The sequence below is a fragment of the Clostridium manihotivorum genome, from assembly GCF_004015185.1.
GTDB classification, from domain to species: Bacteria; Bacillota; Clostridia; order Clostridiales; family Clostridiaceae; genus Clostridium_AR; species Clostridium_AR manihotivorum.
In genome coordinates this window covers 2,479,463-2,537,133 of the sequence record NZ_CP025746.1, presented here as the reverse complement: position 1 = coordinate 2,537,133, position 57,671 = coordinate 2,479,463, and the positions used below count along the sequence as shown (strand labels likewise).

Genomic DNA, 57,671 nt, shown 5'->3' with positions numbered 1-57,671 from the left:
CTGAAGGTATATTTAATGCTATCACTGTATCAGCTAATTTAACCCTCATTTCAAGTGTAGAAATATAATTACCATCAATAATCCATTTCTCGTGTATCCCTGCAAAATCACTTACTCTTGCAACTAATTCGTCTCTTGTTATGTGCGATTTTCCGCCAGTATGATAAATTTTGTCTAAATGTAAAACTGGGTAATGCAGAAAATCATTAATTCTTTTTGTTAATACTGATTTCTCCGCACCTGGACACCCGATTATTATAATTTTCATCTATTACGCCCTCGCTTTTCAGTTTCTTTTGCTTGCATACGAATAAATACAAATATTATTAGTGAACAACATCTTACTGTTCCGACATAATTACTTGTAATCATACCATATTTAACCAAGTTGTTCCATGACTATAAAGCTACTTGAAGGTTTTAATGTTATTTCCTTAGATGCATCTGTCTGCTTTGATGAGACTTAGTATAATATTAGGCATAACTTCTCTTCTTACAAATTTCATATAAGTTTCTTCATCCTGCGTTCTTCCGCCCATCAGAGACTTATTCGCAATCATATTGTCAGAAGCACATAATAAAGCGACCAGCGGTTTTTTCATCAATTTTGCCGCTCTGAATGCTGAAGCAGTTTCCATATCAATGAGGTTGCATCCAGTGCTTATGATACTATCAATATGAGGAAATTGAGCAAAAATCGTGTCAGTGCAGAAAGCCTCGCCTATATGCCATTTTACATTATTTTCATTGCAGATATTCTCGGTTTCCACTTTGAGAAGTTGGAGTAATGATGCATCTGGGTAAACTCTTTCACCAAAAACATCTATACCTAATTTATTTGAGGCTATGTATCTGCTTGCACCATCACCGCATACAGAATATTCAGGAATAACGATATCACCTATACCTATCTTCGTATCTAAGGCACCAACAGAACTGATAAATATAATTCTTTTACATTGGGACATACCCAAAGGCAGTAAAGTATCCATGAATGCTGGAGCCCCACAGCCAGTTTTAATAAATGTCATTTCAATCTCACCATTTTTTATATTCCATACCTTTGAACCATATAATGGTGCAGATGAGATAAGTAATTCCGCTTTACCAAGGCCAGGCAACCTTTGCGGCTCCCAGCCAGGTGTAATAATTACATTATCATGAATCATATCTGAAGCAATTCCCAAGCTATTAATGCATACAGCCTCATCACAGACCCCAAACCGTTTCATTGCTGATATTAAATCGTTATACTCCATAAGACCATCTCCCTTCTAAAGATATATGGGGCTCATTAGAATATATCTCATATCTGGTATAACCAAACCATAACTGGCATTGTTGCAATACAAATAATAGTTGTCACTACATTTATAGCACTTGCATATTCTGCATTCTTCCCATAGATTTGAGCCATTTGTGTAACTGTTGATGCGGAAGGTGTTATTGTTGCAAGTAGACTGATAAGTAAGATCATCTTTCCATTCAATAATAGGTTTGCCATTCCACCATATTTAAGCAGAAGCAAAATTATAAAGGGACATACCAACATTTTAAGAAATGTAACTATGTAAATTCGCTTATAATCAAATATCTGTTTAAAGCCCATATTTCCAATCAGCATTCCCGTCACAATCATACTAATAGGACCAATCATAACACTTACTGATTCCATAGTTCCCGCGATAATATTGGGTAGTTGGACTCTTGTAACAAACAATAAAATTCCAAAGAAGATAGTAATCATATTGATATTTAAAAGAATTTTTTTAAGATCTATTTTTCGCTCTTCGCAGAGTACCATCCTGCCATGAGTCCATAGAAGAATTATTTGTACAGATAAGAAAGCACTGGAATAAATAACCCATTCTTTTCCTAGGACAGAAGTTACAATTGGGATAATCAGATTGCCAGCATTTGAGTACATAATAGATGTTTTTTCAACTGCATCCAGGTGAAATATCTTTTCAATCACCTTTACTAAAATCAACAAAATAATATGAATCACTATTGCGGCCACAAAAGCAAGAAGCAATCCATTCCGTATGCTTTCTGTATATTTAACCTGAAAGGCATTAATAATAACGCAAGGCATTATTAGATAAATAACAATCATTGAAAGACTTTTGCTCTCTTCTACTTTCATTAAACGTGTTTTAACCAATACGAATCCCATAGCCATAATTAAAAAAAGTTTGGCAATCTGCTTCATTAATAACAAACTAATCACAATTCTACCTCCATAATTTAGGGGAAACAAGTTATACCTTATATTCTTCACTTTACAATAAACTCAAATTTTCATAACACACTTAATCAATTAATTCTTATATCATAAAGATTTTCAGATGTTAATGTCTCCAATCTTTCTTCTTGTATTAGCATTTGCTAAGCATATATGAAATAACTTCAAAGGAAATCAAGGCTTTCTGGACATCAATTATTAATAATGGAATATTCTTTTTACAATGGCTCCTAATTATATTTTAAATTTAAGCGTAAAAATACCCGGATGAAATAATGCTTTCTCCCGAGTAATCATTCTAAAAAACATTCCATTACTAACCTTCCAATAAGCCACTCCGAGAGTTATGCTTAATTTTGTGTATATTTAAATTCATCATAATACATCACTCCCTATACTTAAACAATATTCAATTTACAAATCTAAGTAAAAATAGATATTACTCTTATCGGCTTGGCTGGTTCCTTCATACTCCTGTGTGTTAAGTCCACCTATTGCAAATCCGGATTTTATGTAGAATAAACATGCAGAAAGATTGTTATCTTGACCTATTGTATAAATCCCTCGATAACCGTTTTCTGACGCAATTTTCTTTCCCTCATCCAGCAATAGCTTACCTATTCCGTTACCTCGATACGCCTTAGATACTTTTAAATCATCAAGATATAAATATTTAAAGTAGTAATGCCTATATATCGCAAGTCCTACACACTTTCCACTATCATTATAGGCTCCAACAAAGAAGCATTCTTTTTTTAATTCATCAAAATCATAGTTTTCATCTGGAAATACCATATCCCTGATTTCACTTTTCTCAAATTCCTCGGTGGTGTATGCCCATTTGGTACCATCGTAAGTTGGTATCATTTTTCCCCACAATGCAAAAGGTTCATTAGGAATGTTAATATCATTCTTATTAGCTTCAGCAATCCTTTTAATTCCAATCATTTTCAAGCCCCCTTGCAAACTTATTGTTTGTCTATTACTTAAATTTGTCCCTAAATTTATTATAACATATTCTTCAATTATACTTTTGCTTCAGGGTATTTTCTACTATCCTTTACCAATGACTTTATATTCTAAAGCTAATTTCTTTACAAAAAGCTATCATCACTATGTCTATTACCATAATACTTTTAAAATAGACAAAGCTATTATTATTACTACAAAAACTAATACAATAATCCCCATGTTCCGATTATATTTAACCATCTCGTCACTTGGTTCAAGGTTTTCATTCTTAAACTGCCATCTCCTGCCGAATAAAGCTCTTTCTCTTGGATAAAATATCATATATAAAAGCACTACAATAATAGGAATAGAAAAAACCAAAATGAAGAATATATCTATTATTTTCATAAAATCCCCTCAATCACTTCTTATTTATAAAATAGTTCAAGCTATATATATTGCAAATTGGTTTCTACAATCTAACACATAGCCTGTCTATTGTTTGAGTAGGAACCTTATTTATGTTACTTATAAACTTTTGAATTGCAGTTCTAACTTGTGGCAGAGATTTATAAAAGACATTGTTAATAACAGATGCCTTTAGCCATCCCCATAACCCCTCTATAAGATTCATTTCTGGACTATACGGTGGTAAAAACATCAATTCAAGCCTATCTTTAACTCTATTAAGAAATGGCTGAATCAGCTTTGCATGATGAATCTTAGCATTGTCTAATACCACAACAATTTTTCCTTTTGGATACTGCTTAAGTACGTTTTCTAAAAAGTCATTAAATATCTTAGCGTCATATCTTTCATGTTCCTCGCAATATACGTTACCAGTCTCGTAATCCAATATTCCCATAAGTTTAACACCTGCATTTTTACCGAACGTAGGAATTTTCCTTTGTTGTCCTCTTATAAACCAGCTCTTTTGAATTGCTTGATAATCTCTAATCATTGATTCATCTTCAAATAAGATGGTATCAACTAAGCCATTGAGGCATTTTTTTTAAAGCTTTAAAGTCACTTTTAAAAATTTCTTGCTTTTCTTTATCAGCTTTCGCTAAGACGTAAGTAGGTCTAGTATAACTTAAATTTAATCTATGAAGTACATATGCTATTCCTCTATGTGACATATTTATATTAAATTCTTTAATAACCCATTGCCTCACTAATTCAATAGTCCAATTCATTTTAGATTCGAAGCCTACATCTTCTGGAGTTTTTGTAGTTATAGTTTCTACAATGAGCTTCTCTTGAAGTGAATTGATTTTCTTTTCGCTCCGCCGCCGTGGCCAATATTTAATCCATCTATTCCTTTTGATTTATAATTTTTTATATATGTAGAAACAGTATGTTCTTCTAGATTCTCCATTTCAGCTATTTTTCTATTTGTAAATCCATCAAAATGCTTAAGTAAAACAGAATATCTTTTATATAACCTTGTGTTTTTAGTCTTTTTTAAAGCTGATTTTAACTCGTTTATATCATCTTCATGCCCAGCAATCTTATTAAGAATCAAAATATCCATATTTAAAACCTCGCTATAATTTTTATTTTATATTCTAGTTTGGATATTTTAGTTATCTTATATTAATGGATGTTCTTACCTAAATATCATATCGAAATTTTCATCTTGCAACATATATATATTAGAATTCCTGTTTAATTACTCGTAATTATGCTATTTTATTGCAACCAGTTCTATAAAGTATACAATTAATTGAAGATCTTAATTTTACTTTTTCACTCCATTATCCAATTTTCATAATCTTATCAAACCATCAATTCTTATATAATGAAGCTCTTCATCGGCTAATGTATCCGCGTTATATAATCTCATGTATTTCTTTGAAATATCGCTGTCAAATATAAGTATGTCCTCAGAGTTTATGGTTACATCAACTCCACAGGGGACATTAGCTCCGTCCCCATGTCCCTGAGTTCCCAGTAAATCAAATCCTGGTCACGATTAATTTCTTTCATGCCTACCTTTTCTAATATTCGTGCAGAAGGCCTGTTATCAATGAGACAATCTGCCTTAATGACTTTTACATTTTTTTGAGAAAATGCCCAATCCGTAATAGCTCTTAAGGCTTCAAAACCAAAGCCCTTCCCTCTTTCATTTTCTACTAAGCCAAACCCAACTTCAATCTCACCTTTCTCATCTGGTTTTCCTTTAAACCCTATATCTCCTACTACTTTCATGCTATCCTTTTTAACAATCATCCAAAATTCAAATCCACTTGGGATTTTACTTTTCTCTAAGTCCTTATTTATAAAAGGTAAGATATCCTTAGTATCATTAGTAGGCCATTTTTCATCTAAGCCTATTCCGAGTTTTTCAATTTCTTTAATACTTCCCTCTAATAAGGATTGAGTTATTTCCAAGGTTACAGGGATTAATATTAATCTATCCGTAATAATATTATTTAAATTCACTTTAGCTTCCACCTTTCATTGCCAAACACCATGCTAAGCTGATATTGTTTAATTCTTCCTTGCTACAATTGTAAACTCTTCTTGTACATTGTCCTTTGTCCAAGATGGATGTTCATCAAATCTATTAAGAGTAAATCCATTTTCCATAACAGCATTAATGATTTCACTAATATTGTATTTTCTATAACTACATAAAGGCATCTGTCTACGAATATCTTCAGAGAAAAACCTTGCATGCACCATTTCACCGTCAAATATATCTGTTTGCTTTTCTAACCCTAGAACATCTGATACCTTTTGGAATGGATGAAAATCACTACAAATCATTCTTAACTCTATCCGAAGGTTTTCCTGATGTACTTACCCAAAAATCATAAGCGTTATATTCCCAAGCCTTTTTATTTTGTTTGCTGTACTCTATGATATAACCTCTCCTTTACAAGTGCCTTAACTTTATACATTGAACAATCATACCATATATTATACATTAAAACATTTATTGTAAGTTCGCCACACTTTATATGGGACAAAAGCTCCGTCCGAAACCACTGAAAAAGTAGCATCTTTTAGACAATAAAAAACGGCTTCTTCAATAAAAATAGATTAAACATCCTTTATTTGTAAAAAACTTCAGTATATCTAATAAAAAGGAGGATACCAGCTTGGCTATCCTCTTCAAATTTACCGCTAATGCCGTTAACCGGGCTTGCATGCCCATGCTTCTTAGACCATACCCTTTGGCACGGTCTAACCCATGAAATCTCTTCATTTCACCATTTTTCCACTCATTACAGGAACGATTTTTATATTTTTCTAGAAAATCTTGAGTCTTTGCACGTTGACTATACTCGTAGTACTCATGTGCATTTACTCCAACTTCTAAAGTTCTTGCTGACACTTTACCATTAATACATTCAGAACGGTGTGGACAATCTTTACATATTTCTTTGTCAAAAGTATATCTAAAACTTTTTTACCACTTTTATTGATTTTTGCTTTCTTTTTTACTGTATTGTTTCCATATTTACAATACCATTGGTCGGAGTCTTTATTATAATTAAATTTACTCTCATCGATACGATATACAGATTCACTAACAGGTATATAAGCTTCTGCTTGATCTTCTTTAATTAAGTCTAAAATGGGTTTTCTAAAGTATGCTTTATCACCATAAACTTCTTCCGCTTCAATCCCTGCTTCTTTCGTTAGCTCGTATAATTCTTTAAAACCTGTTCCGTCAACATAAGCTCCATCATGTACTGCTACCGCAGTGATTATACGTTCTGAACCTGTAGTCATTATAAATTCTGTCTTGTATCCAAAAAAACTATCAGTTTTACTTTTGTTTCCCACTCTTGCATCTTGGTCTACTAATGAACGTACTCCTTTTTGTTGAATAAATTTCTCATCGGATATGATTTCACGAGCATTCTTAATAACCGCTGCGGTAGCAGAAGTATCAGGATTTTCTATATGATTTTCTGCTTTCTCCATAAGATCTTCCAAGTATGCTTTCATTGTTTCTTTGGCTACTTTGTGATCGTCGATTGCTTTATAATCAGGAATGTTTGCATCAACATCCTCAGGTATTGACCCTCTTTCTTCTTCTAGGTTCTTTAGGACTTTTTTAGCTAAGTGTTTTAATACTCTCTCAGGAACTAACTTACCTGTATTAGCATGTGTATGAGTAGCATCAATGCTTATACTATGTCCTTTTATAATTCCTTTTTCAACGCATTGTTTTACAACTTCTTTTATGATCTCATCCATTGTAACTTCTTGTAGTCTATGAACTCTAAATTTAGCAAGAAGACTTGGATGCGGAAGTTCCTCTTCTGGGTTTAAGCCAACAAACCACATGGATGCAAGATTTAAAGAAGTTTCTTCTATTATTTTTTCATCCGATAGATTATATAAATATTGTAAAATCAACAATCTTATCATCATTTCCGGTTCCTTTGCGGGACGGCCATAATATTTGCAATAAGAACTTTCAAGAAGTTTATTAACAAAACTAAAATCCACAGCTTGATCAATTAGTTTCAATATATGATTATCGGGAATTTTGTGGTATAATATAGAATATAGACTGTATTGTTTTGATTGATTTCTTAACATATGGTTGAAACCCCCTTTTTGGTTATGGTTGTCGCAATTCCATTATACCATTTTAAGGGGGTTTTTTGTATTTTATTCTACTTTATTCTGATTTATTTTACATATTTTCAAATATTTATAATATGTTTTTCAGTGGTTTCGCTCCGTCCCCCTGTCCCTTGCAATCTTAAAAACAGGCAAAATTAAAGAACCCCCGTAGTTCGAGGATTCCTCTCTATTATTTTTTATATGCTTCTATTTGGCGCTGTTTTAAAAATAAAGGACTTCTTTTGTTTTCCTACACCCGATGAGCAAAGTAATACCAGTTTAGGTTTAGATGACTTTTCTTAATGTCATAAACTTGCAATCCAACTCTCAGCCTCTTGAGTATTGCTAAAGGTTCTAAAATGATTTCCTTTGTTAGCTTCCATAATCATTTCTTTAAATCTCTCATTAAGTACCTCAGTGTCTTCAATAATAACAGCGACCTTTACATGATAGTTTATAAACTTTTGCAATGCCGTACCTGCAAGTCCAGATCTTAGATTAAAAAAATCTTCGGATAATACATTAGGCTGCAATAATATTGTATAAACATCATTTTCCATACATATAGATATATAATCTATCACATCTTTCTCTGAAGAAAGTTTCATAAAGTCAGAAGCAAATTCAATATATTTCTTGTTATCTTTATCTACTACTCTGTAATTCAAAACATTCACTCTCCTTATAAATCAGTTTGTTCCACTAGCATAGAAATCACACTCAGCATCTCTTCGATAAAGCTTATATTTCCCCATAATAAAACCCTTAGTCTACTTACCTTTTCATCATATTTCACATTAACGGTTGATTTGCCCATTTTAGGGTCTTTACAATTCATTAGTGCTATAAGAGTATTGGATATTCTGAAATATTCTTCTTTATCTATATCATTGATATCTACAACAGTAGATACATTTACCTTTTCATTTACAGTATCTTTAATTTCTCCATTAGTAACAAAATCAATATTTGACTCTTCACTAATCTCCTTATCACTTATATTCACATTATTTTTTTCCATAAAAGTACTCAGATCATGTCCTGAAATTCTCCATTGCTTTCCAACCTTGCTTGCTGGAAGCTTACCTTCTGTTATAAACTTCCTTATGGTTTTGTGATGCATACCTAATATTTCTGCTATTTTATCTATTGTGTAAAATTGATCTTCCATAAGAAATCTACCCTCTCAAAATTAATCTATGGTCAAATTATAATGTACTTTCTTATAATCGTCAAGTGTTTTATTGCACTTTGTTTAACTTTATTGACTTTTATTGCGCTATTATATATATTTTGTTGCACTTTATTATACTTTTGTTTACTATAAATGAATTACAGTCTGAATTCTGATGTACCGCTTCTATCATTAGACTTAAATAAAGCTTTTTGTGAATTTACTCAGCTTTATTTTAATAGACTCCATTATGAAGTAGTATGCTTATTTGACCAGTTCTAACTACAGCAAGCGAGGTTTTATTATTTCATTCCTATTTATGCATACTCGTAAATTACAGTGCAATTCTAATTTACAATAATATGCTTAAAACCTCCAGCCTAACTCAGCTGAAGGTTTTATTTCTGGACACTGTGATTTTTATTTTGATTCTTATCTCTGGTACATATGTAAAAGAAGAAAATTCATAGCCTAAGCTGTAAATATAGGCAGCAAAATATTATCTATCATGTCCTTTGCACTGTCTTCTGTAATCTTACCATGCTGTATGATCTCGTTGATAATCAACAGTGATGGCAGATTTAAAGCTTTTTCAGAAATAGTATTTATAGAAAGTGAAATCTCATTGCGCTGATTAGCCCTGGTTATAATAGTCACAATGGATTTACTAATATCATTTTCTTTATTGATACCGTTAAATAAGTCGTAGGCTATTGCATTGGAAAACATATCTGAAATCAAATCTCGCAGGTCATCAGGTTTTATGATCTGAAAAATTGGATTTAAGCTTTCAAATAGTGCCACTAAGTCTTCCTTCAATGAACCATGATCTCCTATTTCAAAGTTTATAGCTGGTGATTGTCGGCTTATAGCAGCAAAAATAAGATAGCATTTTTGTGGCCAGCGCCTATAAATGGCATTTTTATTGGTTTTTACAGCATGAGCTACATCATCCATAGTCAACTTACCATATCCCTTTTGTTGAAGCAGTAGCCATGCCTCATCTAAAATTGCATTTTCCAGTGTAACGCCTCGGCGGCGTCTAACATTATCGCTCACTTTGTTTTCCTCCTATTTTTGATCAACATAATTCCACCATAATATAGTACCATAAACACCAATAAATACTATAACAGAAACTGACATTCTGCCCACCCAATTAATTAGCTGCGGATTAGTTAAATATATTCCAGGAATGGACCATGGAATATATGGCCCTACAGAATGTGATCCAAAAACAACAGCAATAATTAGAGCTACAAAGGAAATACTAACGGGTGCAAGTACACCACGTACCATGCTGGCAATGAACGGGAACAGGAAGCTTAGACCTATGTTATATAGTGTTGCTATGCTCAATCGCTTTACAATATTTCCAGCCAAAACTACATTGAAATCTGCTAAATTAAAACAATACCCTAGTATGAAAGTCAACATGATGGATATCACAGTTATACCTAAAAAGCTCAATTCTGAAGCCAAAAACTTCGCAGTAACTAAACTTGTACGAGGAATTGGTAAGGATAATAGATCTTTATAAGTTTGATCCTGATATTCCCTTCCAAATACCCATGTGCTTAAAATGCTGAAGCCTATCAGCCCAATTACAGTTGAATACATGAAAAAAGTACCACTTAAAAATGCTCCCCAGGTTTTATCCTGCATATGAATGAATATTAAAAAGGTATAAAAGGCCAAAATATAGATTGGTATATGACCTCGTATTATTTTATAAAGCTCTATTTTAATCATTGACCATAGCTGTTTCATAATTATGCATCTCCTTAATTGTTCTAAGAAAGAATTCTTCTAAGCTTTCCTTTACAGGCTTAAAAATCATAGGCTTTAGCTTCTGCTGCTCTAATTGATGCAACAAAGCAGAATATTGATTAATTGGCACACCTGAGACAAGTATTTCTGACTCACTTACTGAAGTACACTGCAAGTGCTTTGTAGTAAGGTAATCAGTAAGATTTTTAACAGACTCCTCCACTTTTATATATAGTTTAGCTTCCCTACAGCCTTCAAATTCTGAAAAACTTAGTTCCTGCAACAGGCGTCCACTAGCAAGTATTCCGATACGATTCACCAGTTTTTCCATCTCATCTAGTAAATGACTTGAAATAAAAATAGTAGTTCCGTTTCTAGCCATACTCAATAAAGCTTGGCGTACAGCCACAAGCCCCTCTGGATCTAACCCGTTTGTAGGCTCGTCTAGCAAAAGAATCTTTGGTTTATGTATAAGTGCTTTTGCTAGTCCGACTTTCTGATTGTTTCCTAGAGAAAGATCTTTTACCTTAACCTGTCGGTATGCATCTAACAAAAGCTGCTGTGATATGTCATCAATTCGCTTCTTGATTTCCGAACTTTGAATGAGTCTTTGCTTTGCATATAATATGAGATTTTCTTCAACAGTAAAGTTTGGATATGCATGTGGTGTTTCAATCAAGTATCCCACCTGATTCCAAAACTCAGAAGGAAGCTTTGAAATTGATTGTCCTGAGTAATAAATTTCGCCTGATGTAGGTCGAATCATTTTTAGCAGCATACGCATTGTTGTTGTCTTTCCAGCACCGTTTAACCCTAAAAATCCGTATATTTCACCTTCGTTAGCTGTCAAGTTAATATTAGAAACACTATTTTTCGAACCATAACGCTTGTTTAAATCTTTAGTTTGAATCATTGACAAAGGTACCCACCTCACTCTCACGCTTTTCGTATAAGGTACCTCAGTACCTTATGTAGAGAGTATAGCACTGGAAAATCAAATATGCAACATGAATTTATTATTTTATGATCCAGAGAAACATATTTTTTATATTTATTCATCCCTTTATAAAGGTACAAAATCAGTTTTCCAGTAAAACTACCGGCTTGCTTTCACACTTTCTCCATAAGCCCCTAAATTAATTTGGACAATCACATATGTATTTATTATTAATGTAAGCAGTGGTTGGATGTAAGTTATTAAAAACAGAAATTATACAAGAAATCTAAAAGAAGAAATATTAAGAGAAGTTCAAGAAGTAGGAAATGTTTCATTAGTATCAAGAAAGCATGGACTATCTAAATCAACAATATTTACTTGGATAAAACCTTCAAATAAGAAGGATGACTTCAATCTAAATATAAAAACTTCTATGTGCAATCTAATTACACATAGAAGTTTCTTAACTATAATATATATCTATATTTTAATCTATTTTGTTTTCTTATCACTTTTTCATACAAAACTTTTTATAAATTGTTTAATAAATCTTCAAACCATTTAAGATTCACTAAATGATGAGAAAGTGAATTTTCCATCATCTTTTTAAAATACATCTCAATATTCTTATCATTTTTAATAGATTCTTCTAATAAAAAAATTCTTTCCTTAGTTTGCTCTATTTGAATTTCTATTATTTTTTCTAAGTCCTCTTTTTTATATTCATCAGAAAATAACATTGCTCCATAAAAAGGTAAGTTTATATACTCAGTTTTAGAGCCATACTTATATATTAACTTTTCAAACTCTTTATTCCCTAGTTCAGTTATAATATAATTTTGAGTTTCTCTAACATTTTCTGAATTATCAACTCTTTTAATATATTTTTTTTCTTCTAATGTTTGAAGATTATAATAAAAAGACCCTTTAGTAAAATTAACTATGTATTTGTAATGTCTCTCTTCCATTAATGATAGTAATTGATATCCATATGAACCTGGATTTTGTTTTATTAAACCTAAAATTAATAATGGTATCAAAATATTATCTCCTTTCACTACCGTTTAATCTTTGATTAAACTTTCCATTGACAATTTTAATATGGTTATAAGTTGTCTAATTACCATAAATTTAGACGTGAAATAGCCAGTAACCTTTGATTTAATGTAATCACCAAAAAACAATAAACCCAAAGGAGGTTACTGGCTACGTGGTTGATTATATCAAATTATTCGATAAAATTATAGAGTTTATCAATTGGGATACACTGAAATATTCAGTATTTAAACTAAATACTGACAATAAAGTTTCTAAGTTTTTCACAAAAAGAACATTTAAAATCAATGATTTACTATCATATACTCCAAAAAGATAATTTAAGGGATCTAAGTTCTGGTATTTGTATGTCTAAGAAATTGAAAACAATCATCGTAAGTGTTAGTTTGGGTACCTTATCACATCACAATAACAAAAGAAATTTTGAAGTGTTTTTACCAATTTTAACTGAACTTATTAATAAAGCTGTAAATATAGGCTCAGTAAACGAATCGTTAAAACGTTTCGGACCTGTCAAGCTAATAGATTCAACCACCATAAGCATGAGTTTAAATCTTTATCACTGGGCACTATTTAGATCTACTAAAGCAGGTGTAAAAATTCATACAAGGTTTGATTTAAATAATGGGCTTCCGGATGCATTTGTTGTAACAAATGCTGTCGAACACGACAAGACTACAATGGATTCCTTGATGGATACGAAGCACTGTATCTATGTATTTGACAAAGCATATAGTGATTATAAAAATTTGACCAATATACAAGAGATGAAAAATACTTTGTAACTAGATTAAAGGATAATGCAGTAGTAACTGAAGTCAAAGACTTAAGGATAAGCCGTAGTGATAACAGACTTTTGGATTTAGGAACTCAAATATTATGCGACAAGGTAGTAAAGTTAGGATCTCTATACACTTATCAGACCAAAGAGACTTATCGCCTTATAAAAATCTTAGACAAAACTGGTAAAGAGTTAACATTCATAACAAACATTGATGAACTCTTTAGTGAAGAAATAGCCTGGCTTTATAAAAAACGCTGGGAAATAGAAATTTTCTTCAAGTGGATAAAGCAAAATCTAAAATTTAAAACCTTTATAGGTCGCTCACTTAATGCAATAATGATTCAGATAATTACTGGAATTATGACTTTTGCTATATTTAAGATTATAGAGAAATTAGTTGAAATAAAAATTTCACTAATTAATATTAAGAGAGCTATAAAAAATAATTTCTTTGAAATTTACGAAGCAAGCAAATTTAAATGGTCTGATATTTTTAATAGCTCCTAAATATGAAACTAAAATATAGTTTTTTTTAAAATTTACATTGAAAAATTCTGAGCCTACGTATGTTTTTACTGGAATTATATTCCTGACTATCGAATAAGACCTTTTTTAAAAAGTCAATGGAAATATTACTTAATGATTAAACAAAAGTGATCTCCTTTATATTTTTAAATTTGTACTATAATATTTTTTAATTATATCATTAGTCATTATTAAGTTTAGTAACTTGTGCTAAGAATTCATCATATGTTATTTTCCCTAACGCAAAGTCCATACTTTTTATATATATTTTCTCAGTCTTAGTATGTACTCTTGAACAAATTGAATTTACTAAATCACTTTCATTTATCAATGGCTCTAATATATGCTTTTTATTAGAAAAAGCTTCAAAATATCTTAATCCAAATTTTCTTTGAGAAATCGCATTAATATGAATGCCATCAGGATTAGAAGTTAAACCTGCTGCAGTGACAAAATAACAATTGTCTTGTTCAATTGCAAACTTTTCTAACTCTTGATTTATAAGAGTATATTCAGTACAACTTTTTCCGAAGCCTTCTTTTCCTAAAAAATCCGGTAATTCACCAATAATAACCGGAATATTTGGAGCATTTAATTCTTTTCTAAGCGCTTCAACTATTAAAAGTAATTTTTCATAGTAAACTTTATAGTTTCCATTATAACTGTCACTTTCTCCTTGATGCCACAAAATTCCAACTAATTCACTGCTTTGCATAGCGAATTTAGCTTCATTTATAGCATGTCTAAAAAGTGCTTTATCTACGGCCCACTCATCTATTGTGCTTCCCCCTTCTGCACAAGGAATTAAACCAATAATATCATCTTGATTCTTACAGCACCATGCCTCTGAAAATGAAGCGGCTAAACTTATTCCTGAAACAGGTCTATCATAATTAATTGGTTCAGTCATCATTTGCCATCTACCGTTACGCAACATTTGTATTCTTTCATTATAAATTGGAGGTACTTCATTAATAAAACCTCTTCCTGCCATATTGGACTGCCCTAACATTAAAACTGATTTAATCAATTTTTTCATCCTTTCTTTTGTTTATGTAAAACTAATATAACTCATCAATAGTCTAATTAGACTGTTCATACCTAATTATTATAGTCTAATTAGACTACTTGTCAAGTACACTTCTCATAGAAGTATGTATCCTTATAAATTAGGTTTTACATCAAAAGTAATAGCCTTATTTCATAGTAATAATATATATTTACATATTATATTGATCCTATTAACATCTTTATGGCATTTACATATTATGCTATAATTGGCTTGTTATATCAATTTAGTACGGTAAAATAAAATGACACAACTGTAGCTACATGAGAAGTGTAAAATTCATATTTTCGTAAGAGGTGGTACAGTGAAACTAATGATTGTTTATGCTTCATACAATGTCTTTTTAGGCTGAAGCTTGTATGAAGTAAATTTCATGCCTATAAAGACTTTGTCTTTTATAAATAAAAATAAGTTATGAAGGAGAAAGTCTATGAAAAATAAAAAAATATATAAAGCATCGTTTTTTCAAGTTGATATTACTCCTAATTTTCAAGTTGAACTGATAGGTGGTAATAGTTGCAAATCACAAGGAATTCTTGATAAATTATTTGCTCAAATATTATTATTTGAAAATGATAATAACTTTTTTTGCCTTATTGCTATTGATAATTTAGGACTGACTACTCGACTTGCGAATACTTTGCGTACCAAAGTAGCAAGCCAACTTAATACTAAAAATTCACATATAATGCTTAATTTTTCTCACACCCATGCTGCCCCTTGTCCAGATTCGAGCGCATTGAATGGAGAAAGATATTTTCATTTTATGTGTGATCAAATAATACAATGTGTTGAAAATGCAAAGACAACACTTATTCCATGCAAAGGTGGTTGGTCGCTTACAACTACAAATATCGGGGATAATCGCCGAGACGGTTGTACTATAGTTGATAACAGGTTGGGAGCATTAAAATTAGTAGATTCAAAAAATGGGAATCCTATGGTAGTTATTTTACGAATTACTGCTCATGCAAATGTTCTGATGGGTGACAATCAATTGATCTCAAGTGATTTCTTTGGTGAAGCACGCCAAGTATTGGAGAACTACTTTTCTTGTCCGGTTATGTTGATTCAAGGAGCTGCCGGAAACATCAAGCCAACTGGAGTAGATAAAATGCATGGAGGCAATATTTCAGATATAAACAGAATAGTTGATATACTGAAAAATTCTGTGACTGAACTATACTTTGATATACAAGATATAGTGGATATTCAGATGTTATCAAAGGAAGTTAAACACTATTCTGATGTGCCTACTGAGACAGAAGCCTTAAAAATTTCCATAGATTCAGGAATGGATGCTTCAAACTGGCTTTCAGAATGTGAAAGGCTGAGAAACACGAATGTAAAAGAGCAATTACAACAAAGCGAAGTACAGTTTCTTAAAATAAATGATGGTTGTTTATGCGGTGTACCAGAAGAAATTTTCTGCGAAATCTCACTTGATGCTGCTGTAAGAACGCACAATCCGTTGTTATTCCTAAATGGATATACAAATGGTTGCACAGGTTATTTACCCACTAAAGAAGAATGGCAAAAAGGTGGTTATGAAATACTTTATAGTTATTTAACATTTTTCCCATTCCATGGTCATGTAATGCCATTTAGAGAAAATGCATCAGAGAATATTATTGAATTAGTAACTAATACCTGGTTGGAGATTAGCCTCCGCTAATAAACATAAGATGCAGTTGAGTTATTTCGCATTATTCATAATGTGTCACAACTGTCTAATAACAATATCAAGGACTTACTGATAACCAGTAAGTCCTTCAACACTTCTAAAACCTCATTTACTTATGGTACGGTTCACCACACCTTAAGTAAAAAGGTTTAGACTTCCCCATATACATCATAATCAGTATTATTTCAAATTCAAGTTTTCATTATATTTTTATAAAAAAATAAGATAGCTTCAAGTTAACTGTTTTCTAGAAAACAGTTAACCCAAAGTCTATCCTATATAAAAATCAAATTACTTTATTCTATTAATTTCTTCCTCAGTTAGTCCTGTTGCTAAAATTATTTGATTCACTGGAATTTTCATATTTATCAAGTTTTTAGCTATCTCTATTGCTTTTCTTTCTTCTGCTGAACTAATCATATTTGCTCTTTCATGTAATGATCTTTCTCTCTCGTAATAAATCCTCATTGTTTCTTCATCACTACTTAGGTATTCGATTTTTTGTTCAGCTTTTTCTATTGCTGTATCCAAACTCATCAACTCCTTTAATGTAGTTTCAGATATATCTTTTTCTAAAAACATAAGCCATCTTTCTATCGCATTTTCTCTATAATTTTTACCTTTTTTATTTCTAAACTTCGGTAACTCTAAAAAGTGAATCTCAACAACATCTGTTAACATATAGTCCTTTTCTATATCCTCCCATAGATGAAATGAAGATTGATAACTCTCTGTTCCTAAAAATTCAAAATCTAAGATATTAATTGTGATTACCTTTTCTAAAGTAGTGTAATCTTGGCCCTGCTTTATATTTTCAAGATACATCTTCCCCCAATAAAATAATGTCCTCTTATCCATGTTTCCTTGGTCTGTAAGCTGTACTTCTATGTCTATATTTTCTCCCTTAGAAGTTTTTGCTCTAACATCAATAATCCCTGTCTTATCTAAAATTAATTCCTTCGTTAATTGCTTATTATCTATAATTTCAACTTCTACTATTTGCTCTTTTTTAGTCCTCTTTAATACTGCATTTATAAATGCTATTAAAATATCCTCATTTCCTTTCTCTCCAAAAATCTTCTTGAAGATAAAGTCATTCAATGGTTTTACTTTCCTCATCTATATTTACCTCATTTTTTTATCTTTAGTCACATTATTATCTTGTATTAATTTTATTATAACATTAAACTAAAATTTATTTAATTAAAACTTGAAATCTGAACCACTATACGAATTCAACTGTTCTTACAAAACCTTATAAGCCTAACTATTTTTTCTACTAATTTTGGTTCTCCACAGATACGGTTCACCGTATCATAAGTAAATGAGGTTTTTCAGTTTATTTTAAGGCCACAACATTAGATCATTGTTTTTCATATGTAAGCGATGGAACAAATACCGTCATGTAAATAGACCTCTAATTTGATATGCTTTATTAAAGCAATCAGATTGGAGGTTTTAATATTATATCTAAGAATGAAAATTATACTCTCTGGGAGCAGAGAATAAATGAAAAAAATAAAAGCGGTCTAACAATCAAAGAGTGGTGCGAAAAGAATGGAATCAGTAGACATAAGTACAATTACTGGAATCACCTATTGATAAAGAGAAATGAAAAACCTGTTGAAGAGACGACCTTTACTGAAGTTACAACAATTCTTTCAAAACCTGATAATACAAATTCAAACCCAAGTAAATCTGATGATTTTCAGATACTTTATAAAAATATACAAGTTACTGTTCCTAGTAACTTTAATCAAGATTCTTTAGCAGGACTGATGAAGGTTCTGCAAGACTTATGATGAATCATATAGCCGATGGGGCGGAGCACATCTATCTTGCACTCGGTGCCACCGACTTCCGCAAGCAACAAAACGGACTTGCCGCATTGGTTTCATTAAAATTTAATCTTAATCCTTACTCTGGCACAAGTGTTTTCTTATTTTGCAATAAAAGACATAGCTGTCTTAGGGCACTTCGATGGGATAAAAACGGCTTTATATTGGTTACAAAGTTTCTTTGTGATGACATGAAATTTCAATGGCCTAAAACAGAAGGAGAAGTACGTGATATAACAAAACGACAAATGGAATGGCTTCTAGATGGTTTACAAATTGATCAAAAAAAAGCACATCGAGAAAGTATTGATACTGCAGGAATGATTTTCTAAAAATGGCTAAAAAGCTAGTAAAATAGCCGTTTTTCTGGTATAATATAAGTAGTTAATTAACCAGAAAGGAGCCTTGAATCATGCAGTTTTTAGATAGCAAAGAGTTACGAATTAAAGAACTTGAAAATGAAAATAGAAAGTTTGCAGGAAAAGGTAACTATGCTAGAGCATGATGTTGAACTTCTCACTCAAGCAGTTTTACATGCATCAAAACAACGTTTTGGAGCATCAAGTGAAAAAACTCCTCAAATAGAAGGACAATATTCTTTTCTGGATGAAATAATTGATCCTATTATAGATGAGGCCAAAGTTATTAATATAAAAAGAACATAAACGACCTGTGAGAAAAAAAAGGCGACAGAGAAAAATTGATTAAATCATTACCACATGAAATAGTTGAATGCGTTATTAATGAAGAAGAAGCAGTGTGCAAAATATGCGGAAGTTATCTTAAAGTTATTGGTAAGAAAAAGTAAGATCCGAAATGGAATATATTCCAGCAAAGCTTATAATCAAAGACTATGTTCAATACGTTTATAAATGTACTGAATGTGGAAAAATGACGTTAATCCATATGATTCTATATATTGTGCACCTGTGCCAGCTCCAGTGCTTACGCATTCCGTAGCATCGCCTTCGATTACAGCGTGGATAATGTATCAAAAGTATATGATGTCAGTACCTTTATACCGCCAAGAAAAAGACTTTAGAAGAATGGGTGCAGAGCTTAAAAGAGATATGATGGCAAACTGGATAATACGAAGCACTGAATATTGGCTAAAACCTCTATATGAAAAGATGCATGAACAATTATTAAAGTGCAGTATTATTATGAGTGATGAAACTACTTGGCAGGTAAACAAAGAGAAAGGTAAGAAGGCATCTAGCAATTCATATATATGGATACATAGAAGTGGCAACTGCGAAAGCTTACCGGTAATTTTATACCAATATACCAGAAGTCGTTCAGGTGAACATGCAAAAAAATTTCTTGAGCAGTTTAAAGGGTATCATGTCTCCGATGCATATGCTGGATATGAAAAGGTTGAAGGAATTACTAGATGCTTATGCTTTAGTCACCTACGAAGATACTATCTGGAAGCTATTCCTTTAGATTCTAGAAAAAAAGAGATTCCGAGCTCTGGCGGAGCGGTCGGCAGGGCTTATTGTGATAAACTCTTTAAACTAGAAAGAAAGTGGAAACAGCTATCTCCAGATGAAAGAAAACAGAATAGACTTATCTATAGTGTCCCTATACTGGATGCCTTTTTTGCATGGGCAGAAAAAACATTTACAACACAAGATATGTTGAGAAAGGCTTTAAATTATACACTGAATCACAAAAAATATTTTACTAACTTCTTGCTAGATGGAAGAATACCCTATCTAATAATTTATCAGAAATCGCTGTAAAGCCTGTAGCAATTACAAGGAAAAACTCATTGTTTTCCGATTCGGTAGCCGGGGCGGAAGCATCCGCAATTGTATTTAGCATTATAAATACAGCTGCAGCTAATAATTTAGATCCATATAAATATCTGCATTATATTTTTTGCCAGTTACCAAATATTAATTTTGCATCGAATCCATGTTTACTTGAAGAGTATTTACCATGGGCGGAGAAAGTACAAGTTCAATGCAAAGCAACTACAACAGAAACTACTCCAAAGGAGGAAAAAACTAGTGAGTCAGCCTAATATAGATTTCATGATGACTATGACCAAGGATTTTCTAAACGAAAAAATTGATGAAATAGCTTATACGCTTGATTTTCCATATGAACTTGAAAAAAGATACAAGAAAATGCACAAAGAAGATGATGATTATGCAGAATTGATTTATGAATGCCTTTATGAAGAAGGCATATGCTTGTTCGATGACCTATCAGATTCGGAATTTAAGAAACTTATTCGAAAACAATATAACTATATAAAGCAAATTGCAAAAGAAGGATTTTATTAAAATATAAGCTTCACAAGTTTTTGTGAAGCTTATATTTTTCAATACGGTATATGTTCCATCGCTTACTTTTCATATTATGTTACTAGATGCGTTATAATAGCAAAATAAATTGCTCTCCTGAAATTTTACAATCCTTTTAATTTCAATTTCTTTACAATATCAACGTAAAATTCACAAACATCAAACTCAGGGATATTCTCCCGCATTAAGTCAATCATATCTCCGTGGGAAACTCCTCTTCTTCCTTTTGTTGAGTAGCATCCTAAATAATCACCGTGTTTTGACGACTCAACTGTAACAAAGCCATCGTTTTCGCCTTCTTTACGTGAGACTATCGCATAACATATATTCAAAGGGAATCCGGCACTGAACATACTACTCATTTTTGATGTAACACTTTGATAGACACCCCCCTCTTTATTAAGAACTTTTTCATTAAACTCTGCACATTTACTTGCAGTTAAATCATAAATAGCGCTATAAAAGTCAGGGGTTTTGTCCCCCAATCTTAAATAGGCAGAATTATATTTTTTTGCAAGGGTTCGCACAAATTTATCAGGTAATTTTTCTAATAGATTGTCCAAAAATTCACAACCGTTGTGAGGAGTGCCAATGGTAGTTAAAGATGCTACATTTTTATCAATTCCCAAACAGCTGATTGCATATCTGGCATCTATGCCGCCTTTTGAGTGCGCAATTATATTAACTTTCTCACACTTTTCCTTTTCAATTATCTGAAGTATTTGCTCTTTAAGCTCATTTGCACAGATTTCCATAGTCGTCGCCGATTGCTGGTTTCCGTAGTAAATCGTCGCTCCGTTCTTTATTAACTCACCGGGAATCCTCCCCCAATAGTTGAAGAAATGCCAGTCCCTCCAAAATATACCGTGAACTAGCAATATCGGGTATTTTGTTTTGCAAATCTCACTTTCTCTTCTTTGGTTATTCAGTTCAATTTTTGATATTTCAAATATATATTCTCTACGAACAATATGACAGCATTTCCAAAATATTATTATATTAAGTATGGGAATCCACCAAGTGAAAAACAATGAAATTTTTAAAACTATTCCAACTTGTGATGAAGTTAATATAATACGTAATAGACCATTCCACAGCAGTATAAAAATAGCAGCTAAATAAACTAACGCATTAATGCCTAATGAAATTAGTGTAAGTGACGCCCTTTTATAAACTATAAAAATATATAAATACACCAACCCTTGCACAACAAAAAGTACACAAGCATTAGTTACTAACTCATAGCCGCCAATCATTATTGTTAACTTTTTCATGCCTGCCTTTTGTTTCATGGGAATAATATTATACTTAATAAAGTATGCAACAAGCAAAACAAGGGCTATGCCATTAATCACTAAACCGAGCTTTAATGTATCTATTAAGATTACTGAATTTAATAATATAAGTATAATAATAGTGCTTAGTATTCTTTTTAGAAGAACCATTTTATTTACTCCTTATGTTATTTAATATCCCAAAGATTTTAATTCAGCTACAATTTGACAATAAACATCACAGATATCATTAACACCTTCGGATGAACTTTTCCGAGAAAGTCTCATTCTTCTTATATCAACCTCATCTCCGTGAGAAATTCCACGGTTCGTAGATCCTCTAAAAACACCCTTGAAGTTTGTCCACTCTGCAGATTTAGGAGTTACAAGCCCATCGTTTTGCCCTTCCACAAGATTGACAACAAAATGTGGTATAAACATAAACATATCGCTGAAAGAACTTTTCATAACTGCTGCATAGCTCTGATAGTAAACGTCTATCTCATCCGGATTTTCTGAATTAAATTTTTCTGCAAAATATGTAGTGAATTGTCCGCAAACATTGTGAAAATCAGGTTTTCCATCACCGAGCATTCTAAACCATAAGTTTGCAAACACAGCTACCAATCTAAATAGCATTTTCGGTAGTTTACAAATTATATCCATTGTCTTAGAACCATGATGAGGGGTTGCAATGGTAGTCAAGCTTGCGATTTTACTTGACATATCAAGATTGGAAATAACATATCTTGAATCAAGCCCACCCTTCGAGTGAGCGATTAGATTAACTTTCTCAGCCCCGGTTTCCGCAATTATTTTTTCAATACTGTTTTTAATCATTATCGCATTATTTTCTATGGTTGCCCAACTATCTTGATAACCATAAAATATTGAAGAACCATTGCTTGCCAATGCCTTAGGAATTCTTCCCCAATAATTAAGATATTTTCTATCACGAAAACCTGTCCCATGTATTAAAACTATAGGATATTTTGTTTGGCATTTACAGCTTATGCTATTCAATTCTCCAGGTACACCTCCCTTTTAATAAAATAAAGATTTTCAATTTTAGAAAGGTTTCATGTATGTTTGTCTATAGATACACCTAGGTGTTATACACTTTTCAAATTTCTTATTACTTAAAATTAATTACTAACTTAATATTATTGTATTTGTAAGTATTTATCAACTCTTGTTTAAAATGACACCCATTGCTTAAAAAGAGTCTTTCTCTAACCTCACCATACGCATCGCGTGATCAGTGTGCGAAAGCATATTTCTTTATAAATCAGCCTTGCTTCTTAGATGTTTTCTCATTTACTTGTGATATGGTTCACCGTAACTACTCCAAGTGAGGTTTTTCCATTTACTATTGTGTAACTCTAATGTACAATTTAGTAATTAAACGTGGGTTAATGGTATCACTCCCCCTTCTTATGAAAGGAGATGATAAATGTAAGTAACGCTTCTTTAATGTTTTTTTAGATTAAAGATTTACCTAATTAGTTGGTTTAAATCTTTTTCTCGTTTGATGTTCTTCATCTATCACGGCTTCTCTTGCTGGAATCCCTGTAAGTGTCTCTAATTTATTCTGTGCTTCAATTACTCTTTCTACCCATAATTGTTTATGATTATCAAAATTTCGGCAGTCTTTTGGTATAAAAATTGGTTCTCCAAATACCAAACGATTCTCAGCGCCTTCAACAGCTTGCTCGATGAAAGCTGGTAAAACAGGAATCTCCAGTAATCTAGCTAACCAGAATGCTCCTCGCTCAATATCTTCTGTCCTCTCTTTATTTATGTCATAAATTGTTCCTTGATAGAATATCAGAAAATGCTTTGGCTTTTCACCTTCAGCAAACCACTTTTCTGCAACTCTTATTGTCGCAATTGATCCTCCAGAACTTTTACGGTCAACTGCAAAAACATTTTCAAACTCTAATATGGGTATTAATTCTTTAGGTATGGAAACACCATTAAAGCAATTTTCTTTAGCGAAAACAAACAGCTCCGGATAAGTATCTATAACCTGATGCATAAGCTCATAATAATAGCTCATTATTAGCGGAGCATCACAATCAGTTAAATGATTAGATGCTATTATATAAGAAGTAGTAGTAAAATCTTCTGGTACATTATAAGCTTTAAAGTTATATATTTTTAAAAGCTTTTTCTTTGCTTCAATTATTTTATTTCTTAATTTTTCTTGATTATTTACAACGCTTAATATCTCTTTTTTTGCATTCTCATTAAATAATGAACTAGCATTAAACAAATGCATAGTATTCCTCCTAAATTAATTCAAATTATTATTCCTATTACTGAATTTTTTTAATTTCATTATAACATATTCTGTAAGTACAGTATTACTTATGGCAAGGTATTTCCACATATAGAAATAGCCTTAGACAAGTTATATCAATGTCTAAAGCTATAAACCTCATTTACTTATGGTACGGTTCACCATCAACAATCCTACTGCTCCCCTACACATTTCCTTATCAAAATAATCTTCTGAACTCCTATTCTACTAGATCTATAACTAAAGCACTATATATACGAAAGAAACCTTGGGAGTAGTCCCAGCTCCTCTTTCCTGCCTGGGACATAAGCTCCGTCCGAAACCACTGAAAAAGTAGCATCTTTTTGACAATAAAAACCCGGTTGTTTAATAAAGACAGATAAAACATCCTTTATTTGTAAAAAACTTCAGTATATCTAATAAAAAGGAGGATACCAGCTTGGCTATCCTCTTCAAATTTACCGCTAATGCCGTTAACCGGGCTTGCATGCCCATGCTTCTTAGACCATACCCTTTGGCACGGTCTAACCCATGAAATCTCTTCATTTCACCATTTTTCCACTCATTACAGGAACGATTTTTATATTTTTCTAGAAAATCTTGAGTCTTTGCACGTTGACTATACTCGTAGTACTCATGTGCATTTACTCCAACTTCTAAAGTTCTTGCTGACACTTTACCATTAATACATTCAGAACGGTGTGGACAATCTTTACATATTTCTTTGTCAAAAGTATATCTAAAACTTTTTTACCACTTTTATTGATTTTTGCTTTCTTTTTTACTGTATTGTTTCCATATTTACAATACCATTGGTCGGAGTCTTTATTATAATTAAATTTACTCTCATCGATACGATATACAGATTCACTAACAGGTATATAAGCTTCTGCTTGATCTTCTTTAATTAAGTCTAAAATGGGTTTTCTAAAGTATGCTTTATCACCATAAACTTCTTCCGCTTCAATCCCTGCTGCCTTCGTTAGCTCGTATAATTCTTTAAAACCTGTTCCGTCAACATAAGCTCCATCATGTACTGCTACCGCAGTGATTATACGTTCTGAACCTGTAGTCATTATAAATTCTGTCTTGTATCCAAAAAACTATCAGTTTTACTTTTGTTTCCCACTCTTGCATCTTGGTCTACTAATGAACGTACTCCTTTTTGTTGAATAAATTTCTCATCGGATATGATTTCACGAGCATTCTTAATAACCAGCGCGGTAGCAGAAGTATCAGGATTTTCTATATGATTTTCTGCTTTCTCCATAAGATCTTCCAAGTATGCTTTCATTGTTTCTTTGGCTACTTTGTGATCGTCGATTGCTTTATAATCAGGAATGTTTGCATCAACACCCTCAGGTATTGACCCTCTTTCTTCTTCTAGGTTCTTTAGGATTTTTTTAGCTAAGTGTTTTAATACTCTCTCAGGAACTAACTTACCTGTATTAGCATGTGTATGAGTAGCATCAATGCTTATACTATGTCCTTTTATAATTCCTTTTTCAACGCATTGTTTTACAACTTCTTTTATGATTTCATCCATTGTAACTTCTTGTAGTCTATGAACTCTAAATTTAGCAAGAAGACTTGGATGCGGAAGTTCCTCTTCTGGGTTTAAGTCAACAAACCACATGGATGCAAGATTTAAAGAAGTTTCTTCTATTATTTTTTCATCCGATAAATTATATAAATATTGTAAAATCAACAATCTTATCATCATTTCCGGTTCCTTTGCGGGACGGCCATAATATTTGCAATAAGAACTTTCAAGAAGTTTATTAACAAAACTAAAATCCACAGCTTGATCAATTAGTTTCAATATATGATTATCGGGAATTTTGTGGTATAATATAGAATATAGACTGTATTGTTTTGATTGATTTCTTAACATATGGTTGAACCCCTCTTTTTGGTTATGGTTGTCGCAATTCCATTATACCATTTTAAGGGGGTTTTTTGTATTCTATTCTACTTTATTCTGATTTATTTTACATATTTTCAAATATTTATAATATGTTTTTCAGTGGTTTCGCTCCGTCCCCCTGTCCCGCTAATATGCTTTACCCCAATAGACCATTTTTTCTGCTTTTTTACCACAGCATACACAATTGGTATCAAGCTCTTCTTGCTCAAATGGAATACATCTAGAGGTCAAGCCTGCTACTTCTTTGATTTTTTCTTCACATTCTCTTTCACCACACCACATAGCTTTTATGAAACCTGATTTATTTTCAGCAATAGCTTTAAGCTCTTCCATGGTTTTAGCAACAAAAGTTCTTTCTTCCCTATTCTTTAACGCCTTCTCGTATAAGCTATTGTGAATCTCATCTAGTACTGCTAAAACCCTATCCTTCAAGTCATTTAAATTAACTACTTCTTTTGCTCTAGTATCTCTTCTAACTAAAACTGCTTGATTGTTTTCTATATCCTTTGGTCCAATTTCAATTCTAACTGGTATCCCCTTCATTTCATATTCGTTGAACTTCCAGCCCGGCATCTTGTCTGAAGCATCTAATTTAACTCTTACAACACTAGAAAGATTATTTTTCAGTTCATTAGCCTTATCAAGAACTCCTTCTTTATGCTGAGCAATTGGAACAATAACTGCTTGAATTGGTGCTACCTTTGGTGGCAATACTAAACCACTATCATCTCCATGAACCATTATAATAGCTCCAATTAATCTAGTTGTAACTCCCCAGGAAGTTTGATGCACATATTGCAGCTTAGAATTTTTATCTGAATATCTTATGTTAAAAGCTCTAGCAAATCCATCTCCAAAATTATGAGAGGTTCCACTTTGAAGTGCCTTTCCATCATGCATTAGGCTTTCGATTGTATATGTTGCCTTAGCTCCTGCAAACTTTTCTTTTTCAGTCTTTTGTCCCTTTAGAACAGGAATTGCTAAATATTCCTCTAGCATATCAGCATAAACATTTAGCATATCTATGGTTTCTTTTTCTGCTTCTTCTGCTGTTGCATGAGCAGTATGTCCTTCTTGCCATAAAAATTCAGAAGTTCTTAAAAATGGCCTAGTGGTTTTTTCCCATCTCACAACAGAACACCATTGATTATATTTCTTAGGCAAATCATTATAACTTTGAATAATCTTAGCATAATGCTCACAAAATAGAGTTTCTGAGGTTGGTCTTACTATTAATCTTTCAGCAAGATCTTCTCCTCCTGCTCTAGTAACATAAGCAACCTCTGGCGAAAATCCTTCTACATGATCCTTTTCCTTTTGCAATAAGGATTCTGGTATGAACATTGGCATATATACATTTTCATGGCCTGTTTCCTTAATCCTATTATCTAAGTATTTTTGAATGTTCTCCCAAATTGCATACCCATAAGGTCTTATAATCATGCAGCCTTTAACCGTTGAATAATCAATAAGCTCTGCCTTCTTTACAATATCTGTGTACCACTTAGCAAAGTCCTCATCTATGGCGGTTATTGCTTCAACAAATTTTTTATTACTATTTTTACTCATAATTTTCTTCCTTTCTATGTGTAAACTTGGCTATGTTTAATAATATTGTTAAAATTAAGTGGTTATGAAGGAGATGCTATATGAGCGAGCTACTAGAATTAAATGATTTTTTCAGATGGAATGGCGTTAAGAAACTGTACTGTTCGAACGTAGTGAGTTTACAGTTTTAGCCATGGAATATGACAAAATCATATTAATTCTTTGCGTAAGCTCATCTAAGCATCGGATAACTACCCACTTAATTTCAACACAGTACTTTAACATAGCTTTGATTTTTATATAAAAAAAACGCCAAGAAAAGTCCGAAAGGGACCCTTCTTGGCGTTACCACCCTAATTATTATAAAATTGTGCATAGTAATCTTATAATCTCTCTTTATCTATAACGGGACTCCCCGCTGTAGCCTACTATTATTTCGGTACAGAACTCCAAGGCTGGTTCAGTATATAATTCCTAGGAACTTTCACCATGCATTCCCTCTCTAATAAGAAATCACTATACTTACTATTCCTTTTCACAGTAATAACAATTTTTATAAATATTAACTCAATAACCCGTTTATGTCAAGTGCTATATTTTCTTTAGGTTTAATTATTGTCATTTAGTTACGATTCTAAACTTCTTCACAAATGTTAGAATTATAGACATTTCTGTCTAGGGTTTTCTATGGTGAAGACGAAACTAGACCTTTAAAATCTTCGCTATTTCATTCTACAAAACAGACCATTATTAACTATCAATTCCATCAAACACAAATTCAATTTCTTTTTTCATCTTATTATGAACAAATTTCGACAATTGTTCATCATGTAATAATTCGCTTATTCCCATATTAGTAATACTAACACCTTCTACCATATAATTTTTATTACTGTACTTTTTCACCAAATCATCCATGTCATGTATATCATTCCTCAAATCATCTTGAGTACATTCAATAAGTTTTGGCACTTCATGGTTACTTTCACAAGGTTCATAGTAATAACTTAATTCACCTGGATCATTATAATAATTATCTACTATGCCATCTAGATAATTTTTATTAAAATAGTACTTAACTGTGTATTGGTAAGGTAGATTTCGATAACATGGTAATAATTCCTTTATTCCACTAAAACTATTCTCTAATATATACATAATTGATTTTTTATATAATTCGAAGAATTTACTTATTCTTTCTACTAACCTTTCCTTAGAGTAAACTTGCCAAATAAAATAAGAATTTTTATCTATATCTATATCTATATCTCCTTTTGGTAAAGTGTAATCTTCTATTTTAATATTCTCATTTTCTAAGAAAATTATTGCATTTGCTAAGTCTATTAAATCCACGTTTCTGTATATATATTTTCTTACATTTGGATGTCTTATTAACTCGATTTTTACCATATCTAATACTTTATTATTATCATCAATTCCTATTTTTCTTTTTAGCCACTCTACTCTTTCACAAATAAGTTCAGGACTAGATAAAGTTCTTTTATCCATAATGCTTAATAACTCTTTTTTTAATGATTTTAATGCTAAATACCTAGCACTATCTAAATTTAAGTTAGATAAATTAATATCAATAATACTTGTAATTCCACCTGTGGATACTAAGTCTATTTTGTTAACAATCTCACTATCACATATAATTACATTTTCCCCCTCATATTGCAACGAGTATTTATATAATAAATATCTTCGTTCCGATAAACTTCCTTTTATAACCAATTCCATATCTTTATAGTTTGAGTAGTATCTAAAAGGATTTAATAAATATTTTATTTGTCTAAAATATTTGTTAACTATTTTATCATACGTTGTCACCATTATATTTAAATACATATAACATAATTCATTATCACTTTTATTTTTTAAGCTTTTAGATAAATCATTTTTCTCTTTTACACACTGTATGTATAGTTTCAAGTTATAATCCAGTAATAAATTTAAATATATGTCCTGATCTTGCCAATCTTCAAACATACCCGCTATAAATATTAATACTTCACTCCACGCATCATCATTTATTATCTCTTTAATAAAATTATATTTGTCTTTTACTATTTTCATTATATATCTAGCAGCAAAATACTCCTTATATGTCTTATGCTTAAACCATACTACATCATTATTAACAGTTTCTAATACACCTAAATTTAATATATAATCTAATATGTTCTCTACTTTAGATTTATCTTTACATACTTCAAAAATCGAATCATATAAAAAATCTAAACTAAAATCATTCATTTTAAATGTTTTATAAGCTATATGAGTAAAAATATTCTGTAGTTCTATTTTCATATATGCACTTATTGATAATTTAGATTGTTTTTCATTCCATTTATGTATTAGTGTTAGTAAGAATTCATTATATAACTCTACTCTACTATTGGGTCTGTATCTCAAGTTATTCTTAATTATATTATAAAATATACTAAGTAATAATGGATTCTTAACTATATTTATTACTCTTTTCTCTAATTTAGGGATATATATATTCTCTTGATCCCTAAATAAATATTTTCTAATTTGATATTCATCTAGCTCTTTTAATTTAGTTTCAACTAAATTAAAGTCAAATTCCTTGTTATACCTATTGGATCTACATGTTATTATATATTTATTTTTCTTGTTGTATTTTAATAAATCTTTTATTTCTAATATACATTTATTATATGACTCCTGCTTTACTTCATCTAGGCCATCAAAAAATATTACTATATATATTTCAATAAAACTTCTACATTTTAATGCATAGCCTGTCTATGATTTCTGTAGGGGTTTTATTTATATGTGTAATAAACCTTTGCACTGCTTCGCTTACCCTAGATAAGGTAGGATAGAATGCATTATTAATTATTCTTGACTTAAGCCACCCCCATAACCCCTCTATCAAATTAAGTTCTGGACTATATGGTGGTAAAAATACTAACTCTAATCTATTTTTATTCTCATATAAAAAGGGCTCAAGTAGTTTTGCATGATGTATTCTTGCATTATCTAGTATCATTACGATTTTACCCGTAGGGTATTGTTCTAGTATACACTTTAAGAATCTTTCAAATACAACTGCATCATACCTCTCATGCTCTTCACAATATACTTTTCCTGTACCATAATCCAATATCCCTATTAATTTTACTCCAGCATTTTTACCGTAGGTTGGGATTTTACGTCGCTGACCTTTCTTAAACCAAGTTTTCTGTATAGCTTGATAGTCTCTTATCATGGATTCATCTTCGAACAGAAGATGCGCTAGCTCCCCATTAATTAGTTTTTTTTAGGTCTTCAAAAGTTACCTTAAATTCTTCTTGCTTTTCTTTATCAGCTTTTTTTTAGTACGTAGGTTGGTCTTGTATAGCTTAGATTTAATCTATGCAAAATTTCATGGATTCCCCTGTGACTCATGGTTATACAAAATGTTTTAATCACCCACTGCCTAATTATTTCAATAGTCCAGTTTTTTCTAGATTCAAACCCGACTTCGTCAGGAGTTTTATTTGTTACAATTTCAACTATCATGGCTTCTTGGTCTTTACTCAATTTTCTGGGAGCTCCTGTACTATGCTTCATTACTAAGCCTAGCAATCCTTTAGCTTTGTAGTTTTTAATGTAGTCTCCGACTGTATGTTGATCTAAAGAAACCATTTTAGCAATATCAACATTTGAAGCACCTTCCAAGTGCCTTAATATTACTAGGTATCTTTTATACATTCGTACATTTTTAGTTTCCTTCATAATTGACTTTAATTCATTAATTTTTTCATTTAATTCTAATGTATTATTTGAATAAATATTATCCATATAAATCACAACCTTTTAAATATTATTGTAATTATTTTGCACTTATTTGCGATTTATATATTTGGTAATATTCTACTATGAATTTTTATTATTGAAATTTATATAATAAACCTTTTCTAATTAAATTATCAACCTCATCTATTTTAAATAATTCATTATATTGAGATAGTATCTTTAATATTCCTTCTCTTATATCTTTGAAATATAAACCATATCCTTGCAACTTCAGTATTATAGGAATCTTATTAAAAGTAGACTTAGTTATCTTATAACAAAGTGATTCTATTACACATGATTTACCGCTACCAGGTTCATCTAATAATATATATTGTCTTTCATCAATTAATATATTTTCTATATTTACAATTATTTTATTTTCTACATCAATAATATCTCTACTTATATAATTTATATCATCAAGTAATTTTTTATTATTTATAGATAAATCACTTATATAATCTTCATAGTTATTTATATTACCTACTGAAATTATTGGATATTCCCATCCCCTACTAAAGCATATATCTAAAATAAGCTTGATACTCATTCCTATTGCCATATTCATTGTTACATCTTCTCCGACACCATGTGTATGTATCCCTATTAAGGAAATACTACTTCCGTTTTTCAAAAAAACACCTGATCCTGATACCCCTAGTAAATCATCATTTTTCATAGATACATCTAAAGCATTTTCTATATCCAACTTATACTTAAAGGTCTCTGATTCATTGATTACGCTATCAAAATGACACATATATTCGTTACAATTAATTTCAAATTCTAAATCAGATAATTTTTTTGGAAATCCATTGAATATTAACTTAGATTCCTTTTTCACATTAATGGGATTTAAAAAATTATAACTTATTTTTTTACAGTTAATTTTCTTACATCTGATTACTGCAATATCGTTTATATCTCTTTCAAAATTATCATTTCTTTTTATATATTTCATGTGAACTTCAATGTTTTCTTTTTCTAATCTCTCATATGAACTAACTCCAGATACGTCATAATACCTTACTCCAAACTTTACGTCTTCATCTAAATAATCATTAACTACATGCGCTGCTGTAAATATATATGTATATTCATTACTTTTACTTGGTGTCCAAAGAATCCCACTTCCTATAGATTCTTGTTCTCCACTTGCTCTTTCTATCTCTAATCTTACTGATAGATATTTAACATCTTCATCATATCTCATACTTTTCGCCTCATCATTCAATTACTATTCCATCTTGTCCTATAACAAACATTTTTAATTTATTAGTATCTAAATATTTAGATTTATCCTGTACTGTAAAAAACCTTACACTTGTCCACCATTTGTAATTACAATATATCTCCACACTTTCTCCATAACTTAATAATCTACCAATTGTCTCTTTATGAACTGCTGATTTCTTTGAAATAATGAATTTATGACTTCCTAGCATACTTAAAAGTTTATCATTTACATTATACTTACTTCCATGATGCGATAGCTTAACAATATCTATGGGTTTACCGTTCCAATATCTACTCAACCCATATATAATATCTTCAGCATGAGCATCCCCTAAAAATGCTATATTTTTATATTCATATGAAAATATAAAAGAAATTGATGCTTTATTAGTGTTGCTATTATCGGGTTTATATTCATCTATAATACTTAATTCATCAAAACTTAAGCTGTATTTATTGCATTCTCCATGTGGAGTTAATCTTTCAATTTTCCTAGATACATTAATCATATCTTCATATCTAGGTGTAAGTACTGTTAAATCAGCCTCTCCTATCCTTTCCATAGTTCCACCTAATATTGGTGTTATTAAATTAATTCCTTTAGTTCTTATTGTTTCTACTAATCCTCCTATATTTTTAGGCGAATGTGTTTGGTTATTATAATACTGTATTGGCTCACCATTTAACCATATCTTTTTTATATATTTTCCATTTATATTACTTATACTTCTTCTAAAACCATTAATATGATCATCATCGATATGAGTAAGTATTAATAAATCTATAACTTCATTATTCTGTATAATTTTATCTATTAACTTTTTAAATGTCTTAGCAAAAATCCCTGTTCCTGAATCTATAATTATATTTGTTTTAGTTTTTTCTCCGTATCTTATTCTTATACACTCTCCATTAAATGCCTTTTCTAAAAAAATCTCCATACCAATCTTTCCTCCGTAATAATATTTTATCATACATATTCTCTATCATTCATGACTCTAACTAAATAAAATAGTTCTTATAGTCATGACCACTCGTAAACGGGTCAATGTATTCTTTCAAATTTAGTTGTTCATATGCTAAATCTTCTTTGTATCTCATTCTTTATATACTCTTGTATTACTTTCTTATTTCTTCCTACTGCATCTACATAGTATCCCTTACACCAAAATACTCTACTGCCATACTTATCCTTCAAGTTTGCATGTATATCAAAAATCATCAGTAACCCCTTACCTTTGAGGTATCCCATAAACTGAGCTACACTAAGTTTCGGTGGTATACTTACGAGCATATGTATATGGTCTTAGCATGCATTTGCTTCGATTATTTCAACACCTTTATGCTCATATAATTTTCTTAATATATATATTGCAAATTGGTTTCTACAATCTAACACATAGCCTGTCTATTGTTTGAGTAGGAACCTTATTTATGTTACTTATAAACTTTTGAATTGCAGTTCTAACTTGTGGCAGAGATTTATAAAAGACATTGTTAATAACAGATGCCTTTAGCCATCCCCATAACCCCTCTATAAGATTCATTTCTGGACTATACGGTGGTAAAAACATCAATTCAAGCCTATCTTTAACTCTATTAAGAAATGGCTGAATCAGCTTTGCATGATGAATCTTAGCATTGTCTAATACCACAACAATTTTTCCTTTTGGATACTGCTTAAGTACGTTTTCTAAAAAGTCATTAAATATCTTAGCGTCATATCTTTCATGTTCCTCGCAATATACGTTACCAGTCTCGTAATCCAATATTCCCATAAGTTTAACACCTGCATTTTTACCGAACGTAGGAATTTTCCTTTGTTGTCCTCTTATAAACCAGCTCTTTTGAATTGCTTGATAATCTCTAATCATTGATTCATCTTCAAATAAGATGGTATCAACTAAGCCATTGAGGCATTTTTTTAAAGCTTTAAAGTCACTTTTAAAAATTTCTTGCTTTTCTTTATCAGCTTTCGCTAAGACGTAAGTAGGTCTAGTATAACTTAAATTTAATCTATGAAGTACATATGCTATTCCTCTATGTGACATATTTATATTAAATTCTTTAATAACCCATTGCCTCACTAATTCAATAGTCCAATTCATTTTAGATTCGAAGCCTACATCTTCTGGAGTTTTTGTAGTTATAGTTTCTACAATGAGCTTCTCTTGAAGTGAATTGATTTTCTTTTGCGCTCCGCCGCCGTGGCCAATATTTAATCCATCTATTCCTTTTGATTTATAATTTTTTATATATGTAGAAACAGTATGTTCTTCTAGATTCTCCATTTCAGCTATTTTTCTATTTGTAAATCCATCAAAATGCTTAAGTAAAACAGAATATCTTTTATATAACCTTGTGTTTTTAGTCTTTTTTAAAGCTGATTTTAACTCGTTTATATCATCTTCATGCCCAGCAATCTTATTAAGAATCAAAATATCCATATTTAAAACCTCGCTATAATTTTTATTTTATATTCTAGTTTGGATATTTTAGTTATCTTATATTAATGGATGTTCTTACCTAAATATCATATCGAAATTTTCATCTTGCAACATATATATCTGCCCAATATCCGCTTTTATCTTACCATATATGATTTGTCTTCTATACTTCGGTGCGAATACTATGTGATATTTCCAGTTCCACTTGCTATGTGCTAAACTATTATTATCCATTTAGTATATAAATCCTTCAAAATGTTAGGGGTTGGCAAACCTACTAACATCAGGGGGTATTATTTTTTTCTACTCATAGCTATGAGCTTTTTAGAACCACAGGCATAACCTGTGGTATTCATTAATACAATAAAAAAATCCAAGACAACCTGTCGTGGATTTTTTTGTGGAGGCGAACCGATCTAAATTCAAATCAGTAAGAATCTATTTTATTCATGATACATTTAACATAAATGAAATTCTGAAACTCCATCCATCTGTCCCGCGCATACAGTACCCTTCTTTCAACATAATCCATTTCTCTAATATTTTCCAATAGAATTTATATAGAAATGCATCTTTTTCCAATTGATAAAATCTAATAATATTATTGATATACCTTAAACCTTGTTGAACTTCTCTTTATTAGGTTAATGCATAGTTCACAGATTTCAGGCAGTATAAATAATTGAAATTCCTATTGAAATTTCTCTTGCTTAGTTATAAAGATACTGTGAAGTCAAACTGACCAGCAAAACAAAGGAGAATTTTCATAATATCCAATATGGTCATTATTGCCACCATCCTCATGGTACTGACATCTTCCTTTTCTATTCACTATCTGGTAAGATTGGCTCGAATTTTTTTCCAAGAAGTTGTAGTTTTGTACATGATATCAATTCAAACAGCTGCCTGTCTTTATAATACACCAACTTATCATATTGCTCTTTCATAATTTTTTCACCGTGTGATGATAGATTTCGTGGCCAATACAAATCTTGAAGCATTTTGTTAAATGAAAATGTGCCTTCAATAAATCGTATCTTGTTTTCTTTAATAAATTTCTTCATATCATACCACATCAAATGTTGCGTAGGCTTATTTTTTATATCTGAGAGTTGTATAATCTCATTTATTTCTTGCTCAATAACCCCACAATATTGTTTAAACGGCATATTATAAGAAACTGTTTTTCTACCATCCTCCTTTTCAAATTGCTCAGCCACAGAATCTGCTGAAGCCAAATCCAACATAGAATTCTCCGATAAACCGCCACAGTTAGTATGATAGATTGAATAATAAAAATCGACTTTATCAAGCGCCACCCATTCAATCCATATGTTATCATTTTTCTTTTCTGCATAATCAAGTTTCCATGATGACAATAGTCCATCTGTATCTACAAACATTTCAATATGATCAACGTATCTGTCTAGACCTTGTAATATAATTTGATATGCCAATTTGGATAAAGTAAGCATAGCACTATAATCACATCGTTGATAATCACCTTTCATTAAATATTCATTATAATTCATTGAAGCTATTTCTGATAAAATAATGGCTTCAGGATCAGTAAGAGTATTATTTTGATAGGTATTCTTAATTTTTGTGATTATGTCTTCTAAGTTTTCTTCTATACAAGCAATTTGATGAACCTCTTTTATTACTTCAAAATAACGGTCACTACCTCTTTGAGCAACAGAATACAGTGACGAACACAAAAACTTTATCATGTCATCATTGATATTTAATCTACTCAAATTTCCGATTAATTGTTCTAATGTTGCAAGCACATAGTTTTTAAGCCCAGTAATGTAGTTGTGCCTTGGAATTATTCCTACTACATTATCCAAATATTCTCCGTCCACTTTCTCATTTATTGGTTTCCAATCTATCATAAGATAACCTCCTTATTTCTTTTATCGATTAAACTTTCTATCTAAAATAAGTTACATAAAAAGTGACATATAATTCATCAAGTCATAGATTCAATTTTAGGCTATAATTTATCTAAGCTTCCCATTATAAATATAATTACAAAAAATCATTACTACCATTTTAACTAACATGATCAGCCTTATTATCACTTCAATATAGACCTAGTTCTACAAACCTACTTAAATTCCTTTTATCCTTAATAACTATGCTACTACTTATATTTTAGTATAAATAAAAAAGATAACAAAATCTTAGCTACCTTTACTAATCGATATTTATAAAAATACTATATATTACATATAGTTTATTTTATTTGCGATAAATTAATTTATTTTGAATTAGACTAATATTAGATATATACATGCCAATCAGACAAACCACATTTACTTATGCTATGATTCACCATACCATAAGGTAAATACTCAATCATATAAAATCAATTCAATAATATTCCCAAATTCAATTTTTAATTGATATTTTTCATAAAAACTAAGGATAGACTCAAAAAGCCTATCCTTTAACTTTCTTTTCTTAATGATTTAATTTTTTCTATATCTAATCCTGTTTTTATTGCTATCATTTCATCATCTAATATGTCTAATAAATTCTTTGCTATTTGCAATTTAGCTCTTTCTTCTGCTGAACTAATCATGTTTGCTCTTTCATACAATGATCTTTCTCTCTCATAGTAAATTCTCATAGCTTCTTCATCACTACTTAAGTATTCGATTCTTTGCTCAGCTTTTTCTATTGCTGTATCCAAACTCATCAACTCCTTTAATGTAGCTTAAGATATATCTTTTATAAAAACATTAACCATAACTCTATGTCATTTTCTCTATAATCTTTATCATCTTCTAAACTTAGGTAGTAATAAGAAGTGGATTCCTACACTATCTGTTAACCTATAATCTTTACCTGCGAATTCCCTAAGATTATGGCATTATCTTGAATCTAGCCAAATAAAAAAACACTTCTCATCCTCGCCTTAATCTAGTTTATTAGAGAGAATTAATTCACTCCAAATCTATCACTAAACAAAACCAATATATATTATGAAGAAAACACTCTTCCCCGAAACAAATATATTCCTAAAACCGCTTGAAACCCGCTGGCTGCAAAAACACTAAATCTTTCCACCACTCCAAAATATGCTTTTGGTACTACTGCAGTGCCAACGCCCCCAATAAGCATGGCAGTTAGTGCAATAGTAGCGCAAACAGCTAAGGATCTGTACTTTTTCTCTTTATATCCTCCTATCATAACTAAAAGCAAAGAAACAATTGAAAGTAGTACTACCAATGAAGTAATAACAAAAACATGCACAAAATCTTGAAAGGTTCCTGCGTAGCCACTATCAGAAAGCCTGAATAAAGTGTATCCTACATTTGAAATAAAGCTCATGATGGCAAAAGTATAAATGCCTAATCGTAAAGGCTTGTTTAACTTCCCTTGAATGTATACGCATATCATCATAACGCATATGATTCCGCAGACACCATATAAGCAACTTAACTGTTCCCAAAGCATTTTAGATGGAGCATTATTTGCACTTAGATCACTTACTGCCTGGCTCATCCAGTTATATCCTGGGTATGCCAATGGTGAGAAGATAACTGCTATGGTGTAAGACAAAAAACTAATAACTCCAAGCAGTCCAAACCAATTAATTAAGCTCTTTTTCATATCCTTTTCCCTTCTTTACTAAACTAATTTATTTTTAAGTATTCACATATAAAGCTTACATGTATAAACATCTTTCTAACTACTGGTGCTGTATCTTCTCCATTATTTACAGCATGGGCATATTCCAAGGTTAAGGCTAGAAGCGTATAGTTTTCTCTTGCTACTAAATCGAAATCTATAGCTCTTATTAGATTTTTCTTATGCATTATCCTCAAAACCTTACCAATAAATCTTGCAGGTTCAGCAATAAAATTTTCTAATTATGAAAGTTGCTAATTAATATATATTCTCTGCCCTATTAATCACCAATAATATAGCCGCAAGTTTATATTTACTTTAATGCTTTATAAATTTTTGCATTGCCCAACAATTTAACCTGGTCACCATCAACAATTATTGCACTATGAGGTTCCGTAGTATAAACTATTTTATTTTTTTCTCTCATGTATTTTTCAGTACTATTATTTTGTGAGTCAATGTTTTTATAATGAACCTCAACCGCAAAATCTTTTATACACTTTAGTCCCTTCTTATAAACGAACTCTGGATAATCGTTATCTGGCGAAATATAGTATTCTGCACACTGCATCATAGCTCCAGCACTCCACCCCATTATTATGCCATTATGCTGTTCAATAATATCAATTAAATCAAATTCCTCTAATCTATTCATCATTTTATCTGGAAAACCACCAGTAAAAAATATTATATCACTTTCTCTAACCTTTGCTTTAGCGCTCTCAACACTATCTACAAAATAATTTATCAACGTTATATTTTTATCGTCTATGCCATAAGTATAGAAAGCAGCTACGGTACTTTTATAATGTTCGCCATTTAATTTGTTGTAGGATTTTTCCCATTCTTCTTCATTTCTTATCCAATCCTCATGAAAAGCGAAAGGAACAACGCAAAGCTTATGCTCTGGTTTAATTATTTTCCGGAATGCTTCATATGCCCAACTCTCATTAAAATCAAGTTTATCTAATAGAATGTTCAAATTGCTTCCTCCTTGCCATTTCCCCTATGGTCCTTCATAAGTTTCATGGAACTTTCATATTTTAATTCTCTTTTAAATTTATTCTATGTCTCTTGAAACATATCCCACGACATGCAAGCACCATGAAACATCATGAGAATTTGTTCATTGTCCAGTCCAAATTCATATATATTCATCGTAAACTCCTTACCTTGTCAAATTAGAATTATATATACATGTTTTATAACTTAACTATTTATTTATACGTGCCAGAAAGTGCCAATAACTCGCTATTTTGGGACAAGCATTTATTAATTTTCGATATATGCCCCCTATATATATGTATCTGACTTCAGCTATTAATTTATACATGCAACAAAATCCCCATAACCCACGATTTTCGGACAAGTATAAATTAAGTTTCCACATAAGAACCCAACTTCAACTATTAAGTTTTCGTAATGAAACCCTACATTTTCTTCTCTCTTTCAATATAACTATCTACAAGTTGCCAAAATCCTTCAAGATCATTATTAATGTATGTCTCATTTTCTAAATCAAGATAGCCATCATAGTCCTCAATATTAATCGCTTTACATTTTTCCAATATTTCAGCCTCTTTTATCGCACCACAATTTTTTAATGCACTAATAGTTTCATTTACATAGTCTTTAGTTGAATCATTAAAGAAACCTACTAGTCCTTCCATTTGCAATTCTGTATCATAATCAATAATAAAAATCACATCTTGTACAAATTGTGGGTATTTTTTAATTTCGTTTCTATCTATTGCCTCCTTATATACATCTGCCATTGCTTGCAAAAATTCATCAGCGCTCATTTCATTGATTCGTTCTAAGGCTCTATCTATAAAATTCATCTCTAAATCTCCTATGTAAATTGGAATTTTTCTTATATCCACTGTATAAAAGCTGTCTTATCTTTATTATTATATCCTGCTTGCTTATAGAAATTTAGCGTGCTCTCTTTTTTTGAACCTGTTAGTAACATTAATTTATAGCATTTCTCTTGAACTGCTATCTCTTTTGCATAATTTAAACACGCTGTGGCAAATCCTTTTTTCCTATATTCTTTATCAGTTACTACATTTTCAATAAAAGCATACGATCTTTGAGAATGTGTGAAATTTGGTATTATTACACAAACACACGAAGACACTATCTTTCCATCTTTCTCAATAATGATAATGTGATGATTTTTATCTTGTAAAATATTATTCCATAATTCCATTATTTGAGGCGTTTTTTCGGGCATTGGATTATCACCCAGTTGCATATATAATTTCATTAACCCACTAAAATCTTCTTTTACTATTTCTCTTATCATAACCCCCATCATCCTTTTAAAATTACTATTTATATCACTTAACCTTAAATTATAATTTGCCTAACTGTATTATTACTCCTACTCTATAAATACTCTTCCTTCATCATTTGACTAATTTTCTCAGCACTTTCATCAACAAATCTATCCATCTCTTCTTCTTTTAAGTATGTATATTCTCTCTCCAAATTATCTTTTTCACTGCCATAAAAACTTAATATATATTCTCTTCTGTTTTCAAAGGCATCATCACTAAAAAAATCCATATACTCATTATGAATTTCATCTGCGTTCTTATAAATTGAAAATGCTCTGAAGTTAGGATTTTTCTTAATATACATAAAGTCAAGGTCATACCAATCTTTCTTTAATGTCCATATCCACTCTGCCCTGTCCTTATCATATAAAGATTTAAATTTATCTATACAGGGGCGAACTATTAGTAAGCGATGGAACATATACCGTATTGAAAAATATAAGCTTCACAAAAACTTGTGAAGCTTATATTTTAATAAAATCCTTCTTTTGCAATTTGCTTTATATAGTTATATTGTTTTCGAATAAGTTTCTTAAATTCCGAATCTGATAGGTCATCGAACAAGCATATGCCTTCTTCATAAAGGCATTCATAAATCAATTCTGCATAATCATCATCTTCTTTGTGCATTTTCTTGTATCTTTTTTCAAGTTCATATGGAAAATCAAGCGTATAAGCTATTTCATCAATTTTTTCGTTTAGAAAATCCTTGGTCATAGTCATCATGAAATCTATATTAGGCTGACTCACTAGTTTTTTCCTCCTTTGGAGTAGTTTCTGTTGTAGTTGCTTTGCATTGAACTTGTACTTTCTCCGCCCATGGTAAATACTCTTCAAGTAAACATGGATTCGATGCAAAATTAATATTTGGTAACTGGCAAAAAATATAATGCAGATATTTATATGGATCTAAATTATTAGCTGCAGCTGTATTTATAATGCTAAATACAATTGCGGATGCTTCCGCCCCGGCTACCGAATCGGAAAACAATGAGTTTTTCCTTGTAATTGCTACAGGCTTTACAGCGATTTCTGATAAATTATTAGATAGGGGTATTCTTCCATCTAGCAAGAAGTTAGTAAAATATTTTTTGTGATTCAGTGTATAATTTAAAGCCTTTCTCAACATATCTTGTGTTGTAAATGTTTTTTCTGCCCATGCAAAAAAGGCATCCAGTATAGGGACACTATAGATAAGTCTATTCTGTTTTCTTTCATCTGGAGATAGCTGTTTCCACTTTCTTTCTAGTTTAAAGAGTTTATCACAATAAGCCCTGCCGACCGCTCCGCCAGAGCTCGGAATCTCTTTTTTTCTAGAATCTAAAGGAATAGCTTCCAGATAGTATCTTCGTAGGTGACTAAAGCATAAGCATCTAGTAATTCCTTCAACCTTTTCATATCCAGCATATGCATCGGAGACATGATACCCTTTAAACTGCTCAAGAAATTTTTTGCATGTTCACCTGAACGACTTCTGGTATATTGGTATAAAATTACCGGTAAGCTTTCGCAGTTGCCACTTCTATGTATCCATATATATGAATTGCTAGATGCCTTCTTACCTTTCTCTTTGTTTACCTGCCAAGTAGTTTCATCACTCATAATAATACTGCACTTTAATAATTGTTCATGCATCTTTTCATATAGAGGTTTTAGCCAATATTCAGTGCTTCGTATTATCCAGTTTGCCATCATATCTCTTTTAAGCTCTGCACCCATTCTTCTAAAGTCTTTTTCTTGGCGGTATAAAGGTACTGACATCATATACTTTTGATACATTATCCACGCTGTAATCGAAGGCGATGCTACGGAATGCGTAAGCACTGGAGCTGGCACAGGTGCACAATATATAGAATCATATGGATTAACGTCATTTTTTCCACATTCAGTACATTTATAAACGTATTGAACATAGTCTTTGATTATAAGCTTTGCTGGAATATATTCCATTTCGGATCTTACTTTTTCTTACCAATAACTTTAAGATAACTTCCGCATATTTTGCACACTGCTTCTTCTTCATTAATAACGCATTCAACTATTTCATGTGGTAATGATTTAATCAATTTTTCTCTGTCGCCTTTTTTTTCTCACAGGTCGTTTATGTTCTTTTATATTAATAACTTTGGCCTCATCTATAATAGGATCAATTATTTCATCCAGAAAAGAATATTGTCCTTCTATTTGAGGAGTTTTTTCACTTGATGCTCCAAAACGTTGTTTTGATGCATGTAAAACTGCTTGAGTGAGAAGTTCAACATCATGCTCTAGCATAGTTACCTTTTCCTGCAGCTTTCTATTTTCATTTTCAAGTTCTTTAATTCGTAACTCTTTGCTATCTAAAAACTGCATGATTCAAGGCTCCTTTCTGGTTAATTAACTACTTATATTATACCAGAAAAACGGCTATTTTACTAGCTTTTTAGCCATTTTTAGAAAATCATTCCTGCAGTATCAATACTTTCTCGATGTGCTTTTTTTTGATCAATTTGTAAACCATCTAGAAGCCATTCCATTTGTCGTTTTGTTATATCACGTACTTCTCCTTCTGTTTTAGGCCATTGAAATTTCATGTCATCACAAAGAAACTTTGTAACCAATATAAAGCCGTTTTTATCCCATCGAAGTGCCCTAAGACAGCTATGTCTTTTATTGCAAAATAAGAAAACACTTGTGCCAGAGTAAGGATTAAGATTAAATTTTAATGAAACCAATGCGGCAAGTCCGTTTTGTTGCTTGCGGAAGTCGGTGGCACCGAGTGCAAGATAGATGTGCTCCGCCCCATCGGCTATATGATTCATCATAAGTCTTGCAGAACCTTCATCAGTCCTGCTAAAGAATCTTGATTAAAGTTACTAGGAACAGTAACTTGTATATTTTTATAAAGTATCTGAAAATCATCAGATTTACTTGGGTTTGAATTTGTATTATCAGGTTTTGAAAGAATTGTTGTAACTTCAGTAAAGGTCGTCTCTTCAACAGGTTTTTCATTTCTCTTTATCAATAGGTGATTCCAGTAATTGTACTTATGTCTACTGATTCCATTCTTTTCGCACCACTCTTTGATTGTTAGACCGCTTTTATTTTTTTCATTTATTCTCTGCTCCCAGAGAGTATAATTTTCATTCTTAGATATAATATTAAAACCTCCAATCTGATTGCTTTAATAAAGCATATCAAATTAGAGGTCTATTTACATGACGGTATTTGTTCCATCGCTTACGAACTATTACATTTGCCCACATCATATCAGTTAACAAATGAGCTAAATAACCAAGATAAAAAGATTTCTGTTTTGTATTATATTTCTTTCTTTGCTCCACTGTAAAAAATTGTTCAATATATTCGTTTAAATGAATATCTTTTAAACCATCAATATCTGTTGTTTTAAAATGCGAAACATCACCACTTGGGGTAAAAGCCGACCAATCATCGTTCGGTATGCCACTGTCAGGTGCTATATTGCCAATTACAAACTCAGTAGCTGAAAGATTAGATATTTCATTTAGCAATTTATCTGCAATTCGTAAATGTACCATCCAAGAAGCCATTCTAGCCCTCCTTTTAATGGATAAAAAATCAGTTTAACAAATTACTATTTGCCTATTACACAAATTTATTACCAATTTAATTATAACATATTTTGTAAATCAGTCTTTACTTATAATACGCTATTTCTGTCTATAAAAAAGTAGCTAAAGCCTCCTTCTTCATTGAGTTTTTTATATATCTGCATTTTCTCATAAAATGAATAAAAGTCCTCAAGAGCTGACCTCCAATTGTCTTTTACCACTGCTTTAACCATTCCTGTCTCGTTGAGACCAAAGGTTTGTACAATCTCCTGAATAGTTAAGTCATGCCCTAAATAAGGTGATACGGATTTTTTAAAAGCTTCGATACACATAGGAATTGTGTCCCCAACCGTTCCGTCAAAGTCAAACGCTACCATTTTAATCATGTTTGCAAGTTCCATTAATTCTTCGAATTACCCTACATGGGTTTCCAACCGCTACACAATCTTCAGGAATATCCTTTGTTACAACACTACCTGCTCCTACAACACTGCCATTTCCTATATTGATTCCAGGCAGAATAATTACGCCTCCGCCAATCCAACATCCATCACCAATAGTCACTGGAAGTGCATAGGTACGACAAAAATATTCCCCGCTTTCCTGATTCCAATCCTGGGTTAATCGCTCTGCCAATTCTACCGGATGAGTAGCTGTATAAATCTGTACATTAGATGCAATAAGAACATTATTGCCTATATTGATTTTATTACAATCAACAAAAGTACAATTCATATTGATAGACACATTATTGCCCAAATGAATATTGCAGCCATAATCACAGATAAATGGAGAACCCACCGATACATTAGTACCTATATTACCCAAAAGGTTCCGTAAAACTTCTCTTTTTTCTTCCTTAAGATCATAAGCAAGGCTATTATATTGGGATAGTAATGTTCTGGTTCTCTTTTTAAACTCTAGAAAAACTTCATCATGGCAGTTGTAGATTTCTCCTGACATACACTTTTCAAATTCTGTTTTCATTTATTACATTCCTCCTTCTCCACCACATCTAATAATAGTGTAAAAAAAATTCTGTTACACAACTAGTAACAAGATGTCTCAAACTTTAAATTCTTCTTGCCAATGCTTCTATCAGGAACATTACAGGTACCTGGGTTGTCGCATTATATCCACCATTAACTTTATGAATATTCATATTATAAGAGATGTTCCAATCTGACATTTTTGCAATAGTGGAATTAGTTTGATTGGTGATGCTCAAGATATTACATTTGTTAGCTTTGAAGCGGTCAATTAAATTAATAATCTCTTTTGTTTCTCCTGAAACTGAAAGTACAATTATTACTGTAGGACTCGCCATATCTTTTGTAATTGGATAATAAGCGTCTTCTAATCCAATTGAAAACTTACCCAAATTAGAGAAATATCTTGCTCCATATCTGGCCAGTGTACCAGAAGAACCCCCTCCTATAAATATAACGGTTTCCGCTTTTCTAATAAAATCAGCACCTTGCTCTATTTTCTGCTCAAAGGAATTAGTGTTAGTTCTTTTAAAGTAATCTAACAGCTCAACTAAATCATTTTGAGGAGGCATTTCCTTTATATTACTTAAATATTTCTTAAGTCTTTCTTTGAATTCCTTGTACCCATTACAGTCCAATTTATAGCAAAATCTAAGGATTGTTGATGTGGAAACATGCATCATCTCAGCCAATTCCCGAATAGTCATATATGGAATCTTTTCTCCGTTATCAACAATAAACTTATACATATGAATCTCAGTATCATTAAATTTCTGAATATTATCATACGAAAACATTGTAGCCTCCAATAACTTCTATTTATTAGTGATATATACCCTGATTCTATCTTATCCGTAGCCTATAGTTTGCGACTTAATAGGGACAGGGGGACGGAGCTTCTGTCCCTCCATCTACCTGGGACAGAAGCTCCGTCCGAAACCACTGAAAAACATATTATAAATATTTGAAAATATGTAAAATAAATCAGAATAAAGTAGAATAAAATACAAAAAACCCCCTTAAAATGGTATAATGGAATTGCGACAACCATAACCAAAAAGGGGGTTTCAACCATATGTTAAGAAATCAATCAAAACAATACAGTCTATATTCTATATTATACCACAAAATTCCCGATAATCATATATTGAAACTAATTGATCAAGCTGTGGATTTTAGTTTTGTTAATAAACTTCTTGAAAGTTCTTATTGCAAATATTATGGCCGTCCCGCAAAGGAACCGGAAATGATGATAAGATTGTTGATTTTACAATATTTATATAATCTATCGGATGAAAAAATAATAGAAGAAACTTCTTTAAATCTTGCATCCATGTGGTTTGTTGGCTTAAACCCAGAAGAGGAACTTCCGCATCCAAGTCTTCTTGCTAAATTTAGAGTTCATAGACTACAAGAAGTTACAATGGATGAGATCATAAAAGAAGTTGTAAAACAATGCGTTGAAAAAGGAATTATAAAAGGACATAGTATAAGCATTGATGCTACTCATACACATGCTAATACAGGTAAGTTAGTTCCTGAGAGAGTATTAAAACACTTAGCTAAAAAAAAGTCCTAAAGAACCTAGAAGAAGAAAGAGGGTCAATACCTGAGGATGTTGATGCAAACATTCCTGATTATAAAGCAATCGACGATCACAAAGTAGCCAAAGAAACAATGAAAGCATACTTGGAAGATCTTATGGAGAAAGCAGAAAATCATATAGAAAATCCTGATACTTCTGCTACCGCAGCGGTTATTAAGAATGCTCGTGAAATCATATCCGATGAGAAATTTATTCAACAAAAAGGAGTACGTTCATTAGTAGACCAAGATGCAAGAGTGGGAAACAAAAGTAAAACTGATAGTTTTTTGGATACAAGACAGAATTTATAATGACTACAGGTTCAGAACGTATAATCACTGCGGTAGCAGTACATGATGGAGCTTATGTTGACGGAACAGGTTTTAAAGAATTATACGAGCTAACGAAAGAAGCAGGGATTGAAGCGGAAGAAGTTTATGGTGATAAAGCATACTTTAGAAAACCCATTTTAGACTTAATTAAAGAAGATCAAGCAGAAGCTTATATACCTGTTAGTGAATCTGTATATCGTATCGATGAGAGTAAATTTAATTATAATAAAGACTCCGACCAATGGTATTGTAAATATGGAAACAATACAGTAAAAAAGAAAGCAAAAAATCAATAAAAGTGGTAAAAAAGTTTTAGATATACTTTTGACAAAGAAATATGTAAAGATTGTCCACACCGTTCTGAATGTATTAATGGTAAAGTGTCAGCAAGAACTTTAGAAGTTGGAGTAAATGCACATGAGTACTACGAGTATAGTCAACGTGCAAAGACTCAAGATTTTCTAGAAAAATATAAAAATCGTTCCTGTAATGAGTGGAAAAATGGTGAAATGAAGAGATTTCATGGGTTAGACCGTGCCAAAGGGTATGGTCTAAGAAGCATGGGCATGCAAGCCCGGTTAACGGCATTAGCGGTAAATTTGAAGAGGATAGCCAAGCTGGTATCCTCCTTTTTATTAGATATACTGAAGTTTTTTACAAATAAAGGATGTTTAATCTATTTTTATTGAAGAAGCCGTTTTTTATTGTCTAAAAGATGCTACTTTTTCAGTGGTTTCGCTCCGTCCCCATGTCCCTCGTCCACCTCTGTCCCTGTCAGTTCAAGTAGTTCTTGTACTGCTGCACTCTACTATCTGATGCAATCTCTCCAAACTTCTGGCTTGTAGGGATCCAGGTGAATCTGACACCACCAACTTGTCCATTTCTATTTTTGCTTATTAGTATTTCAGCTATATTTTTAAGCTCTGAGGATTTGTTGTAGTATTCATCTCTATATAGAAACATTATTACATCTGCATCTTGTTCTAGAGATCCTGAATCCCTCAAGTCTCCAAGCTGTGGTCTGTGATCTGCTCTTTGTTCTGGGGCTCTAGAAAGCTGAGACAAGGCTATAACTGTTATATCAAGCTCCTTTGCCATATTCTTTAATGCAGCAGATACCTTGCTCACCTCCTGCTCCCTGGAGTAGGCTTTCTCCTTAAGCCTTACAAGCTGGATATAATCAATAATCACCACATCTAATCCTCTTAGGAACTTTAGCTTTTTACATTTTGATTTTATCTCATTTACATCTAAGGCCGCGGAATCATCTATCTGCATATCCTTCTTATAAAGTCTAGAATTGGCATTCACTAGCTTTACCCATTCATTGTCCTTTAGGTTACCACTTCTTACCCTAGTCAAATCCAGATGACAGGCCGAAGCCAGCATTCTATGAGATAACTGTGCCTTACTCATTTCTAAACTAAAAAAAGCTACTTGTGAATGCTCTGATATATTACTCGCTAAGTTAAGTGCAAAAGCTGTCTTCCCCATAGATGGCCTAGCCGCTAATATTATAAAATCTGTTTTTTGAAAACCACTTAGATATCTATCCAGATTCTTAAAGCCTGTAGATATACCAAGTAACCCTCCGCCCTTTCCATAGTTTTGCTCTATATTTATCATAGACTCCTCGATGCAGCTGCCTATAGTTTGAAAGCTCTTAGCATTGCTGTAGTTTATGTTAAATATTGAATTCTCTGCTTTTACAAACAACTCACTTGCAGCAATTTTATCCTTACAAGCCTCTTCCAGCACTTCTTTAGAGGCAACTATGAAATTCCTTTTAATAGCTTTATCCTTCACAATAGCAGCATAGTCCAAAATATTTTCTGAAGTCATATACCCTTCCTTGAGCTCCATCAGATAAGATACTCCACCAACCGTAGTTAGCATGTCCATACCCTTTAACTCCTCAGCTACAGTAATAACATCAATACTCTTATTCTTTTTGTACATGTTTAAAATACAGGCAAATATAAATTTATGAGCTCCTCGATAAAAATCACTTTCCTCTAAAACCCCTATTAATTCATCAACATTACCCTTTTCAAGTATACATCCAAGCACCGCCTGCTCTGCATTTTCAGATTTTGGTACTGATCTTAATGTATCCATAGTTTCCCTCCCAAATTAAAGATTTCCTATATCTAAACTCAGCATCTGATATCCCGTTGGCTCTAACTTGATAACAGACTCCTTCGAGCACTAGGTCTTATCATAAAATATTTATCATAGATTATTTATCATAAATTATAAGTATTATACTTATCTGCTATGTCTTATAGTTGTCCCACTTGTTAACAAAATTTATAGCTTCTAATTATCTTCAAGTAAACTTCTAATAACAGCTAAAAACCTTAAAAATATCCATCTGCTTTAAGCAATTCGTCTTCAATTAAATAATTCATCATATCAGTACTGAAGTAATCTATATTTCTTTTATTGAAGTGCTTATCCTTCTTTTTGTAGACGTTGATACTTTTATTTAAGTCCTTATCCTTCTTCTTGTAGATGTTTATATTATTGAGCCTAATGCTATTAAGATTAATTTTCTTATTATTGCCGTTATTGTTAATATTGATATTATTTTTATTGCTGCTATTTTTATTTTTTACATTACTCTGATTATTCTTGTTGTTATTACTCATGTTATTGCTGTTGTTGCTAGCACTAATGTTATTACTTTTATTACTTTTATTACTTTCATTGTTATTATCCTTACTATCTTTATTGATATTAGCTTTATTAGTCTTATTTTCATTACTCTCACTGTTTATATTATTTTCCTCATTGTCAACAACCTCATAATTCCTATTAGTATTTTTCCCATTATCAATGACCTTGTAATTCTTATTAGTATTTTTCTCTTTGTCAATACAAACCTTATAATTCTTATTAGTATCTTTATCATTCTTATTACTGTTATTACTGTTGTTGCTCTTGTTGCTAATACTCATCTTGTTTTTATTTTTAATGTTCTTATTGCCTTCATCATTGATATCCTTATTATTATTTTTATAAATATCTGTATCTGTATTACCATTAATATCTTTATTATTGTTATTATTAAGATTATTAAAAGAATTATTATTAGAATAATCATTTGTTCCGACTATCAATCCTGTTTCTGTAGGATTTTCCTCCTGATGCCTTATGGATAATAATCCGTTACAAGATGAATTTTCTTCCATACCTTTGGCTTTCTCTATCTTACTCTTTAATTTTGACATATATTCTTCTACTAAACTTCCTAAACTTCCAGCTACTTTGGATGATTGAACTTTAGCCTCTTCATCTTTAGAAGCTTCTCTTAACAGCTTTATTTTCTCTTCAAAATCAAAATCTTCTAAAACACTAGTATCGGCAATCAGCTTTAATCCATCAAGCATTTTATCTTGCTTAAGCTCCTCTTCCTCATACATTTCAAGATCCTCTGTATACCGTTCTTCGGTGTTATACTCAATTTCTAAAGCTCTTATATTCTCCGCCACATTAAAGTAATCAAAGTCATCAGTTTTTTCAGGCAGCTTATATAGTTCCTTATGCTTAAGCATCTCCATTAACTTAGCGTCATATTCCGATGTAATCTCGCTGAGATTATGATTTTCATCTATTTTACTGGACTTTTCAAAGCCTGCATCACAAGCTTCTATTTTAGAATGCCTAAAATCTTGATTGTAATCTGCTGTATTAGCATTCTTTTGTACGTCCAGTTCTTCACAACTATTAAGGTTACTTGAAGATACCTCACTGATATCCATCGTTGCTTCAACTTCATCAAAATCATCAAAGTCTACTAAAGCCTTAAGCTTTTCATACTCCTCATAGCTATCCCATTCTTCGTAACTATCCCATTGTTCATAACTGTCCCACTGCTCATAGTTATTCAATTCCTTATAGTTATTTACTTCCTCGGAACTATTTAATTTCTCATAGACATCTAATTCCTCATGTCTATTTAGTTCCTCATAGACACTTAATTTCCCATGGACATTTAATTCCTTATGTTTATTTAATTCTTTATGCTTATTTAATTCCTCATGTTTATTCAATACCTTAGTTCTGCTTACTTCCTCAAATTGTTCTATCTCAGAATCTAAATAAAAATTCTCAAACTGATTAGCTTCACACTGATCAATTATCTGCTGGTCAATAACCTCAAACCCTCCATTGCTTTTAATAGCGTCCTTTACCTTATACTGATAAAGCAGCTCACCATAGCCATCCCCTAAGGTATAATAAGAGTATTTTCCATTGTTAATAATGGTTTTATGCTTCAATATATTTAACTGAACAAGTTTCTTAAATCTTCTATATACACTGTCCACATTATTAAGCTTTAAAATAGGATACTGGTTAATAATGCCCTCATATTTCACCCAATAATACACTTCTTTATCAATAATCTCACTTCTCATCTTCAAGGTTTCCATGAAATCTACAAAATACCTCAGTATTGCAGCATCCTTGATATCAAGACCAAATTCCATAAGCTTATCCTGCTTAAATCCTAAAATTGAATACTTCATAAATATTCCTCCAGTTAGAGCTGTTTACTATAGATATCCAACTTCAATTATTAATTTATACATGGCCGATAATCCCCATAAGCCTGGATTATATAACATGCATAAATTAAGTTTTCATAAATGATACCTATATCTCTTTATCCAACATAAAATCCTTATATAAGTTTTGCTAATATAGTCATAGATCTTATATCAACTTATTAATAAAACGACTTTCTTCAATATGCTTATCTAATACAATCGTATTATATGTTATTTTTGTAATTATTTGGTGATTTTAATTAATTTGTAAGAAATCCTTAAGAATCTTAATATTTTTATGGGCTTTTTGAAGTTATGAATTTTAAAAAACGCCCTGCTTTCAGTTAGAATATTTTGCATTTTGATTTTTAATGGAAATGTTCACACTAAGTATTTGATGATACCAAGCATCTTAATATATAATAAAATATATGTTTAATTATGGAATCTTACTATTATCTATATTGATTACCATAAAAGATACTATCTTATGAAAGTTATTCTTTTTAATAACTTAATTTTAAGACAATCAAAAAGTAGGTGATTCAAAATACCAAATAAAAGAAAAAAGAGAGGTAGAAGAAAAAACAAGATAGAAGTAATTCATAAAAGTGCTTTTATTGATAATATTGTGCAATCTTACAATATCCTTGGTGTACTATCAGCACTGTGGGCACTATTTTACCCCAGTCCTTTTAAGCTTTCCATTACTATAAGCATAATCTTTGGATTAGCTGGATTTATTATTTTAATTATATTCAATAAGGATGTTGGCTTTATTGTAACAGATGGTTCTCGTCCTTCTGTTGGAATAACAATCTCCCTTAATTCATTATCCATTAGTCTTACAGGTTTTATTTGTAGTAATACTATTTATACATCTATATTTTGGATATACTTTACCATAACATGTATAATTCTAACTTTATCCATGATATTTATAAATCATGTTTCATTTAAAAATATTACATCATTATTTTTTCTTCTAATCTCAATTCCATCATATTCTTTTGGTTTGATAACAAATATTAATTATCTATATGATAATTCTAATCCGACCCTATACACTACCTCAATCATAAATAAAGAGATCTATACTAGCGGTGAAAAGATAAGAATTAATGTTGACCAAGTGGTAGTATCTCCTTGGGGCAATATGAATGGCAATTCCGTAGTTGCAGTATCTGAAGATTCTTACAACCAAGTTTCTGAAAATGAACGAGTATTTATTGGCTTGAAACACGGGTTATTAGGAATAAGTTGGTACTATCTTGAACTTTAAGTATTTTTAATATAGATAGTCCAACTATATACTACAAATCCTCGTGAAATTTCTACTAACAATTTAGCTATTTGCTAAAAAATAAGATCTACCTTAAAAGACTTTTAACTGGATTTGCAAAATTGTTTAAATAAGCTATGAAACTTATTCCTAAACAATAAAAAAATACCTGTGCATGTATAGTAACTAGCTACTCCATATATTGAATAAAAACTCTGAAACTGTTATAATTACTGACTAATAAACTGAGAAATGGAGAAAATTATGAGTATTAAAAAAGTACATCACATATGCATTCAAACAGAAAAATACAAGGAATCTCTAGATTTTTACACAACAATCTTAGGCTTTCAGATAGTTAACGAAACTCCAAACTTTCATGGAAGATCCTTTAATACCTGGTTAAAGCTTGGCGATTTTATGATTGAACTTCAAACTCCTAAGGAAGGTGATAACTTTAATAAATGGAATTCTTTAAATGCAGGACCAGTACATATGGCATTTATGGTTGATGATGTGGAAGCAGAATATGAAAGAATTAAGTCACTTGGCTATAACGATTTTAAGCTTAAAAATGGCAAGGTAGTTTATAAGGTTTTAGGAGAAGCTCTCCTTAAAATAAAGGCTCCAGAAGGTACTGAAATAGAGTTGCGTGCTACTGATATTGTAAGTTGAATTTAATATCTTTCAAGTAATTGTGTAGATAAAAACAATTTAGATTTGCAAACTAATTTTTATTGTATTCCAATAGATAAAAACTAGTATCACAATATTAACTAAGAAGGAGGGAGTCCTCTATGTTAAAGAATATAAACAATAAACCTATGGATGAAAATGAATTTTGGAATATAATATCCATGTTAGATTGGAGATACTCTGGTGATGATGAAAAAGTACTAAAAAGAGCAATCAATTACTTATCTAAAAAGCCCAATGAAGACATTTTTGCCTTTTATGATATCCTATCAAAGCTTCTCTACGATTTGGATGGGATTCAATATGCAAAGAATATAGGAGAAGATTCATATATAAATGAAGATGAACCTTTCTCCGAAGACCTATTTTTATATGCTCGGTGCGTAGTTGTTGCAAACGGCAAAGAGTTATACTATGAAGTTCTTAATACCCCCAGTGAGATGCCAAGAGATTTAGAGCTTGAATCGCTTTTATACATTGCTCCTGAAGCTTATGAAAAAAAGAATGATAGTGAGTTTGAATATGTATCTAAGTATGATTTCGAAACCTTTAGTAATAAGCATAAATGGATGACTCACTAGTTATAAATGGATAGTGACTCTTATTCCTATGAAAAGAGTAATTTTTTATTAAATTAAGTTGCCATATAGGGACTCTTTATTGAGTTCCTAATTTAATAACACGGTTTAAATATGTTGTAATATTGCAAGATTAACCATAGAACTATGGAGGTGACAGAAGTGCTTTATATATTAGGACTAACAATTTATATTGTTGTGATTTTCTTAGTATCCTATATGCTTTATAAAAGCATAATCTACAAAAGGTATAATTCCTTCGAAACAATAACTGAAGCACAAATGCTCACACCTAGCTTAGGTCAAAAAGTTATATATTACATGACCCTTTTACAAATGCTTATCATATTCATAGGTCTTCTTATATTTGATTGGTTCCTAGTAAATTTTCTTCAGGAGAAGCTAATAGTTCCAAACAATGCTCTTCTGTACCTGAAAACCTCTGAATCAGAGATAGCAGTAATCGCAGGAATCTTTATAATCATCCCCTTAGTTGGTATTATTATGATGTTCTTTCATAGTAAAGATTATGATTTTGTTGCAATATATAAAAAACTCCCTACAGGTACCTTACAGCAAAACCTTGTTCCTCTAACATCTATGCTGCTTATTTGCTTTATATTAGCATTTCCATTTTATATTTTAGGTATGGGGGACTATGTGTATTTCACAGACGATTATGTGGCCGTAGATAATTTTTTCACCTTTTCTGAAAAACATTATTCTTACTCAGAAATAAAAGAAATTAAAACAGAACTAACTGTCAATGTTCACAAAAATAATTATAATTTTTCCTACACAATACTTTTCAAGGATAAAAGCTCAAAATCTCTTCCTATAGATACATCAAATGATATTATAAAAGCAGAGACTATACTAAAATCAAAGAATGTGAAAATCAATCATTCTAAAATATCAAAACAAGTCCTTGAAGACATAAAGTCTAACTATAATAAACATATAACTGAAATCGTGGAAAATGTCTATGAAGTTAACTGAGAATTAATAGGTAATAGATAATAATATATTTAGTGATCCAACTTTAACTATCAAGTTATGCATGTTGGAAGATCCCAAGAAACTACGATTTTCCAACATGCGTAACTTAAGCTTTCGTAATATAACCCTATAGGGAACCAACCTCAACTATTAATTTATATATGCCCGATAATCCCCAGAAGCCGGTATTATCGAACATTTATAAATTAAGTTTCCGTAAAGATACCTATTATAGGGTTCCAACTTCAACTATTAAGTTATGCATGTCGCAAAAATCCTCAGAAGCCACGATTTTTGAACATACATAACTTAAGTTTTCGTAATGGAACCCTATATATAACACCCACCCAATTTCGCCCAAACTACATACATTATATTGAAATTAATGCTATAATTAGTATAATTAAATTAGAATATAAGAGATTTTTGACACTAGAAAGGTGGACCAACAACATGAATAGAGACATGATTCTTAACATCTTATCTACATTGGTTTTAATAATAGGCATCGTAAACATAATTATAGCTTCTTTCAAACCTGCAAAATTAGTTAAATTAGATAATTACAAACTAAATGGTAGAACTTATACTATAAAGGATAAGCCAGGCTTCATAAAACATAATCAGAAGGTTTATGCATTATTCGGCATAATATGCAGCATTATTTCTATCATTACACTATTAAAAATAGGTGATTTTACTTTCTTTGCAGTTGGAGTAAGCTTTACTGTTGCCTTTCTTGGTTTAATAAATTCCATATCAATAAAGAAATTTGCTTAATTTAATAGGTATGATTTAAAGATGTACTCTTCAATGGAAAATATATAAAAAAAGCTTCGTGAACTCACCGAAGCTTTTTTTAGTTAAATATCCTTCATTCATAATCAGTCTATAAGAATTCCCGCTCCAGTATAAATGTATGGAGTATATCTGCTTAATGTAATTTTTCTATTAGCTTCCACAATAAATTCTTCCCAATTAACATTGTCAACTCCATCGCCATATATAGCTGATGAATTTAACATCTTGAAGGTATCATCTTCATATTTGATTAATATATAATGCAATGCTAACCCATCATTTTCATAGCCACACAAAATAATTGCATACTTATTATCACCTGACTTTACCTTATCCATAACATCCATGTCTAACCAAGACATGTTAAGTTTCTCTGCAAATGAACCAAGATAGCTATTTGGTAATCCACATAAAAATGAAGGAGATTTCCAATTATCACTTAATTCCATAGCAATTTTTTGTGGACTCGAGCACACTTCTGATATTCCAACAGTATTAAAACCCAATTGTATTCTTTCATAAATACTATCCACAAAAGTTCTATCATTTATATGTGTGTCCTTATTATTCTCCCACAAATAATAAGCAATTGAATAGGCGCCACAACACATACTTCCTTTAGGTTGGGAAACATATGGCTTCATAAAAAACACCTCTCATCATTTCATTAATATAATTATTTTTTCAAAGGTTTTTAACTATTTTAACTCTTTTGGGTTTAGGTTTTTGTTTTAGGTTTTTGGTCTAGTTTTTTTGGTTTAGCTCTTTTCACTTCATGTACTTGTCCCAATTTTATACATTACATATATAATAAACCA

At 31.3% G+C, this 57,671-nt stretch carries 54 protein-coding genes, 9 pseudogenes and 1 other annotated feature (1 of these 64 cut by a window edge); of the genes and pseudogenes, 14 read left to right on the top strand and 49 right to left on the bottom strand.

What is annotated here, in order from left to right; all coding sequences use genetic code 11:
• The 14 genes and pseudogenes from C1I91_RS11375 to C1I91_RS11305 all read right to left on the bottom strand — a co-directional run.
• Positions 1-268: the 5' portion of a P-loop NTPase family protein gene (locus C1I91_RS11375; protein ID WP_128212984.1), read on the bottom strand. Its footprint begins 257 nt before the window's first position; only the first 268 of its 525 coding nucleotides appear in the window; it begins with the start codon at positions 266-268; the stop codon falls past the left edge of the window.
• Between the two features lie 166 nt (positions 269-434).
• Positions 435-1,259, bottom strand: coding sequence for a phosphorylase family protein (locus C1I91_RS11370; protein WP_128212983.1), 825 nt, complete (start codon positions 1,257-1,259; stop codon positions 435-437).
• A gap of 47 nt (positions 1,260-1,306) precedes the next feature.
• Positions 1,307-2,230: an AEC family transporter gene (locus C1I91_RS11365; RefSeq protein ID WP_128212982.1), complete on the bottom strand. Its 924-nt coding sequence runs from the start codon at positions 2,228-2,230 to the stop codon at positions 1,307-1,309.
• 429 nt (positions 2,231-2,659) lie between these two features.
• Positions 2,660-3,193, bottom strand: a complete 534-nt coding sequence (locus C1I91_RS11360; protein ID WP_128212981.1) for a GNAT family N-acetyltransferase — start codon at positions 3,191-3,193, stop codon at positions 2,660-2,662.
• A 174-nt stretch (positions 3,194-3,367) separates the two neighbouring features.
• A complete protein-coding gene (locus C1I91_RS11355; RefSeq protein WP_128212980.1) occupies positions 3,368-3,604 on the bottom strand; it encodes a DUF6199 family natural product biosynthesis protein in 237 nt (78 codons plus the stop codon).
• 64 nt (positions 3,605-3,668) lie between these two features.
• Positions 3,669-4,730, bottom strand: a pseudogene (locus C1I91_RS11350) (IS630 family transposase).
• 365 nt (positions 4,731-5,095) lie between these two features.
• Positions 5,096-5,641 (bottom strand): GNAT family N-acetyltransferase, encoded by a 546-nt coding sequence (locus C1I91_RS11340; RefSeq protein WP_128212979.1) that lies wholly within the window; start codon positions 5,639-5,641, stop codon positions 5,096-5,098.
• A gap of 48 nt (positions 5,642-5,689) precedes the next feature.
• On the bottom strand, positions 5,690-5,968 hold the full coding sequence (locus C1I91_RS11335) for a hypothetical protein (RefSeq protein ID WP_205694305.1): 279 nt from the start codon (positions 5,966-5,968) through the stop codon (positions 5,690-5,692).
• Between the two features lie 262 nt (positions 5,969-6,230).
• Positions 6,231-7,759, bottom strand: a pseudogene (locus C1I91_RS11330) (IS1182 family transposase).
• A gap of 332 nt (positions 7,760-8,091) precedes the next feature.
• The gene (locus tag C1I91_RS11325; RefSeq protein ID WP_128212978.1) at positions 8,092-8,454 is read right to left on the bottom strand and encodes a DUF4180 domain-containing protein; all 363 of its coding nucleotides are present in this window, start codon (positions 8,452-8,454) and stop codon (positions 8,092-8,094) included.
• A 14-nt stretch (positions 8,455-8,468) separates the two neighbouring features.
• Positions 8,469-8,957, bottom strand: a complete 489-nt coding sequence (locus C1I91_RS11320; RefSeq protein WP_128212977.1) for a helix-turn-helix domain-containing protein — start codon at positions 8,955-8,957, stop codon at positions 8,469-8,471.
• A gap of 474 nt (positions 8,958-9,431) precedes the next feature.
• Positions 9,432-10,019, bottom strand: a complete 588-nt coding sequence (locus C1I91_RS11315; protein WP_128212976.1) for a TetR/AcrR family transcriptional regulator — start codon at positions 10,017-10,019, stop codon at positions 9,432-9,434.
• Positions 10,020-10,031: 12 nt separating this feature from the next.
• Positions 10,032-10,730 (bottom strand): ABC transporter permease, encoded by a 699-nt coding sequence (locus C1I91_RS11310; RefSeq protein ID WP_164880505.1) that lies wholly within the window; start codon positions 10,728-10,730, stop codon positions 10,032-10,034.
• Positions 10,705-11,649: an ABC transporter ATP-binding protein gene (locus C1I91_RS11305; RefSeq protein ID WP_128212975.1), complete on the bottom strand. Its 945-nt coding sequence runs from the start codon at positions 11,647-11,649 to the stop codon at positions 10,705-10,707. The genes C1I91_RS11310 and C1I91_RS11305 overlap by 26 nt, the downstream gene beginning before the upstream one ends.
• 277 nt (positions 11,650-11,926) lie before the next feature.
• Here C1I91_RS11305 and C1I91_RS29755 point away from each other — a divergent pair, with 277 nt between their 5' ends.
• Positions 11,927-12,232, top strand: a complete 306-nt coding sequence (locus C1I91_RS29755) for a transposase (RefSeq protein WP_128215969.1) — start codon at positions 11,927-11,929, stop codon at positions 12,230-12,232.
• Here the strand turns inward: C1I91_RS29755 and C1I91_RS11295 are convergent.
• The gene (locus C1I91_RS11295; RefSeq protein ID WP_128212974.1) at positions 12,198-12,707 is read right to left on the bottom strand and encodes a PadR family transcriptional regulator; all 510 of its coding nucleotides are present in this window, start codon (positions 12,705-12,707) and stop codon (positions 12,198-12,200) included. The two genes, C1I91_RS29755 and C1I91_RS11295, sit on opposite strands and share 35 nt — an antisense overlap.
• A 363-nt stretch (positions 12,708-13,070) precedes the next feature.
• On the opposite strand from C1I91_RS11295, the gene C1I91_RS29380 reads away from it, so the two are divergent.
• Complete coding sequence (locus C1I91_RS29380; protein WP_275051655.1) at positions 13,071-13,508, top strand: transposase; 438 nt, start codon at positions 13,071-13,073, stop codon at positions 13,506-13,508.
• Between the two features lie 47 nt (positions 13,509-13,555).
• Entirely contained in the window at positions 13,556-14,014 is a 459-nt protein-coding gene (locus C1I91_RS29375) for a transposase (RefSeq protein ID WP_275051667.1), read from the top strand.
• 199 nt (positions 14,015-14,213) lie between these two features.
• On the opposite strand, the gene C1I91_RS11285 is transcribed toward C1I91_RS29375, so the two are convergent.
• Complete coding sequence (locus C1I91_RS11285; RefSeq protein ID WP_128212973.1) at positions 14,214-15,062, bottom strand: sialate O-acetylesterase; 849 nt, start codon at positions 15,060-15,062, stop codon at positions 14,214-14,216.
• A 469-nt stretch (positions 15,063-15,531) separates the two neighbouring features.
• On the opposite strand from C1I91_RS11285, the gene C1I91_RS11280 reads away from it, so the two are divergent.
• Positions 15,532-16,776 carry a protein-tyrosine phosphatase family protein gene (locus C1I91_RS11280; protein WP_128212972.1) on the top strand — a complete coding sequence of 415 codons (1,245 nt, stop codon included), beginning with the start codon at positions 15,532-15,534 and terminating at the stop codon, positions 16,774-16,776.
• Positions 16,777-17,076: 300 nt separating this feature from the next.
• Here the strand turns inward: C1I91_RS11280 and C1I91_RS11275 are convergent, their stop codons facing one another.
• Entirely contained in the window at positions 17,077-17,904 is an 828-nt protein-coding gene (locus C1I91_RS11275) for an Rpn family recombination-promoting nuclease/putative transposase (protein ID WP_128212971.1), read from the bottom strand.
• A gap of 329 nt (positions 17,905-18,233) precedes the next feature.
• On the opposite strand from C1I91_RS11275, the gene tnpA (C1I91_RS29750) reads away from it, so the two are divergent.
• The 4 genes and pseudogenes from tnpA (C1I91_RS29750) (at position 18,234) to C1I91_RS11255 (ending at position 20,917) form a co-directional block, all read left to right on the top strand.
• Complete coding sequence (gene tnpA, locus C1I91_RS29750; protein ID WP_420808470.1) at positions 18,234-18,587, top strand: IS66 family insertion sequence element accessory protein TnpA; 354 nt, start codon at positions 18,234-18,236, stop codon at positions 18,585-18,587.
• Positions 18,584-18,955, top strand: coding sequence for an IS66 family insertion sequence element accessory protein TnpB (gene tnpB / locus C1I91_RS11265; RefSeq protein WP_128212954.1), 372 nt, complete (start codon positions 18,584-18,586; stop codon positions 18,953-18,955). The genes tnpA (C1I91_RS29750) and tnpB (C1I91_RS11265) overlap by 4 nt, the downstream gene beginning before the upstream one ends.
• Before the next feature lie 80 nt (positions 18,956-19,035).
• Positions 19,036-20,652: pseudogene (gene tnpC / locus C1I91_RS29745) on the top strand (IS66 family transposase).
• Positions 20,639-20,917, top strand: a complete 279-nt coding sequence (locus C1I91_RS11255) for a hypothetical protein (protein ID WP_128212955.1) — start codon at positions 20,639-20,641, stop codon at positions 20,915-20,917. Before tnpC (C1I91_RS29745) ends, C1I91_RS11255 begins: the two are co-directional and overlap by 14 nt.
• A gap of 125 nt (positions 20,918-21,042) precedes the next feature.
• Here the strand turns inward: C1I91_RS11255 and C1I91_RS11250 are convergent, their stop codons facing one another.
• The 28 genes and pseudogenes from C1I91_RS11250 to C1I91_RS11115 form a co-directional block, all read right to left on the bottom strand.
• Positions 21,043-22,383: an esterase/lipase family protein gene (locus tag C1I91_RS11250; protein ID WP_238475970.1), complete on the bottom strand. Its 1,341-nt coding sequence runs from the start codon at positions 22,381-22,383 to the stop codon at positions 21,043-21,045.
• Positions 22,384-22,404: 21 nt separating this feature from the next.
• A complete protein-coding gene (locus C1I91_RS11245) occupies positions 22,405-23,235 on the bottom strand; it encodes an alpha/beta fold hydrolase (protein ID WP_128212970.1) in 831 nt (276 codons plus the stop codon).
• Between the two features lie 475 nt (positions 23,236-23,710).
• Positions 23,711-24,493: a lysophospholipid acyltransferase family protein gene (locus tag C1I91_RS11240; RefSeq protein ID WP_128212969.1), complete on the bottom strand. Its 783-nt coding sequence runs from the start codon at positions 24,491-24,493 to the stop codon at positions 23,711-23,713.
• 387 nt (positions 24,494-24,880) lie between these two features.
• Positions 24,881-26,408 (bottom strand): annotated as a pseudogene (locus tag C1I91_RS11235) (IS1182 family transposase).
• 159 nt (positions 26,409-26,567) lie between these two features.
• Complete coding sequence (gene proS, locus C1I91_RS11230; protein ID WP_128212968.1) at positions 26,568-28,010, bottom strand: proline--tRNA ligase; 1,443 nt, start codon at positions 28,008-28,010, stop codon at positions 26,568-26,570.
• Between the two features lie 304 nt (positions 28,011-28,314).
• Positions 28,315-28,537, bottom strand: a binding site (T-box leader).
• Positions 28,538-28,739: 202 nt separating this feature from the next.
• Positions 28,740-30,302 carry a hypothetical protein gene (locus C1I91_RS11225; RefSeq protein WP_128212967.1) on the bottom strand — a complete coding sequence of 521 codons (1,563 nt, stop codon included), beginning with the start codon at positions 30,300-30,302 and terminating at the stop codon, positions 28,740-28,742.
• Between the two features lie 439 nt (positions 30,303-30,741).
• A pseudogene (locus C1I91_RS11220) lies at positions 30,742-31,805 on the bottom strand (IS630 family transposase).
• A gap of 88 nt (positions 31,806-31,893) precedes the next feature.
• A complete protein-coding gene (locus C1I91_RS11215) occupies positions 31,894-33,015 on the bottom strand; it encodes a trypsin-like serine protease (RefSeq protein ID WP_128212966.1) in 1,122 nt (373 codons plus the stop codon).
• 13 nt (positions 33,016-33,028) lie between these two features.
• The gene (locus C1I91_RS11210; protein ID WP_164880504.1) at positions 33,029-33,979 is read right to left on the bottom strand and encodes a ComEC/Rec2 family competence protein; all 951 of its coding nucleotides are present in this window, start codon (positions 33,977-33,979) and stop codon (positions 33,029-33,031) included.
• A 61-nt stretch (positions 33,980-34,040) separates the two neighbouring features.
• Positions 34,041-34,404: pseudogene (gene tnpA / locus C1I91_RS11205) on the bottom strand (IS200/IS605 family transposase); the annotation flags it as partial.
• A 19-nt stretch (positions 34,405-34,423) separates the two neighbouring features.
• Positions 34,424-35,485, bottom strand: coding sequence for an IS630 family transposase (locus C1I91_RS11200; protein ID WP_128212964.1), 1,062 nt, complete (start codon positions 35,483-35,485; stop codon positions 34,424-34,426).
• A 117-nt stretch (positions 35,486-35,602) separates the two neighbouring features.
• Positions 35,603-35,719: pseudogene (locus C1I91_RS11195) on the bottom strand (transposase); the annotation flags it as partial.
• A 590-nt stretch (positions 35,720-36,309) separates the two neighbouring features.
• Complete coding sequence (locus C1I91_RS11190; RefSeq protein ID WP_128212963.1) at positions 36,310-37,380, bottom strand: hypothetical protein; 1,071 nt, start codon at positions 37,378-37,380, stop codon at positions 36,310-36,312.
• A gap of 557 nt (positions 37,381-37,937) precedes the next feature.
• A complete protein-coding gene (locus C1I91_RS11185; RefSeq protein ID WP_238475969.1) occupies positions 37,938-38,189 on the bottom strand; it encodes an RpnC/YadD family protein in 252 nt (83 codons plus the stop codon).
• Between the two features lie 284 nt (positions 38,190-38,473).
• Positions 38,474-39,106, bottom strand: a complete 633-nt coding sequence (locus tag C1I91_RS11180) for a DUF998 domain-containing protein (RefSeq protein WP_128212961.1) — start codon at positions 39,104-39,106, stop codon at positions 38,474-38,476.
• A 23-nt stretch (positions 39,107-39,129) separates the two neighbouring features.
• A complete protein-coding gene (locus C1I91_RS11175) occupies positions 39,130-39,312 on the bottom strand; it encodes a hypothetical protein (protein WP_128212960.1) in 183 nt (60 codons plus the stop codon).
• A 125-nt stretch (positions 39,313-39,437) separates the two neighbouring features.
• Complete coding sequence (locus tag C1I91_RS11170) at positions 39,438-40,106, bottom strand: Type 1 glutamine amidotransferase-like domain-containing protein (protein ID WP_128212959.1); 669 nt, start codon at positions 40,104-40,106, stop codon at positions 39,438-39,440.
• A gap of 448 nt (positions 40,107-40,554) precedes the next feature.
• Positions 40,555-40,965, bottom strand: coding sequence for a DMP19 family protein (locus C1I91_RS11165; RefSeq protein WP_128212958.1), 411 nt, complete (start codon positions 40,963-40,965; stop codon positions 40,555-40,557).
• A gap of 32 nt (positions 40,966-40,997) precedes the next feature.
• Positions 40,998-41,432, bottom strand: a complete 435-nt coding sequence (locus tag C1I91_RS11160; RefSeq protein WP_128212957.1) for a GNAT family N-acetyltransferase — start codon at positions 41,430-41,432, stop codon at positions 40,998-41,000.
• Between the two features lie 83 nt (positions 41,433-41,515).
• Positions 41,516-41,770, bottom strand: coding sequence for a hypothetical protein (locus C1I91_RS11155; RefSeq protein WP_128212956.1), 255 nt, complete (start codon positions 41,768-41,770; stop codon positions 41,516-41,518).
• 167 nt (positions 41,771-41,937) lie between these two features.
• Positions 41,938-42,216, bottom strand: coding sequence for a hypothetical protein (locus tag C1I91_RS11150; RefSeq protein ID WP_128212955.1), 279 nt, complete (start codon positions 42,214-42,216; stop codon positions 41,938-41,940).
• Positions 42,203-43,818: pseudogene (gene tnpC / locus C1I91_RS29740) on the bottom strand (IS66 family transposase). The gene C1I91_RS11150 and the pseudogene tnpC (C1I91_RS29740) overlap by 14 nt, the downstream one beginning before the upstream one ends.
• Before the next feature lie 80 nt (positions 43,819-43,898).
• On the bottom strand, positions 43,899-44,270 hold the full coding sequence (gene tnpB / locus C1I91_RS11140) for an IS66 family insertion sequence element accessory protein TnpB (protein WP_128212954.1): 372 nt from the start codon (positions 44,268-44,270) through the stop codon (positions 43,899-43,901).
• Positions 44,267-44,533, bottom strand: a complete 267-nt coding sequence (locus tag C1I91_RS28835) for a hypothetical protein (RefSeq protein WP_420808469.1) — start codon at positions 44,531-44,533, stop codon at positions 44,267-44,269. Before C1I91_RS28835 ends, tnpB (C1I91_RS11140) begins: the two co-directional genes overlap by 4 nt.
• A 109-nt stretch (positions 44,534-44,642) precedes the next feature.
• Positions 44,643-45,017, bottom strand: a complete 375-nt coding sequence (locus tag C1I91_RS11130) for a zinc dependent phospholipase C family protein (protein WP_128212952.1) — start codon at positions 45,015-45,017, stop codon at positions 44,643-44,645.
• Between the two features lie 110 nt (positions 45,018-45,127).
• Positions 45,128-45,424, bottom strand: coding sequence for an HAD family hydrolase (locus C1I91_RS11125; RefSeq protein WP_128212951.1), 297 nt, complete (start codon positions 45,422-45,424; stop codon positions 45,128-45,130).
• A complete protein-coding gene (locus tag C1I91_RS11120) occupies positions 45,417-46,025 on the bottom strand; it encodes a sugar O-acetyltransferase (protein ID WP_128212950.1) in 609 nt (202 codons plus the stop codon). The genes C1I91_RS11125 and C1I91_RS11120 overlap by 8 nt, the downstream gene beginning before the upstream one ends.
• Positions 46,026-46,110: 85 nt before the next feature.
• A complete protein-coding gene (locus C1I91_RS11115; protein WP_128212949.1) occupies positions 46,111-46,824 on the bottom strand; it encodes a MurR/RpiR family transcriptional regulator in 714 nt (237 codons plus the stop codon).
• Between the two features lie 278 nt (positions 46,825-47,102).
• Between C1I91_RS11115 and C1I91_RS11110 the strand changes: the two are divergent.
• Positions 47,103-48,633, top strand: a pseudogene (locus C1I91_RS11110) (IS1182 family transposase).
• Between the two features lie 85 nt (positions 48,634-48,718).
• Here C1I91_RS11110 and dnaB read toward each other — a convergent pair.
• The 3 genes from dnaB to C1I91_RS28125 form a co-directional block, all read right to left on the bottom strand.
• The gene (gene dnaB, locus C1I91_RS11105) at positions 48,719-50,062 is read right to left on the bottom strand and encodes a replicative DNA helicase (protein WP_128212948.1); all 1,344 of its coding nucleotides are present in this window, start codon (positions 50,060-50,062) and stop codon (positions 48,719-48,721) included.
• Between the two features lie 242 nt (positions 50,063-50,304).
• The gene (locus C1I91_RS11100) at positions 50,305-52,476 is read right to left on the bottom strand and encodes a hypothetical protein (protein WP_128212947.1); all 2,172 of its coding nucleotides are present in this window, start codon (positions 52,474-52,476) and stop codon (positions 50,305-50,307) included.
• Positions 52,477-53,178: 702 nt separating this feature from the next.
• Positions 53,179-53,337: a hypothetical protein gene (locus C1I91_RS28125; RefSeq protein ID WP_164880503.1), complete on the bottom strand. Its 159-nt coding sequence runs from the start codon at positions 53,335-53,337 to the stop codon at positions 53,179-53,181.
• Positions 53,338-53,512: 175 nt separating this feature from the next.
• Here C1I91_RS28125 and C1I91_RS11095 point away from each other — a divergent pair, with 175 nt between their 5' ends.
• The 5 genes from C1I91_RS11095 to C1I91_RS11075 all read left to right on the top strand — a co-directional run bounded on the left by C1I91_RS11095 (position 53,513) and on the right by C1I91_RS11075 (position 56,832).
• A complete protein-coding gene (locus C1I91_RS11095) occupies positions 53,513-53,779 on the top strand; it encodes a hypothetical protein (RefSeq protein WP_128212946.1) in 267 nt (88 codons plus the stop codon).
• Between the two features lie 264 nt (positions 53,780-54,043).
• Positions 54,044-54,454, top strand: coding sequence for a VOC family protein (locus C1I91_RS11090; protein WP_128212945.1), 411 nt, complete (start codon positions 54,044-54,046; stop codon positions 54,452-54,454).
• Between the two features lie 122 nt (positions 54,455-54,576).
• Positions 54,577-55,056 (top strand): DUF4240 domain-containing protein, encoded by a 480-nt coding sequence (locus tag C1I91_RS11085; protein ID WP_205694304.1) that lies wholly within the window; start codon positions 54,577-54,579, stop codon positions 55,054-55,056.
• A 159-nt stretch (positions 55,057-55,215) separates the two neighbouring features.
• Positions 55,216-56,052, top strand: coding sequence for a hypothetical protein (locus C1I91_RS11080; RefSeq protein WP_128212944.1), 837 nt, complete (start codon positions 55,216-55,218; stop codon positions 56,050-56,052).
• Between the two features lie 453 nt (positions 56,053-56,505).
• Complete coding sequence (locus tag C1I91_RS11075) at positions 56,506-56,832, top strand: hypothetical protein (protein ID WP_128212943.1); 327 nt, start codon at positions 56,506-56,508, stop codon at positions 56,830-56,832.
• Positions 56,833-56,936: 104 nt separating this feature from the next.
• Here C1I91_RS11075 and C1I91_RS11070 read toward each other — a convergent pair whose 3' ends face one another.
• Positions 56,937-57,497: a hypothetical protein gene (locus tag C1I91_RS11070; RefSeq protein WP_128212942.1), complete on the bottom strand. Its 561-nt coding sequence runs from the start codon at positions 57,495-57,497 to the stop codon at positions 56,937-56,939.
• Between the last annotated feature and the right edge of the window lie 174 nt (positions 57,498-57,671).

Excerpts from the sequence above, each read along its gene's own strand:
- C1I91_RS11215 (WP_128212966.1), bottom strand. The coding sequence starts at position 33,015 with ATGAGATATGATGAAGATGTTAAATATCTATCAGTAAGATTAGAGATA.
- C1I91_RS11370 (WP_128212983.1), bottom strand. The coding sequence starts at position 1,259 with ATGGAGTATAACGATTTAATATCAGCAATGAAACGGTTTGGGGTCTGT.
- C1I91_RS11175 (WP_128212960.1), bottom strand. The coding sequence starts at position 39,312 with ATGCATAAGAAAAATCTAATAAGAGCTATAGATTTCGATTTAGTAGCA.
- tnpB (WP_128212954.1), bottom strand. The coding sequence starts at position 44,270 with ATGATGAATCATATAGCCGATGGGGCGGAGCACATCTATCTTGCACTC.
- C1I91_RS11310 (WP_164880505.1), bottom strand. The coding sequence starts at position 10,730 with ATGAAACAGCTATGGTCAATGATTAAAATAGAGCTTTATAAAATAATA.
- C1I91_RS11160 (WP_128212957.1), bottom strand. The coding sequence starts at position 41,432 with ATGATAAGAGAAATAGTAAAAGAAGATTTTAGTGGGTTAATGAAATTA.
- proS (WP_128212968.1), bottom strand. The coding sequence starts at position 28,010 with ATGAGTAAAAATAGTAATAAAAAATTTGTTGAAGCAATAACCGCCATA.
- C1I91_RS11200 (WP_128212964.1), bottom strand. The coding sequence starts at position 35,485 with ATGGATATTTTGATTCTTAATAAGATTGCTGGGCATGAAGATGATATA.
- C1I91_RS11090 (WP_128212945.1), top strand. The coding sequence starts at position 54,044 with ATGAGTATTAAAAAAGTACATCACATATGCATTCAAACAGAAAAATAC.
- C1I91_RS11155 (WP_128212956.1), bottom strand. The coding sequence starts at position 41,770 with ATGTATATTAAGAAAAATCCTAACTTCAGAGCATTTTCAATTTATAAG.
- C1I91_RS11335 (WP_205694305.1), bottom strand. The coding sequence starts at position 5,968 with ATGATTTGTAGTGATTTTCATCCATTCCAAAAGGTATCAGATGTTCTA.
- C1I91_RS11180 (WP_128212961.1), bottom strand. The coding sequence starts at position 39,106 with ATGAAAAAGAGCTTAATTAATTGGTTTGGACTGCTTGGAGTTATTAGT.
- C1I91_RS11355 (WP_128212980.1), bottom strand. The coding sequence starts at position 3,604 with ATGAAAATAATAGATATATTCTTCATTTTGGTTTTTTCTATTCCTATT.
- C1I91_RS11190 (WP_128212963.1), bottom strand. The coding sequence starts at position 37,380 with ATGATAGATTGGAAACCAATAAATGAGAAAGTGGACGGAGAATATTTG.
- C1I91_RS11120 (WP_128212950.1), bottom strand. The coding sequence starts at position 46,025 with ATGAAAACAGAATTTGAAAAGTGTATGTCAGGAGAAATCTACAACTGC.
- C1I91_RS11320 (WP_128212977.1), bottom strand. The coding sequence starts at position 8,957 with ATGGAAGATCAATTTTACACAATAGATAAAATAGCAGAAATATTAGGT.
- C1I91_RS11280 (WP_128212972.1), top strand. The coding sequence starts at position 15,532 with ATGAAAAATAAAAAAATATATAAAGCATCGTTTTTTCAAGTTGATATT.
- C1I91_RS11070 (WP_128212942.1), bottom strand. The coding sequence starts at position 57,497 with ATGAAGCCATATGTTTCCCAACCTAAAGGAAGTATGTGTTGTGGCGCC.
- dnaB (WP_128212948.1), bottom strand. The coding sequence starts at position 50,062 with ATGGATACATTAAGATCAGTACCAAAATCTGAAAATGCAGAGCAGGCG.
- C1I91_RS11130 (WP_128212952.1), bottom strand. The coding sequence starts at position 45,017 with ATGGCTTCTTGGATGGTACATTTACGAATTGCAGATAAATTGCTAAAT.
- C1I91_RS28125 (WP_164880503.1), bottom strand. The coding sequence starts at position 53,337 with ATGGATAATGAATTAAGGGAGATTGTTATTCCAACAGAAGGACGAGAA.
- C1I91_RS11115 (WP_128212949.1), bottom strand. The coding sequence starts at position 46,824 with ATGTTTTCGTATGATAATATTCAGAAATTTAATGATACTGAGATTCAT.
- C1I91_RS11165 (WP_128212958.1), bottom strand. The coding sequence starts at position 40,965 with ATGAATTTTATAGATAGAGCCTTAGAACGAATCAATGAAATGAGCGCT.
- C1I91_RS11100 (WP_128212947.1), bottom strand. The coding sequence starts at position 52,476 with ATGAAGTATTCAATTTTAGGATTTAAGCAGGATAAGCTTATGGAATTT.
- C1I91_RS11210 (WP_164880504.1), bottom strand. The coding sequence starts at position 33,979 with ATGGAGATTTTTTTAGAAAAGGCATTTAATGGAGAGTGTATAAGAATA.
- C1I91_RS11125 (WP_128212951.1), bottom strand. The coding sequence starts at position 45,424 with ATGATTAAAATGGTAGCGTTTGACTTTGACGGAACGGTTGGGGACACA.
- C1I91_RS11275 (WP_128212971.1), bottom strand. The coding sequence starts at position 17,904 with ATGAGGAAAGTAAAACCATTGAATGACTTTATCTTCAAGAAGATTTTT.
- C1I91_RS11075 (WP_128212943.1), top strand. The coding sequence starts at position 56,506 with ATGAATAGAGACATGATTCTTAACATCTTATCTACATTGGTTTTAATA.
- C1I91_RS29380 (WP_275051655.1), top strand. The coding sequence starts at position 13,071 with ATGTCTAAGAAATTGAAAACAATCATCGTAAGTGTTAGTTTGGGTACC.
- C1I91_RS11185 (WP_238475969.1), bottom strand. The coding sequence starts at position 38,189 with ATGAGTTTGGATACAGCAATAGAAAAAGCTGAGCAAAGAATCGAATAC.
- C1I91_RS11250 (WP_238475970.1), bottom strand. The coding sequence starts at position 22,383 with ATGGTTCTTCTAAAAAGAATACTAAGCACTATTATTATACTTATATTA.
- C1I91_RS11085 (WP_205694304.1), top strand. The coding sequence starts at position 54,577 with ATGTTAAAGAATATAAACAATAAACCTATGGATGAAAATGAATTTTGG.
- tnpB (WP_128212954.1), top strand. The coding sequence starts at position 18,584 with ATGATGAATCATATAGCCGATGGGGCGGAGCACATCTATCTTGCACTC.
- C1I91_RS11360 (WP_128212981.1), bottom strand. The coding sequence starts at position 3,193 with ATGATTGGAATTAAAAGGATTGCTGAAGCTAATAAGAATGATATTAAC.
- C1I91_RS11225 (WP_128212967.1), bottom strand. The coding sequence starts at position 30,302 with ATGAAAATAGAACTACAGAATATTTTTACTCATATAGCTTATAAAACA.
- C1I91_RS11240 (WP_128212969.1), bottom strand. The coding sequence starts at position 24,493 with ATGCATTTGTTTAATGCTAGTTCATTATTTAATGAGAATGCAAAAAAA.